General features: G+C 61.1%; 34 protein-coding genes (1 of these 34 cut by a window edge). 22 read left to right on the top strand and 12 right to left on the bottom strand.

Annotated elements, in window-relative coordinates; genetic code table 11:
* The first annotated feature begins 44 nt into the window (after positions 1–44).
* The 8 genes from HY696_09840 (at position 45) to HY696_09805 (ending at position 11,991) form a co-directional block, all read left to right on the top strand.
* Positions 45–5,243, top strand: coding sequence for a hypothetical protein (locus tag HY696_09840; protein MBI4238700.1), 5,199 nt, complete (start codon positions 45–47; stop codon positions 5,241–5,243).
* Positions 5,244–5,293: 50 nt separating this feature from the next.
* Positions 5,294–6,091, top strand: a complete 798-nt coding sequence (lgt, locus tag HY696_09835; protein ID MBI4238699.1) for a prolipoprotein diacylglyceryl transferase — start codon at positions 5,294–5,296, stop codon at positions 6,089–6,091.
* Positions 6,078–6,575: a hypothetical protein gene (locus HY696_09830; protein ID MBI4238698.1), complete on the top strand. Its 498-nt coding sequence runs from the start codon at positions 6,078–6,080 to the stop codon at positions 6,573–6,575. The genes lgt and HY696_09830 overlap by 14 nt, the downstream gene beginning before the upstream one ends.
* Positions 6,575–9,427 (top strand): isoleucine--tRNA ligase, encoded by a 2,853-nt coding sequence (ileS, locus tag HY696_09825; GenBank protein MBI4238697.1) that lies wholly within the window; start codon positions 6,575–6,577, stop codon positions 9,425–9,427. The genes HY696_09830 and ileS overlap by 1 nt, the downstream gene beginning before the upstream one ends.
* Positions 9,424–9,954 carry a signal peptidase II gene (gene lspA / locus HY696_09820; protein MBI4238696.1) on the top strand — a complete coding sequence of 177 codons (531 nt, stop codon included), beginning with the start codon at positions 9,424–9,426 and terminating at the stop codon, positions 9,952–9,954. The genes ileS and lspA overlap by 4 nt, the downstream gene beginning before the upstream one ends.
* Positions 9,951–10,775 (top strand): prolipoprotein diacylglyceryl transferase, encoded by an 825-nt coding sequence (locus HY696_09815; protein MBI4238695.1) that lies wholly within the window; start codon positions 9,951–9,953, stop codon positions 10,773–10,775. The genes lspA and HY696_09815 overlap by 4 nt, the downstream gene beginning before the upstream one ends.
* Entirely contained in the window at positions 10,762–11,427 is a 666-nt protein-coding gene (locus HY696_09810; protein MBI4238694.1) for a CPBP family intramembrane metalloprotease, read from the top strand. Before HY696_09815 ends, HY696_09810 begins: the two co-directional genes overlap by 14 nt.
* Before the next feature lie 150 nt (positions 11,428–11,577).
* Entirely contained in the window at positions 11,578–11,991 is a 414-nt protein-coding gene (locus tag HY696_09805) for a peptide chain release factor-like protein (protein MBI4238693.1), read from the top strand.
* Here HY696_09805 and HY696_09800 read toward each other — a convergent pair.
* Positions 11,988–13,163 carry an ATP-binding protein gene (locus HY696_09800; protein MBI4238692.1) on the bottom strand — a complete coding sequence of 392 codons (1,176 nt, stop codon included), beginning with the start codon at positions 13,161–13,163 and terminating at the stop codon, positions 11,988–11,990. The genes HY696_09805 and HY696_09800 overlap by 4 nt on opposite strands.
* Before the next feature lie 250 nt (positions 13,164–13,413).
* On the opposite strand from HY696_09800, the gene HY696_09795 reads away from it, so the two are divergent.
* Positions 13,414–16,386, top strand: a complete 2,973-nt coding sequence (locus tag HY696_09795) for a hypothetical protein (protein ID MBI4238691.1) — start codon at positions 13,414–13,416, stop codon at positions 16,384–16,386.
* Positions 16,387–16,574: 188 nt separating this feature from the next.
* Here HY696_09795 and HY696_09790 read toward each other — a convergent pair whose 3' ends face one another.
* Positions 16,575–16,811, bottom strand: a complete 237-nt coding sequence (locus tag HY696_09790) for a Smr/MutS family protein (protein ID MBI4238690.1) — start codon at positions 16,809–16,811, stop codon at positions 16,575–16,577.
* A 10-nt stretch (positions 16,812–16,821) separates the two neighbouring features.
* Positions 16,822–18,702: a hypothetical protein gene (locus HY696_09785; GenBank protein ID MBI4238689.1), complete on the bottom strand. Its 1,881-nt coding sequence runs from the start codon at positions 18,700–18,702 to the stop codon at positions 16,822–16,824.
* A gap of 326 nt (positions 18,703–19,028) precedes the next feature.
* Here HY696_09785 and HY696_09780 point away from each other — a divergent pair, with 326 nt between their 5' ends.
* Positions 19,029–20,867 carry a hypothetical protein gene (locus HY696_09780; protein ID MBI4238688.1) on the top strand — a complete coding sequence of 613 codons (1,839 nt, stop codon included), beginning with the start codon at positions 19,029–19,031 and terminating at the stop codon, positions 20,865–20,867.
* A 23-nt stretch (positions 20,868–20,890) separates the two neighbouring features.
* On the opposite strand, the gene HY696_09775 is transcribed toward HY696_09780, so the two are convergent.
* The 5 genes from HY696_09775 to HY696_09755 form a co-directional block, all read right to left on the bottom strand.
* A complete protein-coding gene (locus tag HY696_09775) occupies positions 20,891–21,808 on the bottom strand; it encodes a hypothetical protein (protein ID MBI4238687.1) in 918 nt (305 codons plus the stop codon).
* Between the two features lie 598 nt (positions 21,809–22,406).
* Positions 22,407–22,718, bottom strand: a complete 312-nt coding sequence (locus HY696_09770) for a nucleotidyltransferase domain-containing protein (protein MBI4238686.1) — start codon at positions 22,716–22,718, stop codon at positions 22,407–22,409.
* Positions 22,715–23,122: a nucleotidyltransferase substrate binding protein gene (locus HY696_09765; protein ID MBI4238685.1), complete on the bottom strand. Its 408-nt coding sequence runs from the start codon at positions 23,120–23,122 to the stop codon at positions 22,715–22,717. Before HY696_09765 ends, HY696_09770 begins: the two co-directional genes overlap by 4 nt.
* Before the next feature lie 43 nt (positions 23,123–23,165).
* The gene (locus HY696_09760; protein ID MBI4238684.1) at positions 23,166–24,257 is read right to left on the bottom strand and encodes a hypothetical protein; all 1,092 of its coding nucleotides are present in this window, start codon (positions 24,255–24,257) and stop codon (positions 23,166–23,168) included.
* A 70-nt stretch (positions 24,258–24,327) separates the two neighbouring features.
* Positions 24,328–25,440 (bottom strand): hypothetical protein, encoded by a 1,113-nt coding sequence (locus HY696_09755; GenBank protein MBI4238683.1) that lies wholly within the window; start codon positions 25,438–25,440, stop codon positions 24,328–24,330.
* A gap of 153 nt (positions 25,441–25,593) precedes the next feature.
* Here HY696_09755 and glmU point away from each other — a divergent pair, with 153 nt between their 5' ends.
* The 3 genes from glmU (at position 25,594) to HY696_09740 (ending at position 32,206) form a co-directional block, all read left to right on the top strand.
* On the top strand, positions 25,594–26,946 hold the full coding sequence (glmU, locus tag HY696_09750) for a bifunctional UDP-N-acetylglucosamine diphosphorylase/glucosamine-1-phosphate N-acetyltransferase GlmU (GenBank protein ID MBI4238682.1): 1,353 nt from the start codon (positions 25,594–25,596) through the stop codon (positions 26,944–26,946).
* 11 nt (positions 26,947–26,957) lie between these two features.
* A complete protein-coding gene (gene glmS, locus HY696_09745; protein ID MBI4238681.1) occupies positions 26,958–28,778 on the top strand; it encodes a glutamine--fructose-6-phosphate transaminase (isomerizing) in 1,821 nt (606 codons plus the stop codon).
* 89 nt (positions 28,779–28,867) lie between these two features.
* A complete protein-coding gene (locus tag HY696_09740) occupies positions 28,868–32,206 on the top strand; it encodes a UvrD-helicase domain-containing protein (GenBank protein ID MBI4238680.1) in 3,339 nt (1,112 codons plus the stop codon).
* A 90-nt stretch (positions 32,207–32,296) separates the two neighbouring features.
* Here HY696_09740 and HY696_09735 read toward each other — a convergent pair whose 3' ends face one another.
* Positions 32,297–33,046, bottom strand: coding sequence for a hypothetical protein (locus tag HY696_09735; GenBank protein ID MBI4238679.1), 750 nt, complete (start codon positions 33,044–33,046; stop codon positions 32,297–32,299).
* A gap of 373 nt (positions 33,047–33,419) precedes the next feature.
* Between HY696_09735 and HY696_09730 the strand changes: the two genes are divergently transcribed.
* The 3 genes from HY696_09730 to HY696_09720 are packed head-to-tail and all read left to right on the top strand — an operon-like array spanning position 33,420 to position 34,152.
* Positions 33,420–33,722 carry a type II toxin-antitoxin system prevent-host-death family antitoxin gene (locus HY696_09730; GenBank protein ID MBI4238678.1) on the top strand — a complete coding sequence of 101 codons (303 nt, stop codon included), beginning with the start codon at positions 33,420–33,422 and terminating at the stop codon, positions 33,720–33,722.
* Entirely contained in the window at positions 33,719–34,006 is a 288-nt protein-coding gene (locus HY696_09725) for a hypothetical protein (GenBank protein ID MBI4238677.1), read from the top strand. Before HY696_09730 ends, HY696_09725 begins: the two co-directional genes overlap by 4 nt.
* Positions 34,003–34,152: a hypothetical protein gene (locus HY696_09720; protein MBI4238676.1), complete on the top strand. Its 150-nt coding sequence runs from the start codon at positions 34,003–34,005 to the stop codon at positions 34,150–34,152. Before HY696_09725 ends, HY696_09720 begins: the two co-directional genes overlap by 4 nt.
* A gap of 24 nt (positions 34,153–34,176) precedes the next feature.
* On the opposite strand, the gene HY696_09715 is transcribed toward HY696_09720, so the two are convergent.
* Entirely contained in the window at positions 34,177–35,343 is a 1,167-nt protein-coding gene (locus tag HY696_09715; protein ID MBI4238675.1) for an ATP-binding protein, read from the bottom strand.
* A 52-nt stretch (positions 35,344–35,395) separates the two neighbouring features.
* On the bottom strand, positions 35,396–36,655 hold the full coding sequence (locus tag HY696_09710; protein ID MBI4238674.1) for a D-alanyl-D-alanine carboxypeptidase: 1,260 nt from the start codon (positions 36,653–36,655) through the stop codon (positions 35,396–35,398).
* Between the two features lie 6 nt (positions 36,656–36,661).
* Here HY696_09710 and aroF point away from each other — a divergent pair, with 6 nt between their 5' ends.
* Positions 36,662–37,606: a 3-deoxy-7-phosphoheptulonate synthase gene (aroF, locus tag HY696_09705; GenBank protein ID MBI4238673.1), complete on the top strand. Its 945-nt coding sequence runs from the start codon at positions 36,662–36,664 to the stop codon at positions 37,604–37,606.
* Between the two features lie 31 nt (positions 37,607–37,637).
* Complete coding sequence (locus HY696_09700; protein MBI4238672.1) at positions 37,638–39,347, top strand: carbamoyl transferase; 1,710 nt, start codon at positions 37,638–37,640, stop codon at positions 39,345–39,347.
* Between the two features lie 20 nt (positions 39,348–39,367).
* Here the strand turns inward: HY696_09700 and HY696_09695 are convergent, their stop codons facing one another.
* A complete protein-coding gene (locus tag HY696_09695; protein ID MBI4238671.1) occupies positions 39,368–40,060 on the bottom strand; it encodes a class I SAM-dependent methyltransferase in 693 nt (230 codons plus the stop codon).
* Positions 40,061–40,311: 251 nt separating this feature from the next.
* Here HY696_09695 and HY696_09690 point away from each other — a divergent pair, with 251 nt between their 5' ends.
* The 4 genes in view from HY696_09690 to HY696_09675 are tightly spaced (each overlapping or abutting the next) and all read left to right on the top strand, a layout consistent with a single transcriptional unit that may run on beyond the window.
* Positions 40,312–41,637: a UDP-glucose/GDP-mannose dehydrogenase family protein gene (locus tag HY696_09690; GenBank protein MBI4238670.1), complete on the top strand. Its 1,326-nt coding sequence runs from the start codon at positions 40,312–40,314 to the stop codon at positions 41,635–41,637.
* Positions 41,624–42,595 carry an SDR family NAD(P)-dependent oxidoreductase gene (locus HY696_09685; GenBank protein MBI4238669.1) on the top strand — a complete coding sequence of 324 codons (972 nt, stop codon included), beginning with the start codon at positions 41,624–41,626 and terminating at the stop codon, positions 42,593–42,595. The genes HY696_09690 and HY696_09685 overlap by 14 nt, the downstream gene beginning before the upstream one ends.
* Positions 42,592–44,103: an oligosaccharide flippase family protein gene (locus tag HY696_09680; GenBank protein MBI4238668.1), complete on the top strand. Its 1,512-nt coding sequence runs from the start codon at positions 42,592–42,594 to the stop codon at positions 44,101–44,103. The genes HY696_09685 and HY696_09680 overlap by 4 nt, the downstream gene beginning before the upstream one ends.
* Positions 44,100–44,195, top strand: the 5' end (the start) of a protein-coding gene (locus tag HY696_09675; protein ID MBI4238667.1) for a Coenzyme F420 hydrogenase/dehydrogenase, beta subunit C-terminal domain. Its footprint extends 1,275 nt past the window's final position; 96 of the gene's 1,371 nt are visible here — the first part of the coding sequence; it begins with the start codon at positions 44,100–44,102; its stop codon lies off the right edge, out of view. The genes HY696_09680 and HY696_09675 overlap by 4 nt, the downstream gene beginning before the upstream one ends.

Below are 44,195 nucleotides of genomic sequence, written 5' to 3'. Positions count from 1 at the left end.
GGGCGGGGGCGCGGGGCGCGAGGGGGTTGTTGCCTCGGAGCGCGGTGGTGCGTGCGGCGCCGTATCCGGCTGCGCGGCTGGCGCCATCCGGATTGCAGTTGCGACCACATCCCGGGAGCGATCTGGCGGCGGTCGTGCGATTCGCGCTGGAACATGAGCCGACGCTGCCGAACCGGCGCGTGAGTCTCGAGACGTATCATTGGTCCACGCCTCCGGCGTTGACGTCTGAACTCCGCACCACCTTGCAAGGTCTGGCCGATGCTGCGGCCGTTTCGATCTGTGTGAAATCTCGCGACGACACGTGGGAGCTCGACGCGGCGTTGCAGCGGGCGCGGCAGTTAGCGGCCGGTCCGAGGCGGGCGATGCCGGGGATGCAGCTGCATCTTACGCAGGCGCCGGCGCTGGTGTTGCGGCAGCGGTTGGAACAACGGTTGGAACTCCGCTGTGAACTCCGCATGGCGATGGAATTGCAACTCTGCAGCCAGTTGGGTTGGGGCGATGAATGGAGTGATCTGCCGGCCGAGGCCGCCGTGCCGCCGGAATTTTTCCCGATTGTGGAGCGGATCGAACGGATGGCGGCGGCGACCGATCTGCGGAGTTATTTGGATCTGGCCGCCGAGGTGCTGGAACAACAGTCGGCGATCACCGACCCGTATTTTCGGATGTTGGCGATCTGTTATTTGGCGGAAGAATTGGGACGGCACGAAAATTTACGTCCCTTTGTGCGCGAGCTGTACGCGCACCACTTCACGGAAAACTTTTCCGCAACGACCGACTCGGGTCAGCCGAGTTTGGCGCTGCTGGTCGCGGCCTCGCAGCTGCGGGCCCATGTCCCACCCGATCATGTGCGTAGGCTCGTGGAGCGGGCGTTGGGTCTGGCGGAGCGGAGCGAGCTCGATTTCCACGGCCGCGACGCGCGGAATTTTGCCGAGATCTTGGGCCAGTGGCGCGCGATGGGGCTCACCACGGAAGAGGCCGTGGTGTGGATCAATCGCTTCGTGACGCGCGAATACTGGGTGCCGAGTGCCGAGGAGCGGCTGTCGCGCTTGCGTGGGACGGACGCGGTGGAGGAGTCGGAAGTCGAGCCCGCAGACGATCCCGACGCGATGCCGGAGGCGGGAGCCGTCCGCCATCCGTCGCCGTGGAACCGTGAAGAGCGCGCTTTTCTGGAATCGCGTTTGGTGCAGCACGCGATGGGGCGGCTGGTGGCGCGTGACGGTGTCACGGAAGACGTATTTCAACTCTTCATGCAACTGAGTACTCAGGATCGGTGGGAAGAGACGGCCGTCGTGGCCTATGACTTGCTCACTGGCAATGCCACGTTCCGCGAGCGTCTCCGTGGCGCCCTCGGCAACTTCAGTGATCCATATTATCGCGCGAAGGCGGAATTCGTCTTAGTGCGACGGAGTCAGGAGGCCACGGACGGCCTGTATGCGCAGGTCATCGCGTTGCAGGCCTTTGCTAGGCTGAACGACGTCCAGCGTCGGCATGAGCAGGCGGTGATGGCCGAGACGGAGCAACGGGAGCCGGTGTTCGAATATGTCCCGGATCTGGATGCGCTCGCTCTTCCCGCGAACGTGCAGGATATAGACGCGATCGTCCGTTGGGCGAAGGCGCAAGTGGCGGCAGCGGAGCGAGCGGCGGGCGCTGCCATCCAGCCCGCGGCGCCTGTCGCTGCCGCTGTCGAGATGGCATTGGACGCTGACGACGCAGCGGACGAGGGCGTGGAGGTGGCGCAACAAGCCGCGACCGACGAAACGGTCGAGGCGCGCGATCGGCGACGGCAGCAGGGACGGCGGGCGGAGTTGCTCGGTATCGTGGCGCGGAGCCTCGTGGACGCGTCTGCGGCGATCGCGTTGCTTGAGACGGGCGGAACGACGCGCGAACTGGTCGCATTAATCAGCCAGCTGCCGTTTTCCACGCATCCACAGTTCCGCGCGCCGGTTTTGCAAGTGGCCGGTCGTTTGATGCGCGCAGGAGACAAATACCACGCCGCGATGGTGAGCCTGCTGGCCGCCGATCCGATCGCCGAGGCCGGGCGTGGCACGCCCCGCACTGGGGCACCCCAGCAAGACGATCTGTTTCGCGCGGCCGTGCAATTCCTGGCCGCCGCTCATGATGAAGTGCCCGGGCTCTCAAACCTGGATGTGATCAAGGACGCATGTTGGTTGGCGCGCTGTGTATCAGCCGACGCGCAATTGCAGAAGTCGTTGTCGAATTTGGCGAAGGCGCGACTCAAACTCTACGCGGCGCAGCGGACAGCGTTGCGCACTGCGCATGACTGGAATCGCGTGAAAACGGAGGCCGAAGCCGGGGAAGTTCCCGCGATGCTGTTAGTGCGCCAGGACGAGATCCTGCAGACGCTGTATCGGGAGGGGCGCGGACACTTGATCGCGAGTGGGAACGATCGGGGTTACGTCGATCAGACGTTCGAGCGGGATGTCTCCGCGTTGCACGATCCGCTGTCGCAAGCGATCGCGTATGCCTTGCGCGCGAGTTATTGGTTGCATCGCGGCGCAGCAGATCCGGCGGCGGTACACGATCCCGCGCGGCATCCGCGCGCGCGGGAGTGTCTGGAACGGGCCGTTGTGGCGCTGCAGACGGTCGAGGAACCCTATTATCAATCGGCGCTCGGCATGGAGCTGTTTCAGCATCTGCTCGCGTTGCCGCTGTTCCGCGACTTCGTCCCGCGCTTCGGTCAGGTGTTTCAGGATCGTTTCGCCGGGATCGAGGCGCGGCATCGTCTGGCCCATACCGTCCCGCGGCCGGACCAAGCGTGGTTCGATCCGGAGGTCTTCGCGCGGGCCTTGTCAGAGGGGACGCTAACGCCGGCGCTCGTCGTGCGCTTCCAGACCGCTGCGCAATTTACGAAGCTGATGCGGCGGCCGTTGGCGCGCGACGTCCGCTATCGGCTGTTGGCGGGGCGGATCGCCGCGTGGCCGGTACAGGGCGTACTCGAGTTCTTGCGGCCGCTGTTGGCGGACGCGGAGGCGGTCGGCGATGTCGCGCTGCACATGCAATTGCTCGTGCTCTACGATGCGCTGCGGCTCCGCGCTGCGGCGGGTGACGCGCTCCGCCGCGATTTCCAACAGCGGGTGCAGCGGTTACAGGCGTTAGGGACGCGCCACGTGGCGGTGGCATTGACGGCGATCGAATGGCAGTGGATCGACTATGCGCTGCAACGCTTCCAGGGCGTCCTGTTGCGCGACTTGCTCCATCAGGACGGACTGGTCCTCGCGGATCGGACGCGGCTGTTACGCGCGCTGGCGGAGCGACAGGTCGTGGACGCGGGCATCTTGCCGTTTTACGACGTGCTCGCCGCGCGGGGGCAAAGCGAGCATTTCTTCCAACTCTACACGACGCTCCAACGGGCGTTTCCTCAGGCACGGCTCGACCCGGCGTATGTGCAGCGACTGCTCGACGATCCGCGTGTCCAGGCCGATTTCGGACAACTCGGTACCGTGATTGATGAATGGCAGGAGCGGTGGCTCGACTTCGATGCGGCACCACTTCCGGAGGAGCGACTCCGGCTGTTGGCCGCGGAGCCGCTGCTGCAAGAGCAGTATTTTGGCGAGGCGGAAGCTCGCTATCGGATCGAGGAACCGAAGTTCGCGTTCGCCGATTTTTCCCCGATGCTGGCGGAATGGGCGGCGGCGCCGGAACGCCTCGATCATGCGAGCTGTCAGATGTGGGAAGCGGCGTTGGAGCGGGCGCATCCTACGGATGGAGGCGAGCGCTCGGCGGCGGAAGCCGCGATCGGGTCGTATGAAGAATTGGCGCTCGAGGAGCGAGAGGCGTTGCTGGCGATTATCCGCTCCACGGCGCCGCTAACCGTGGCCGAGATCGAGGCCATTCGCGCCATCGGCGAACGGAGCGAGCTGGGCGAACGCTTGATCGGGGAGCTGCCGCCGAATCGGCAGCGGGCGTATCGCTTGTATTACGGCTTTGCGCCGATTCCGTCAGTCGATATTCACACGCCACAATCGCGGCTCTTCAGTCGCGATGTGCGTCCGACGGAAGGCGCGGCGCCGACTTTTTTCAACGATACCTCGATTCGCTTCCGCCACACGTTTCAGGAAGTGGCCGAACTGTTGACCACCGAATGGGCGCTGCAAGAAGTGGAACGGCGCTTGCGCGGGGCGCAGAGTGTCGAGGCCACGGCGGTGCGCACGGCATTAGACGCGCTGCTGACGGCGCCCGGATCGATCGAGGAATTTGCGGTAGCCGTGCGACGCCTGCATATCCGGTTAGTGGCGGCGCAGGACACCCTCACGCCAGAGGCCGCGCGGGGTGCGATCCAGCGGGCGCGTCGCGTCTGGAACGACGAACAGGTGCTTTCGCTGCTGCTGTACGAGCGTTCGCTGTTGGCCAAGGCGGATTGGGTCTTGGCCCGTCATCTGGACCGCCCGCGGACGATGTTCCATCGACCATTGAAGGACCTGTCGCTCGATATGACGAAGTGTAGCGCGCTGGAGGCCACGCCGACCCCGGCGAAGCAGCTAGTTGCCACACGGCTCGGGTTCGGGGCGGGCTGGCATCAGGACGCACGGCAGAAGCTGCTCGTTGAATTAGAGTGGTTGGCCGAGGCGCTGCAATTGCGACCCGTGTTGCGCGAGCGATTTTTCAATCCGATGGCCGAACAATTGGCCAGCTTTCTCCAACAGGCCCGCGACCCGATCGTGTTCTCGACGGGCGAGCAGGACACGATGCGGATCGCCCACGTGCCGAAACACGACATCTATACGTATATGCGGATCGGCGATTTCCGTCCGTGCTGTATCGCCTCGAATGGGACCATGCGCAGGAACTTGCGCGGCTATCACTGCGATCGGATGACGCAAGTATTCGCCATTTATAATCCGCGTACCGGACGTCCGATCGGGCATATGGTCGGACACTTCGGTTTTACCGGCAAGCAGCGCGCGCCGACGTATTTTCTCAACGGACTCTATATCCGAACTCAACATCGGAGCGCCGGTCGCGATCACGCCGCGCTCCAGGCCTTGTACGCATTCGCACAGCGCGCCGGCTGCACGCGCATCCGCCACGGGATTAACCAGTACCATGACTTGAGCACTAAACCGCCGCGCGGCTATACGTCGGTCACCAGTCAGACGATCAAACTCGTGTCGCTCATCGATGCCGCAGACGATCCAGTCGACTTGTACGACGACCTCGGCAAAAACCCGCCGAATCAACCCGCCGAGACCACGCATTATCAGATCCTGATTCAAGAGCCGTAAGTGAATAAAATCTTTACTTCGGCGAAATCACTCCCTAATATCCGCCGACCATGCATCCACTCTTGTTTACGATCCCGCTGTTCGGCGGGCTGCCGGTCCATACGTATGGGGTCTTAGTGGCGCTCGGGTTTCTCGCCGGGATGACGTGGGTCCGCTATGAGGCGCGGCGGTTGGGCGAGAATCCGGACTTGGCGGTCGATCTGGTTTTTTACATCATCGTCGCGGCCATTCTGGGGTCGCGGCTCTATTACGTCTTCATCACCGACTACGCGCATTTTAAGACCGATCCGGTCAGCTTCTTTCGGCTCTGGGAAGGTGGTCTGACCTTCCACGGTGGACTGATCGGTGCGGTCATCGTGGCTGTCTGGTTCTTGCGGCGGCATCGGCGCTCGTTCATTAAATTTGCCGATATCTTCGCGCCAGGCGTTTCGTTGGGCCACACGTTCGGGCGGCTTGGGTGTTTCATGGTCGGCTGTTGTCACGGCCGTCCGGTTGGGCACGACGCGTGGTGGGCGCTCACGTTTCCGCAACATCCGCGCTGTTTCGCTCCGTGGGGCGTGCCGCTCTTCCCGACCCAACCGGCCGAGGCGATCGGCAACTTCTGCATCTTCCTGATCTTAGTGTTGCTGCGCAAACGGAAACAATTCGACGGGCAAGTCTTTGCGATCTACTTGATGCTCTACGGGATCTTGCGATTCGTCGTGGAAATGTATCGCGGCGACGCCACGAAAGACCCGATCCCTGGGACGCCGCTCTCGATGGCGCAAGGGATCAGCGTTGGCTTGCTGGTGGTGGCGTTGGTGATTTGGCGAGTGCAAGGCAAAGGGGCGCGCGATGCAAAGGGATAATCGTGCGTATGCACGATTCGCGATGATTCTTTTTATCGCGCTGAGCTTAAGCGCGTGTGCCAAACCGTTGGTCAGTGCGACGAGCACCGATTTGCCGCCGATGGAGCGGTCGTTTTCCGCCTCGGCGAACGAGGTCTATTACGCGGTCCGCTGGGCGATGGCGGTGCGCGGTTATCCGGTCGGCTTCGAAGACTTGCGCGGCGGCGTGATCACGTCCAGCTGGGTCCCGACGCGCGCCGACTCGCACTACATCCAACCGTTTACCTCCACGACGCCCGATTACGGCACCACGATGATGCAGCAACAATATGAAATACGCGTGATGCCGGCCGGCGGGGAAACCACCGTCTCGGTCACGTCGCGGGTGAAGAGTCTCGTGGCGAATCCGCGCAGCAGTGGGCGCGAGGAGCGCGCCTTGCTCGACGAAATGGCACATTACTTACGCAGTCGCGATGTGGAACTGACGAACATCGGTGTGGAGTGATGGACTACAAAAGCACGCTGAATTTGCCCCAAACTGACTTCCCGATGAAGGCCGACTTGGTGCGACGGGAGCCGGGAATCGTCGCGCGCTGGCACGCGGATGGGCTGTACGCCGCGATGCGTGCGGCGCGGGCCGGGCGACAGCGGTTTGTGTTGCACGACGGGCCGCCGTACGCCAACGGCCACATCCATTTCGGACATATCCTGAATAAAGTGTTGAAAGATATCGTCGTGAAGTCGCGTGCGATGTCCGGATATGACACGCCGTTCGTCCCGGGATGGGATTGCCATGGTCTGCCAATCGAACTCGCGGCGGAGCAAGAAATGAGTGCGTCCCGCAGCAAGCTGCGGGACACCGCTCCCCTCGCCCCCTTGGGGAGAGGGGTGGGTGAGGGGGAGGACAACCACGACGTTGTGCCGGCCGTTCGTGCGACTTGTCGTGCGTACGCGGAACGATTTATTGCGATACAGCGCGAGGAATTCCGGCGGCTCGGCTGTCTCGGCGAATGGGAACGGCCGTATCGCACCATGGACTTCGCGTACCAAGCCGCGATCGCGCGCGAATTTGCGGCCTGCGTCGAGGCGGGCGTGGTCTATAGCGGCAAGCGGCCGATCTATTGGTGCCCGTCGTGCCGGACCGCACTGGCCGAGGCGGAAGTGGAATACGATAATCACACCTCGCCGTCGATTTACGTCAAATTTCCGTTGCCACAAGCCGATGATCTGCGCGCGCGGTGGGGGGTAAGCGCGCAGCCGATCGCAGTCGTGATCTGGACGACAACACCGTGGACGCTGCCGGCAAACCTTGGCGTCGCGTTGCACCCGGACTTCACGTACGTCGGCGTGGAAGTAAACGGCGAGGTCTGGATCGTCGCGGAAGGGTTGCTGGAAACCACGCTCGCCGCGGTCGGAGTCACGGCGTTTCGCGTCTGTGGCCGCGTCACCGCGCGGGAGTTAGAGCGGCGGACGTTGCGGCATCCGTTCATCGATCGGGAATCGCTGTTAGTGCTCGGCGAGCATGTCACGCTCGAGGCCGGGACTGGCTGCGTGCACACCGCGCCGGGGCATGGGCAGGAAGATTATTTGGTCGGGCAACGGTACGGCCTGCAAGTCTTGGCGCCGATCGACGCCGCAGGCCGCTTTACCGACGAAGCGGGGTTGCCGTGGTTGACCGGCCTCACGACCAAGGCCGCGAATCCGCGCGTCATCGAAGAGTTGAAACAGCGCGGGGCCTTAGTGCACGTCGCGGACGTTGCGCACCAATATCCGCATTGCTGGCGCTGTAAAAAACCGTTGCTGTTCCGTGCGACTGAGCAGTGGTTTATTTCAATGGAGCAGACGGCGTTGCGGGCCGGGGCATTGGCCGCGATCGAGCAAGTTGCGTGGATCCCGGCCTGGGGCAAAAACCGGATCAGCGGAATGATCGCCGATCGTCCCGATTGGTGCATCTCGCGGCAGCGGCAGTGGGGCGTGCCGATCGTCGCCGTCCGATGCGGCTCCTGCGGACGCCGCAGCACGACGCCGGCGTTGGTGCGGACCGTCGCGGCGCGTTTCGAAACGGCCGGTGCGGATGCGTGGTACACCACGGCGTTGTCGGAGTTGTTGCCGGACGAGTTTGTGTGCCCGCATTGCCGCGCGGCGGGGCCATTCACGAAAGAAGAAGACATCCTCGACGTCTGGTTCGATTCCGGCAGTTCGTTTGCCGCGGTGGTCGAGTCGCAGCTCCAGGTGCGCGATCCGATCGATCTCTATCTCGAAGGGAGCGATCAACATCGTGGCTGGTTCCATACCTCGTTACTGATCAGCATGATCACGCGCGGGCGCGCGCCGTATCGGGCCGTGCTGACGCATGGCTTCGTCGTCGACGGCGAAGGAAAAAAATATTCGAAGTCGGCCAAAAATTACGTGCCGCCTGAGACGGTCTTGAACCGCTATGGGGCCGAAGTGTTGCGGCTCTGGGTCGCGGCGGAGGATTACCGCAACGATATCCGCGTGTCCGACGAGATCATCGCGCGTGTTGCGGAGAGCTATCGCAAAATCCGCAACACGTGGCGCTATCTGCTCGGCAATCTGTTCGATTTCGATCCCGCGCGCGCCGCAATTCCATACTCGGCATTGACGCCGCTCGATCGGTGGGCATTGCACGAAACGGCCGCGTTGATCGAACGCTGTCGGCAAGGCTACGACCGCTATGAATTGCACGCGGTCTATCATGCGCTGAATGCGTTTTGTGCCGTGACCGCGAGCGCGCGGTATTTCGATATTTGCAAAGACCGATTGTATTGCGGCGCGACGAACGGGCCGGATCGGCGGGCCGCGCAGACGGTGCTGTGGACGATCGCGGATGCCGTCACGCGACTGGCCGCGCCGATCCTGTCGTTCACGGCAGATGAAGTTTGGAGTTATCTGCCGCGGATGGCGGGGAGTCCCGCGTCGGTGTTTTGCGCGGATCTGCCGTTGGTCGATCCCGTGTGGTGCGTGCCAGAATTGGCCGCACAGTTGGAGCACTGCTGGACGATTCGCGATGTCGCGAACGAGGCGCTGGAAGCGGCGCGCCGCGCGAAGGCGATCGGCAACGCCCTCGGGGCGCAGTTGGTGATCGCGTGCGATGCGGCGACCAAGGCCGCGCTGGAGGCGCTGGCACTCGCGTTGCCGGACTTTTTTCTCGTCTCCGGCGTCGCATTTGGAACGCCGAGTGGGGAGTATGTCGTGCAGCGCGAATCCCCGGCCCTCGCGGTTGGCGTGCTGGCCGCGCACGGCACCAAATGCGCGCGGTGTTGGAAGCTCGACGCCCATGTGGGCGCCGATGCCACGCATCCGGAACTCTGTCCGCGATGTGTGGGAGTGGTATGACATTCAAACTCCGCTGTATCGTATTGCTGGCGCCGCTGATTCTGCTGCTCGACCAGTGGTCGAAATGGTCCGTGCGGGCGGAGATTCCGTTCGGTGGTGTGATTCCGATCTGGCCCGGCTATTTCGACCTGGTCCATGTGCAGAACACCGGCGCGGCGTTCGGAATGTTGGCCGGCGCTGCGGCGGCGTGGCGCGAACCGTTTTTCTATCTCGTCTCGGCCGTCGCGCTCACCGCCATTGTCGTGATGCTCGTGCGATTGCGTGCGACGGAACGGCTCACGATTTTTATTTTGAGTCTGTTGTTGGGCGGCGTGATCGGCAATCTGATCGATCGCGCGCTCTTCGGATCGGTGACCGATTTCGTGTCGCTCCATTGGCGCGACGTCGTTTGGTCGGGCACGCTGTTCGGATGGCATTGGCAACTCCCGCTCGATTGGCCCGCGTTTAATGTCGCCGATAGCGCGATTACCGTGAGTATGGTCTTGTTGGCGTGGCAGCTGTTGCGCGGGGAAGGGCGGACCGCATGAAACCGATTCTCTTCACGTTCGCGCTCCCGTGGTTGGGTACGATCCACATCTCGTCCTTCTTTTTTACGATTTTTGCTGGCGCGATGCTGGCCACGTTGTGGGTCGTCCGCTCGTGTCGCAGCCGCGGCTTAAGTCCGGTGGTTGGGATCGACATGGGGATCATCGCGATGCTCGCGTCGGTGGTCGGTTCGCGCGTCTTTCATATCATCTTCGAATATCCCGGTTATTATTGGGAACACCCGTGGCGCGTGTTCGACTTTCTCTCCGGCGGCTTCGTCTCGCTCGGCGCGTTTGTGTGTACTGTCGTCGCGTGGGTCTATTACTTTAAATGGAAGGGCCTCTCGGCCGCAGAATACTTCGATTGCGGCGCACGCGGCTGCCCCATCATCGACTTTTTCGTTCGCTTGGGCTGTCTGCTGATCGGTTGCTGTTATGGCCGCGTGACCGAATGTCCGTTGCATCTCCGTTTTCCGCCTGGCTCCACGGCGTTCTATTTCATGAAAGACGCGCCGCTGCACGCGACGCAAGTCTACTTCATGATCAACGCCGTCATTATGTGGCTCGGGATCCATTGGTGGGCGAAGCGGCGGCAGTTCCCCGGCCAACTCACGGCGCTCTTTCTGATCTGGTACGGCGCCTCGCGGTTCCTGATCGAATTTCTGCGTGGGGATCGAGATCGCGGCATGTATCTCGAATGGCTGGTACCGACCGGGATCTCGACCGGCCAATTCTTCATGCTCCTCTCGATGGGCGCTGGTTTCGTGTTGTGGCGCCATTGGCGACGGGCGCACACGGCGGGAGGGCGCGATGCGGCGCGATGAGCGGCCGCAACGGATCGTCTGGCAGGCGCTCGGCGTGAGCCTGGTTTTTGCGCTGCTGACGCGACTGCTGCTGTTGGTCCCGTGGCTGCGCGATTATCGCGCACTGCTGTTTACATTGCTCGGTGTTTATCTCCCGCTCTGGCTGTTGCAGCGGTCCGGCCGCCCAGTCGATTTTCTTGAATCGGACGGGGCCTCGCTACGACGCGCGTTGACGGTTTTTCTGATCGTCGCGGCGATCGTCTTTCCGCTCTATCTCGTGGCTGCGCACGGTTGGCAAACGAGTGTCGTGGGTCTCCAATGGCGCAGCTTCATTGCCCCGAGCTGGACCGACGTCGTCACACAGCTCGTGTTTGTCGCGCTGCCGGAGGAATTTTTCTTCCGTGGCTATCTGCAATCCACATTGGACCGCGTATTCCGCGTCCCGTGGCGGATCTGCGGCGTGCGGCTGGGCTGGGCGTGGATCCTGACCGCCGTGATCTTCGCCGCCGCGCACAGCGTTGTGCATTTGGCGTGGTGGCACTTCGCGATTCTATTCCCCGGCCTGCTGTTCGGCTATCTCCGCGCTCGCACCGGCGGCCTCGTCGCCCCGATCCTGTTCCATGCCGCGTGCAATATCGTCGCACAGGTCGTGGGGATGAGTTATGGCCGCTGAACATTGCCACGCCGCCGCCTACCGAAACGTCCCCACAATAACCAGCAAACCAGCATGCAATATCGCTTTGATGGGGACAGGTACCATGCGATGCCCATTTGGCGCCGGTTTGAGCAATATCCATGCAATGCCCATTTGACGGAGGTTTGAATGGTACCTGTCCCCGTATCAGCGGAAAAGACACGCGCGCTGCAGGCGCGGATGGACGCGCTTGGCGTAAGTGAAGCGGAGCTCGATGAACACTTCGTCCGTTCCGGCGGGGCCGGGGGACAGAACGTCAACAAGGTCGCGACGTGCGTGGTGTTGCGGCATCGGCCCAGTGGCGTGCAGGTCAAATGTCAGGAGGCACGCTCGCAGGGACTGAATCGCTATTATGCGCGGCAGCGTTTGTGCGAGCGGCTGGAGGCCCTGCGCCTCGGCGCGGCGAGTGCCGAACAGCAGCGGATCGAAAAGGTCCGTCGCCAGAAACGCCGCCGCTCCCGCCGCGCCAAGGCCAAGATGCTGGCCGGCAAACGGCATCGCGCGGCGATCAAGGGGCTGCGCCAGCGGCCGCTGCAGGACTAGCAGAGTCGGCTGAAGAAGCGGGGTGCCGGCTCGACGTGCACGCCGTCTTGCACGAAGTGTCGGGTGCCTTCGCAGACGACTTGATACAAGTGCGGAATGGCGAGTCGCTCGCCGAAATATCGCAAGGTCTTGGAGGGCACCGTGTCTTGCAGTCGTGCTTCGACCGCGAACCACGGTCGGCGATTCACCGTGACCAAGAAGTCGACTTCGTGTTTGTCGAGATCGCGCAGATACCAGAGTTGCGTGGCGTATCCCTCAGTATCTTCCAGATAGTGACAGAGTTTTAATAAATGGGCCGCGACCAGATTTTCGAAGCGCGCCCCCGGATCGGGTACGAGTGACCAGTCCCAGAGGTACAGTTTCGGCATTTTCTTCAGGCCGGTCGAATGGCGCCGATAAAACGGGAGGATGCGGAAGCTGAAGTAGAGGCGTTCCAGGATCTCCATCCAGTGCGTGAGGGCGCGATGGCTCACTTCGAGATCCTCCCGAATGGCGTTGAGTGAGAGGAGGCTTCCAACCCGGGTCGGCAGCAGGTCGGTCAAGAGTTGCATTGCGGAGAGGTCGCGGATCTGTTCCAACTCGCGCACATCTTCGCGCACGAAGCGTTCCAACCGCTCTTTTTGCCAGCGACGATGCACGCGATCGCTCTGGGCCAAGATCGGTTCCGGGAAACCGCTGTAGCGGAGCAACTGCGGCAGGATTGTAGTTGGTACCGGCGAGGCGTCGGGGAGCGGTGTCATGGGGGTGATCCGGTGGGGCGGTCCCGTGAGTTCGGCGACGCTGAAGGGATGGAGTCGGTAGTGGTGATACCGCCCTTGGAGGGAATCCCCGCCGCGGCGAAAGATATCGAGCCGAGCGCTCCCGGTCACGAGGAATTGATGGTGTCGACGATGCCGGTCGTACTCGCCTTTCAGCCATTGTTTCCAACGTCGGTATTTGTGGAGTTCATCCAGGACAATGCATGAGGGTTCCGTGGGCCATTGGGCGGCCATCAATTGCCGACGGTCCGTACGCCGGTCCCAGCTCAGATACAACGCATGCGAGGATCGAGCGGCCACTTGCTCCGCTAAGGTCGTCTTGCCGACCTGGCGCGGACCGCCTAACAAGACCATTTTGTCGGACAAATCGGCGGCAATGGCGGGTTCCAGGTACCGTTCTTGTGACATGGAGATTTTGTGCCATAACGCAAAAAAAATTGCAATTTTTTTTGCCTATGAGCAAAATTTATTGGAAGCGTTCGGAGGCACACGCAACTTCTTGGTGGGACGGCCGATAGAGTAACTGATGCGGATTTGGACGGGTCGCGCAAGTGTGAGAGGGGGCGGCAGTGGCCGAGTGCCAGAGACTCGTACGGCCGCGGCGCGGCCCTGCGGTACCAGTTCAGAGTGCCGGACGTGGGGTCGGCCCTGGCAGGCCGTGCGCATGGTGGCGACGCGGCTGTTCCTCGATCCCGCCTGCGTCGCGCAGATGGCGCAGCGATTTTTGCTGACCGCGCCGGCGGCGACAGCGGCCGCCGTCATGGAATGCCCGCTGCTGCTGGGCGCGCTGTTGGTGCGAGGTCCGCAACCGCTCCCTGAACCGGCATGGCCGTTGCCGGAGCTTTCTGATCTCATCTTCGGCGAGGAGGCGTGGTGGGATGCGACGATCGAGCGCATAGCCGGTCGTCGTTCTGACGAACATCTCCAGCTAGCCATGCAACTCTTCCCCGTCTGTCTGGAATTCCATGCCCGGGCCGTGGCGTTGCTGCCGGAAGGGCCGCTCGATGTCGCGCAGGTCCAAGCGGCCGCAGCCACCGTGGCTGGGTGGTTTCGACGACTGCGACGAGTAGGACAATTGATCGAGGAAACGCCGGACACGCAGCCACGTGCGAGCATTCATATTCTCGACTCCTCTAGTACCGCGTTGGCGAATAACGTGTACGTATGTTTGGATCGGGCGATGCGGTCTGCCGAGCCGGTGCACGGCCTGCGCGCGGAACTGCTCGCGGCGGGTCGAATCCGGGAGGCCGAGGGCTTCGTCCAGGCTTGGAATGCCAAGGTCTATTTCCAAATCGATCCCACGCGCCGCGAGCTGGCGAATGTGGTGATGCAGTCGTTCGTGGCGAGCGCCACTGAGATGGTGCAGGACGCCGCGACCGGCGCACTCGTGCTCCGGTTTCCGGCCGCTTTGCCGGAGTCTGGGGTGTCTTCTGATGCCGTCGGCCGTCGCCTCTTTGTCTGGCCGCCGGAGCCGACCGCAGCCCCGCTGCGAACGTTCTTGGCGGCGTTGGGCTGGCGCGCACACTGGGAGACGGGACCTGCACGGCATCTGCTCCGTCTGGATCTTGCGGGGGGGAGGATCACACGGATCGAAGGGGACGCCGCGGCGCCGCTCGCGCCGCTATTGCCGCTGTATCATTCATTAATTGCCCCTTCTGCCGACGGCGCTGTCACGCTGCATGCGGGACTCCGTCTGACGCAGAACGGTCTTACGTTCACCCACGGGCCACTCCCGGACGCGCCCGATCGGCTCGGGACGGTGATTGAGCTTGGCGCCGCCTCGGTCGAGGCGGCGACGGACGCGCTGGATGCGTATTTGAATCTGCAACTCCCTGGTTGTCTCGACCGCGGATTTGTCGTGCCAGGGCGCGATGCGGCGCCGGTCCGCGTGATACTGCCACAGCTTGGCGCGCTGCGGGCCGCACTACTCGACTGGGGCTACGCCTATCAAGAACGCACGGAGCCATTGCGACGTGCCATATCTGAGACGCTCCATGCGGCGGCGGCTACGCTGAACGCAGGTCGGTCGCTAGATGCCCAGATGCAAGCGACATTGGCCGCACATCAACGTGCGCTGTTACAAGCGCGTGGGCTGGTCGGGGACTTTCTCAACACATGGGAACTGGTCAGTCGTTTTGCGGTGCTCCCCGTCGCAGGTGTCGGGACAGGGACCGTGGATCCGCTGGGCGAGGTCTGTCACGACCTGGCGCGGCGAGCGATGCAATGGATTCGCTATGATGTCGAGATCCGGCGGGCCTTGCAGGGCCAGGCGGCGTCCGCTGCGCAACTCGCCCGTTGTGCCGCGCTCGTGGCGTCGCCAGGCAGCCTCTGGCATCTTTTGACTGAGGCCTTCACCCTCTCCCGCACGGAATTGGACGCCGCGAGGATCGAGTGTCCACTCAACGAGGACGTGCGCGCGCTCATCGAAGACATGCGGCCCGCGTTTCGCCCCCCTCGTCGGCTGACCGATCTGCTCGCCAATCTGCTGACCAACGCCGCTCGCTACGGCGCGGCGCCGGTGGAGCTGTTGGCCGAGCGACTGCCGGACGGTGGCTTCTCATTCGCCGTGCGCGATCACGGGATCGGGATCTTGCCGGAAAACCTCGACCGCCTCGGCGAGCCGCATTTCCGCGAGGGCCGACGGCCGCTGGCGGCGAGTTATGGCCTCGGGCTCAGTTCGGTGATTACGACCTTGCGCGAGTTGGGCTGGGGGCCACTTTGGGTGCGCAGCCGGGCCGAGGAGGGGAGTGAGTTCCGATTCGATCTCCCGGCCGGCGCGCTCCAACGTCTCGCGCCGACTGACATCGCCGCGTCGGCAGCGCGTCCAACGCCGCGGCCGCACGATCCGTGGGGATTAGGTCCGGCGACGCGGATGGAGCAATTGCTCGATGCCGGTTTCATCGTCCCCGCTGCCGCGATGGACTTGGCGGTGCCGCAACTATTGCGCGAGATCCCGACTGGGGTCCCCGAACACTATGCGCGCGATTGGCCAATGGATGGCGGTCGGTCGCGCGCCGATCCTCACCGTCTGTTGCTCGCCGGACGGCTTCGATATCGGCGACTCGAACTGCTGCATCGACTGCTGAGCGGCGCTGCAGGCCCTACGCAAGTCAGCGCGGTGGAGAATGCGCCCGGCACAATGGCCGACACCGCGATCGTGCTGTCCCAGCTCGGGACGGCGGTTGTGATCAAGGAGCCAGAGGGATTGGGACTGCAGAATCACCAACACGCGTTTCATTATCATGTGCCCGCAGACGTGCGCGCGCGCGTCAGGTACGTGAGCGACTGGGAGGCGATCCATGCCGCAACGCCGTGCCGCGTCGTGTATTGGAGCCACCCGGATTGGCAGGACCTTGTCTTACCAGCTGGAATCGGTTTGGCGGAATATGTCGGCCGCGACGTCGCCCCGGGCGGTTACGTCGTGATCGAGACCGATCATCATGAAGGAGACGCCATGCGGTTGTTCGGGCTCAGCGGGATCGGCAACGACGGTTTTCGTAATCTCCCTTTCCCGCCCGACCAGTGGGAACGCGTCTGCGCCGCCGATCTCCCCAACCGCAACGACGATCGCACCAACGCCGTCCTCCCGACCGGCCAAGAGGTCAATATCCACTTCCAAATCTGGCGGCGGAAGTGACGTGGCACCCAACCGCACATGAGACCTCTGTAACGTAACAGGGCTACGGATTAAGGCGACTCTGTACTGAGTACTCAAGATATTGAGTAAATTGTAGGTTGGGCACGGTCGTATGTATTACAATCGATGCCGCTTGGCTGTCGCGCAGCGCCCTGCTGAACCAGCCGACGAGATCCTGCTCGGGACCACTATCGCGCCGCATCGACCCACACCATCGTGCTGCCGGCGTTGTGGAGGTCGCGTGCCCAGCGGGTCACGAATGGATATGCGGCGAGCCATTGCGGCAATGCCCCGGCAATGACACCGAACCCGTGAATGATCCGACCGCATTCCGCTTCCTGATAATAGAGTCGATCGACGAAGCGGGTGACGGCTTCATGCGCCTCTTCGAAACGGAGTCCATGGAGGTCGAGGGTCTGCATCATCGTGAGAGGCCTAGCGAATCTCGCGGATGGTTGCGATGCGGGCGTACCAGTCGGTGGTGCGGCCGAGTGTGCCGGGGACGCCGACGGCGAGATCAAGTGGGGTGACGGTCGGACCGAGCAACCACAGATCTTCGGTGGCGGCGGTCGGGCCGGCGTGGGTGCCGTGCTGCAGGACTTTACTGCGTGAGAGTGATGAAAAAACCATCGGGCGTTGGGTCGTGTCGAAACCGAGGAACACGCTGACGTGGCCCGGCCAGACGAGTAGCAGCGGTCCGCGGGGGACGCCGTGGCGCATGTCGCGATCCCATTGCCGCAAGACGTCGAGGATCGCGCGGCGCGACTGTGTGGCGCGGTGTTGATTGTCGCGCCACGTCGCGGCGAGTTGGTCCGCGGCGAGGGTCGTCACCGGAGCCAGCGCCGGCGGACGCTGCCAGACACTCTGTCCGGCGTGGAGAAAATGGACGCCGGTGGTGCGGCCGATGATCAGGCCATGGACTTCGAGCGCCATCCGCACGAGCCCGGAACAATCCACGCCTTCGGTGCCCTCGTGGGCCTTATTCGCGTAGAGCCAGACGCCCTGCGGCGTCGTGTCGAGGAGTGCGGTGATAAACGAGGCGTAGGTAAAGGCCGGCGCGACGTCGGCTTGCGGACGGGACACTGTGAGCGGTTGCCAGGCGACGCGACCATCGCTGGCGCGCGTGGGGCGGTCGACTTCGATCGTATCGCCGTAGTCGGCGCGCAGCGGCAATCGCGTGCCCATGCCGAGTCGGATGTCGTCGACGACGACGGTGAAATCGCGCACGGTGGTCGTGGCTGTCAGGAGTCGGTCGATGTCCGTTCGAGTGGCGAGGGCGAGATCGGCGTGGGGCACCCATCCGCCCGACTGTTGGGTCTTGACGAATGACCACCCCGCGCCGCTCCACAGGATCGTGACCGGTTCGCCCAGATGCGGACGATGGGCGGTGCAGAGGTCGTCGGCGCTCGCGTCGCGCGAGGTGAAGCACGCGCGGGCGTCGGGGTAGAGTCGCAGTTCGGTTTGCCGCACGAGGACGCCGTATTGTAGCGGGATGCGGCGATCGAGCGAGGGATTGGGTTGCACCGTGAGCGCGCCGCCGGCGGTCGCGCACGCGGGCGGGCCAATCGGCGTCACGTCAATCGGGAGTCGCATCGCGGCGACAATCTGTCGCCAATCGTGCAGCGTCAATTCCGCAGCTTTGTTCGTGAGCGTGCCGGTAAAGGTCGCGCTGCCGACGCCGAGGGCACACGGCGCGCGGACGAACGCGCCGTCGCGCAGCTCCAGCCCGTAATACTTGAGGACCTCCGCGAGGATCGTGCGGACGGGCAGCGTTGGCCCGTTTTTGGTCAGCGTGGCATCGACATCGACGACGCGCGCACTTTCGCGATCGTTATAGGTGGCGATCGCGGCGGGCGTGAGCAGCGGGGTGTGCGCGCTCGCGGAGTAGCGTGCGATCCAATATTCCGGAGTCCGCAGTGCTTCGGGATGCGGCAGCCCACGTGCAAAGTCCCGACGCACCAGCCACGGATTGAGCGAGGACAAGAGGCCGAACCGTTTGGCGTGGAGCGAGACGGTGTTGGTGCCGCCGTCGTGGCGATCCGTCACGACGAGTGACCGATCGTGTTTCGTCAGCGTGAACCACGGCGTGCCGGCGCGCGACCAGGTCGTCACGCGCGGATCCGTCGGCTCCGCCTGCGCCCGGACCTCCGGGCAGCGCGCGAGTTGTGCGAGATAATACGCCGCATCGCTGACGGTTAGTTCCGCCGTCGGCGTGTGGACCAGGATGTCGTCGAGTAACAGCTCATCGCGATCCGTATCGCGCACGCCGAGTTGTCGACCCACCCGCTGACTCACGCTGTCCGTGCATTTGGTCATTGGTGAGGGGTGTACTGGAACTCGTGGCGTCTTGGCAAGTGGCGTCCAGAGCCGGATTTGTGCCCATTTGCTGCCAACTGATTTCCCGCTTGTCATCTCGGATAAAACGTGTGCGGTACTGGGGCATCGGTTAGGTGCGTATGCCACTGCTCCCTCTGTCGTCCGCGAGAGGGGGTCGGCGCAGTTGGGTACGGGGGAAACCGACCTTCGCTCGTTGTTCCGTAGTGCCAGCGCCTGCGGCGTTGCCGAGGCGGTCTGCGCCGCTCCTTGTATCCGTTCCATCGGCAAAAAAATTATGGGATCGGGCGCGTCGTTTTGCTGCGGATGTGCATACGACGTGGCTCGCTGCGTGTCATCGTCTGTCGACCTCTCCACTGGCAGTGATGCTGGCGTCGTTCTCGGCCTATGTTGCGCTAGGCGACGGCGAGGGTGACACTTTCGTCGATTGGGAGGCGTTTCGTGCGCTGTTGCCGGCGGATCTCTCCGACGTCGCGCAAGAATTCTTGGCCGACCCGGAAAGCGGCGCGCATCAAATCGGGGCACTGTTGGTCTTGGGCCAACTTCATCTCAGCGTGCGGCGGCGCAGCGGCGATCTGGCATTGCCGGAGACGCAGCTCGCGTCGGAGCAGGCCGCGCGCAGTGCGTTGGCGTGCGGAGTGGCGGCACTCGCGAGCGGCGCGTATCAAACGGCGGTTGCACATTTTTATCAACTGGCGGCGATCGAGACGAAACGCCGTTCCGCACCGGAGCAAATCGCCGTGGCGTATGCGTTACTGGCACTCGCCCACGTGCAAACGGGGCAGCGGAAAGGGGCGCTGGCCGCGCAGCAACAGTGGGAGCGGCTACAACGCGAAGCCGGTCGCCATCCGGGTGGGGCGCTCTCCCGTCGTCGGATGCGAGCGCGGGCCGCGATGTTGGCTGCGGCGGCGATGCGGCTGGCGACGGACGACATCGGTGGAGACAAAGCGAAGCGGATTGCGGCGGCGCAAGCGGCGTATCAATATTCGTTAACAGCCTTCCGCACGCTGCGCGACGCCGCAGCGATTGCCCGCGTAAAAGACAATATGGCCGTGTTGGCCGAACAGCTCGCGGCATTGGCCGACGCGCACGCGACGGCACAGCGGGACACGGCGCCCGATGCGTCGACGCAAGACGACTTAGTCCAAGCGGCTGCGCTGATTCGCCCAGTCGTTGCCGGACCCGTGGGCGAGGCCGCAGTGGCAGCAGTCCACTTTTTTCTGCTCCGCCGATGCACGGTGGCCGATCGCGACGAGGCATTGGCGCGTTGGGAAACCCATTTTTTTGCGCTGTATCCTGATGCAGTCGAACAGCGGCGTGTGGTCGGTAACAAATACCGCCACGCCTTCAACACCGCGTATCTCTGCGAACTGCTCTGTTATGCGCTGATCCCGCGCGCGTTACGGCCGTATATGAATCCGGCGATTGAGGCGCACGCCGAGTTGCTGCGCGTGGTCCATGAGACGCTGGAGTCCTCGCTGCGGCTTGCCTGTGCCGACGCCGATGATGCCGCGCTGTTGATCCGAATGGCCGCTTTGTTGCGACTGATCGAAGACACGCTGCGCTATTATGTGCAGAGCGGCTATCGTGACGGGATCCGGCGGCTCGAAGACTTACAGACGCCATTGCAGACGCGATATGTGGAGGCCACGCAGCAGCTTGGGATGCGGGCATACCGCGCCTCCCAACAGCCGGACCAGGAGGCCTACGCCGCGTTGCTCACGCCGTGGACGACCGCGTATTTGATCCTGCATCCGCACGATGCCCAGTTGCGCTATCCGCTCTCCCCGCTCCGCCAAGGGATGTTCGATCGGGCGTTGCTCGCCGAACAGATGGGCAATCATTTGCGGATGTCGCCCGATATCGACACGCTGCGCGAGGCGTATCGTGCGTTACGCTTGGCCCATACCGGATTCACTCATCTCAAGTTTCCAGAACGCGCGGCGCGGCTCGATCCGTTGTTGGTTGATTTGGAAAAAGAGTTGACGCTCGCGGGCGCGAAAGATGCGCTGGGCGCCAAGGCCTCCGGTGTGCGCGTGCGCGAACGGCCGCATCCGAGCGGCGCGCGGAATCGTGGCGACTTCGCGCACGACGCGAAGGACTTGATCGAACAAGCCCTGCGCGGTCCGTACGAGAAGGACAAGTAAGTGCCGTAATCGAGTGCCCCATATCAGCGCCGAGCGTGGAGGACGGGGAGTGCGGCCAGCGCGGCGAGTTCGGCGCGCGCGGCCGGCGTGACTTCGGGGCCGCTGTAGAGCGGAGAGGTGTCTTCACGGACATCGTATGCCCGGAATGCCCAGATTCCGACCTTGGGATAGAGGATGTCCGACGGAATGTAGTCGTATGAATAATAGCTCCCGCCATGGGCGGAGAGGTAGTCTCGAAGCAATCGCCCATGCTGCGGATCGAAGTAGAGCGTGTCGACCGTCGCCAGCTCGGCGAGGACGGCCATATTGTGGCGGCGGAGCGGGGAGGCGGAAGATAAACGTTGCTCCCACTCCCCGGCGGCTGCAGCGTCGCAATTGGATCCTGCGGTTGCCACGGTGTCCCGCAATGGAATGGCGTCGGGCGGCGGCACGTTGTCAAGATAGCGAGCGATCAACGCGGGCGCTAACGCGTCGATCATACCGCCGTAGTGGGGGTGTCCGTCGCACTGCAATGTGAAGGCGACTTCATGGCGGGTATTCGGCGCGGCCAGGAAGACGCCGGTCGAGGTGTCCCACGACGCGGCCAGTGCTCCGAGCGGCGGCGGGAGATCTTGCCATTGCCCTTCTTCGGCGACCTCGACTTGGAGCGGTGTGGAGGTGTTTGGTGCGGCTGCGACGCGCCAACGCGCGTTGTCTAAAAAAACAGCCGCATAGCAGCGGGCGGCGTGATTATCGTGGAGGAACGCGGTGCGGCCGTCTTCGGAATAGGTCGGTGTATTGGCATCGTGTGCCGAAACATCCTGTCGGCGGGGATCGAAGTAGACGCACGTCACGCCGGGCCGGAGGGCCTTTCCATCGATGATGATCGCCCAGCCTCGCCCGCTCGCGCGGACCGCGTTTGCCCGTGCGGTCCAATTTGCCGGCCATGTGTGTGCTCGCATCGTGGTCTCCGTTCTGTGCCTTCTATATCGGCTGGCCGCAAAAAAAGTTGCTTGGGCGTGTTTGCAAAATGGTTTCGGTGTCCATTTCCCGGGAGGGGCGCGAGGGGAACCTGCGGGCCGTTCGCCTCGCGTTACGGCGCTCGGCTCACTGAGACCTCGCTCGGTCGGGCTTCAACCCCATAGCGCTCTGTCAAAGGACGGAAACGCGTTGCGTTTCCGCCATGACTGCCGCGGACCATGCCATCGCTCCGCGATGGCGTCCTTACCCGCTCAGACTCGCCCGCAGGCTCCCCTCGCGCCCCTCCCGGGACCGCGTTCCAATCTGGATGTTCATAGCGCGTGTGTGAAAATCTGATGAACGACTGCGGGTGACTGTCTGTGCTCTCGCCGGGCGGAGGAGCCAGGGGTCCCCAGGGGCTCTCGGAGCCGTTTTCTCCTTGCGTAATCTAATGACGAAAACGGCGAGGGCGAGCGCGCGGCGGCTCGATGCCGCCGCGATAGCGTACCCTGGGGACCCCTGGCTCCTCCGCCCGGCCCTCGGAACAAGCACGGACCATAAGGCCCAACAGAGTTCATTCTTGGGGAGAATTTTCTGAAGTCAGCCGCACGGCAGTGCCAGCAGCGAGATGCCGACGTGGTCGATATGGGCCTTCAGTGCCTCGTTCCGAATCGTGTCGTAGAGGCGGACATCGAATTGCCACGGGAGGTAGAGATCTTCGTAATCCATATCGATCTGCGTGAGCTGTTCCGATTGAATATTGGTGCCCTTGACGGCGAGATCGATATCCGAGCCCTCACGAAAGTTTCCCTTCGCGCGCGAGCCGTACAGGATGACGTCGGTGATATTGGGATGTTTTCGAAAGACGGCCACGATGCGTTGCCAATGCTCGTCTGCGATGCCGCCGATCATGGCTGTGCCCCAAAGAATTGTTCGAGGGCAATGAACAGCGCCGCGTAGTTGTGAACGATTTGCTGATAAATCTTTTCGACCTCGGCCTCATCATACAGATGCGCCGTGAGGTTGCGGCTTTCTAACATCTTGAACCACGTGATGCCGTCGGTGATGATGGCATCTTGAAAGGCCTGTTCTAAAACCGGTCGTGGCCCGCGCGTCTTGTCATAGCCACGGCGCTGGCTCAAAAAATCCTGCAACGTTTTCCACGCCAACTCGAAGGTATATTCAAAACACTGGATGACGCCCTGCTTTTGCAGGACGTCCGGATTGGTGACCGCGACGGCAAACTTCAATTGCTTGACCGCCTTCTGATAATTCTGAAACCGCTGTTTCCAACGGATGTCGAGATCCTGATTCATACTCGTTCTTTCGGAGAATCCGGCGCCGATGTCAATGGAGGAGTCAGTCGCGGACGCGCGGGACTTGGTGGAGGAGCAGCGAGGTGTGGTCGACTTTGACTTCGCGGCGCGGTACGCGCCGGCCGTCGCTGGTGCGTGGCGAGACCGTGCCATTCTTCCGCATCGTGGCGAGCAACGGATTGATGTTGTCGGCCAGGAGTGCGCTTGAATTGCGACCGAATCGTTCGGGCTGCAGATTGCCAAGGCCGTTATTGTCGAGCATGACGCCGTCGCAGGCGAGACCGACGATCGCGTCGCGGTCATCCGGGATCGTAAACGATTGGGCCTGAATCGAATCCGGATCAAAATTCGTCTGCCCGAGTGCGTGGCGCAACGTTTGTCCGAGTTGCTGGCCATGGCCGCAGCTATTGAGCCAGTCCCATTCCGTGCCGTCTGGATCCGCCGCGAGGGTTTGCGGTGCCGAGAGAAACAAGGCGCGACTCAGGGCGTGTGCGCCGTCCGGGCGATCGTCCAATAGGACGCCGAGCGCGTGAGAATCTCCGATGCTCCAGTAATAGCCGCGGCGATCTTGAATCGCGAGGATGGCCAGCGTGGTATAGAGCGCCGCGCGCTGCTTTGATGGAGACAGTTGACGTCGGGCCTCCAGGATCGCGGCGTGTCCATCGGCGATGCCGCGCATCACGAGCGGCGGGAGTTCTTCGATCGGTCCGCCGCGATAGTACCGCATGGGATAGGCGGCGGGGAAGAGCGTGGCCGTTTCGGCGGCGACTTCGCCGGACGCCGCACCCCCGGCGCCGTCGGCCAGGATGTAGAGGTCGATCGGCTTGCCGTCGTCCGGGATGAGACGGGCATGCGCAAGGCTTTCTTCACTTGGCGATTTCGCGTCCGATCCGCGCGAGGTGTAGCCGGCGGCATTGCTGGTGATGATGCAGCCTTCGCCATGGCCGGCGATCATCGCAAAAAGTGCCCGCTCGCCGATCTGCGTATGTCGACAGCGATAGGCAGTTGCGAGCTCTGCGGTCATCGGCTTGACACGCTCGGGGCGTTGGCGATGCACCAGCGCGCGCAACCTCGGCTCAAAGACGGTCTGGGTGGCACCGCCGCTGCGGAATACGGCTCGTCTCGATAAGGTCATGGGCGCATTTCCTTATCAGAGTTGTCGGCCGCATTTCGGAAAAGTTGCGTGTGTTTTTATGCGGGATGGATCATTCCGCCGTGCGGAAGTCGGCGGGGAGGTCGCCGAGGAAATCGGTGACGGGGCGGGAGCAGATGTTGCCGTATTGGGATTGTCGGGCGTCCGATTCGTCGTCGGAGAGGCCGACGAACCAGCCGCGTTCGATGTGATCGGATTGGAACCCTTGATAGGTGCAAGTGCCGACGATGATTGCGTCGGTCACGGTGGGATAGCGGCATTTGCCGGTCTGTTGCCCGTTTTCGAAGAGGGTCGTGGTGCGTGGCGCCTCCGTGATGGTTGCTTGATAGTCGGTGCCCAAGCCTTCGAGTGAGGTCGTTGTTGGGCTGCCGAGCGGTGTGCCGTCGGCGAGATAGTTCGTTGTGGTCATGATGCGGCCCGTGGCCGTGTATTGATACGTCACGACGCCCGATCCGAGCTTGGTCCCGTTTTCGTCGAACATCATGGTCGTGGCGGAGGCGACTTTTCCCGCGCTGTTGTACGTGTAGGTGGACTCGGATTTGCCTTGATAGTCGCCCGCTGTGGCGCCGTACGATTGATATTGCTCCATCGAGCTGCGCGCCAGTCGGCCTTGGGCATTGTAAGACATCCGAAACGTCACGCCGGATTTCCAAGTGGCGGCGCAATCGCCGTATCCGATCAATGCGATGATCCGACCTTGCGCGTCGTACTGCGTGTCCCCGGCCTTTGCGAATCGGGTCGCCGCAGTGATTTGAGCAACCGGTTCATCGAGCATGTACATGCGTTCGGTGCGCACTCCCGCCGGACCGGCGACACGGACTGATGCCACGGATAAGGATTCGACCCGTTTGCCGTTTTCCGTCGTCTCGGTCCAGACCACGGCCATCGACATGCCCTTCGTGGCCAGCAGTGCGGTTGGCTCGGTGGTCTCCGTCGGCGTTTCTCCGGCCGCGCCGCTGTTGTCTCCGGCAGTTCCAGTGCCGGCGCCATCGCCGCTCGCGCCGGTCGGCGTTTCGTTGCATTCGCCATTAATCAGCGTTCCGGCCGGGACGCAGGCGTTGGACGGGTTGGCGGCGTTCGGGCCTTGGTCGCTGCCGCAGGCCGTAATCAACAGAGCACTTCCGAGTACCGAGAGATACCGAATCAAGTCAGCGCGATGTGTCATTAATTCCCCCGAACGTCATTGTGAATCCCCCGTCCTGTCAGTATCGGCGCCGCACGCTGCGCAAGTTGCGGGGCGACCGCGTCCGTTTTCTTGACTTGCCCCGGAGGCCCCAGTAAGAGACCGCGCGTGGCAAAATCCTCGTTAGCAGTGGTCATGTTAGCGGCCGGCCGGAGCACGCGGTTTCGGTCCGCCACGCCGAAGATCCTGCACCCGCTCGCCGGTCAGCCGCTGCTGCAGTATGGCCTCGCGGCGGCGCGCGCGTTGCGGCCGGCGCAGTTGGTCGTGGTGCTCAATCCCGATTCGCGATCCGTCGTGGCAGCGGCGTTGCCCGAGGCGTTGCGAGGCGTGAAGATCGCTGTGCAACGCGACCCGCTCGGGACCGCGCATGCGGTGCAAGCGGCCGCGACGGCATTACGCGGGTTTGCGGGGCATGTGCTGATCCTCTGCGGCGATGTGCCGCTGCTGCGCGCGGAGACGCTGCAGACGTTCGTTGATGCCGTGGCGGCCAGCGCGGCGCCCGGCGGATTGCTGACGATGACGCCGGCGGATCCGTTCGGCTATGGGCGGGTCGTGCGGACCACGGGCGGATCGGTGCATGCGATTGTCGAAGAGCGCGACGCGGATGCCGGCACACGGGCCATTCGCGAAGTGAACACCGGCATTTATTGCTGTGATGCGCGGTGGCTATTTACTCAACTAAAGCGGATCGGGCGGGGCAATGCGCAACGTGAATTTTATCTGACCGACTTGGCGGCGCTGGCCGCAGCGGCGGGGACGCCGCTCGTCGCGGTGTCGGCGTCGGACGCCACGGAGTTCGCCGGTGTGAATTCGCGCGCCGAATTGGCCGCACTCGCGGCGTCCCTACGGCGACGACTGAACGACGACTGGATGCGGCGCGGCGTCAGTTTCCTCGATCCGGCGACGGCCTACGTCGATGCCACGGTGACGATCGGCGAAGAAAGTGTGATCGGGCCGTCGGTCACGTTGGCGGGGACGACGCGAATCGGCCGCAACTGCGTGATCGGCCACGGTGCGGTGCTGACGAACGCGCAACTGGCTGACGGCGTCGCAATACTACCGTATTCCGTGATTGACGACGCCGTGGTCGGCCCGGATTGTCGCATCGGGCCGTTTGCCCGGCTGCGCCCGGGGACGCGGCTCGATGCGCACGTCCACGTCGGCAATTTCGTCGAGACGAAAAAGGCGTGGTTGAAATGCGGCGCGAAGGCGAACCACTTGACCTATCTCGGCGACGCGACGATCGGGGCGAAGACCAACATCGGGTGTGGAACGATCACGTGCAATTACGACGGCGTGGCGAAACATCAAACGACGATCGGCGAGGGCGTGTTCGTCGGGAGCGATACCGCGTTCGTCGCGCCGGTCCGAATTGGGAACGGGGCGACGATCGGCGCCGGCTCGGTGATTACCGACGACGTGCCGCCGCATAGTCTGGCGCTCGCACGCGGCCGCCAAGTGGTGAAGCGCGGTTGGAAGCGGAAATAGGGAGTTCGCTTATGTGCGGTATCGTTGGCTACATCGGGTCGCGAGAGGCGTGTCCGATCTTGATCGAGGGATTACGACGGCTGGAATATCGCGGCTACGACTCGGCCGGCGTCGCGGTGATGAACGGCGGCACCACGCGGATCGTCCGCTGTGAAGGGAAGCTCGATCGCTTGGCCGCACTGGTACAACGCGAACCGCCGCCGGGCGCGTTAGGCATCGGGCACACACGCTGGGCCACGCACGGGCGGCCGTCGGACGAAAACGCGCATCCGCATAAATTCGGCCGCGTGGCTGTCGTGCATAACGGGATCATCGAAAATTATTTGGAACTGCGGGAGCGCTTGATCGCGCAGGGGCACGCGTTCACCAGCGAGACCGACACCGAGATTGTCGCGCATTTAGTGCACGCAGCGCTCACCGCCGGAGCCGCGCCGTTGGCCGCCGTGCAAGCGGCGCTGCAACAACTGCGTGGGGTCTACGCGCTCTGCCTCGTGATTGACGGCGTGACGGATCGCTTCTATTGCGCGAAAAAAGAGGTTCCACTGATTCTGGGTTTCGGCGACGATGAGCATTTTGCCGCCGCCGATATCCCGGCCATCATTCAACACACGCGCCGTATTGCGGCATTGGAAGACGGCGATATCGCGGAAGTGCGTCGCGACGGGATCACGATCCGCGACGCAGACGCGCGCGAAGTGCAGCGCCCGATCCGCGAAGTACAGTGGTCGGCAGCAATGGCGGAAAAAGAGGGCTACAAAGATTTCATGTTGAAAGAGATTTACGAACAGCCGCGCGCGGTCGCGGATACGCTACGAGGGCGTGTGACGCCAGGGATGGGCGCCGTGCACCTCGACGGGCTATTGACCGGCGGTGCGCCGTGGCGGCGCGTCTTCTTAGTGGCCTGCGGGACCGCGTTCCACGCATGTCTGGTTGGCAAGTTCCTGATCGAACAACTTGCTCGCATTCCGGTGGAGACGGATTTGGCCAGTGAATTCCGTTATCGCGATCCGCTGATCGGTCCCGGCGATCTATTCATCGCCGTGTCGCAATCCGGTGAAACGGCCGACACGCGGGCGGCATTGCTGGAGGCGAAACAGAAAGGCGCGGTCGTTTGGGCCGTGACGAACGTCGTCGATTCCTCGATCGCGCGCTTGGCCGATGCAGCGTTGTACACCTATGCCGGTCCGGAGATCGGCGTCGCTTCGACGAAGGCATTCACGACGCAATTAGTGGTGTTGCATTTGTTGGCGTTGGCGCTGGCCGAACGTCGAGAAGCGCTTCCGGCAGCTTCGATCGCAACGGAAATCGCGACGTTGGTGGCACTGCCGCATCAAATGCAGACCGTGTTGCAGCGCGCGCCGCAGTGCCAGGCGGTGGCGCAGGCGTTGGTGCAATCCGACGAATGGCTGTTCCTCGGGCGCGGATTGAATTATCCGATTGCATTAGAAGGAGCGCTCAAGCTGAAAGAGATTTCGTATGCCCACGCGGAAGGCTATCCCGCCGGAGAAATGAAGCACGGCCCGATTGCGCTCGTGGATGACGCGATGCAAGTCGTCGGCATCGTGCCGCAAGGCCCGTATTACGACAAAGTGATCAGCAATTTGGAACAGATCCGAGCGCGCGGCGGGGCGTTGACCGCGATCGCAACCGAAGGCGACGCCGCGATCTGCCGCTTAGCCACACAAGTGATCACAATCCCGGCCGCGGTGCCGCGCGTGCAACCGGCATTGACCGTCTTGCCGTTGCAGTTGTTGGCGTACTACGTCGCCGACGGTCGCGGCCTGAACGTCGACCAACCGCGCAATTTGGCGAAGAGTGTGACCGTGGAATGAAAGGGTGATTGGTGACTGGTGGTTAGTGGCTGGTGACTCGTAGTCCGTTCCCCAGTCACTAGTCACCAGCCACCAGTCACCCAGCGATTATGCAACTCAACGATCTCAATCCCCCCCAACGGCAGGCCGTGGAGCAGGCCGACGGGCCGTTGTTGATCCTTGCCGGCGCCGGCAGCGGCAAGACGCGCGTGCTGACCCATCGGCTCGCGTATCTCATCGCGACCGGACGGGCGCGTCCGCAAGAGATCTTGGCCGTTACGTTCACCAACAAGGCGGCCCGCGAGATGCGCGAGCGCGTGGAACGATTGGTCGGCGCGATCGCGGGGATGTGGATCACGACGTTCCACTCCGCAGGGTTGCGACTGCTGCGCGAACAGGCGCCGGCCATCGAGCTGCCGCGCGATTTCGTCGTCTACGACGACGACGATCAAATGAAACTGCTGCGCCAGATCCTCGAATCATTAAATCTCGACGACAAAAAATTTCCCGCACGCTCGTTTCTGAACCAGATTGCGCGCGCCAAAGATCAGGTCTTAAGCCCCGCCGACGTCGCCGCGCATGCGAAAGAGACGTACGGCGAACGGCTGGCTCAAGTCTATACACTCTACGAAGCGGCCTTGCGCCGCGCCCGCGCGGTCGATTTCGCCGACCTGATCGCGCTTCCGGTGCGGATGTTCCGCGCCCATCCGGAGCTGCTCGCGCGTTACCAATCGCGCTTCCGCTATTTGCTGATCGACGAATACCAAGATACCAATCACTCCCAATACGAACTCGTCCGTCTGCTCAGCGCCGCCCACGACAACGTCTGCGTGGTCGGAGACCCTGATCAATGTCTTCCGGCTGGTACGCCGATTCGCACGCCGCAGGGATGGCAGCCGATAGAGCGATTGCGTGCCGGCGACGCAGTGTTGGTGGGACACGGAGGAGGGAGGGTGACGACCGCGAAGATTCAAAAGGTCATGTCGCGTCCCTATACCGGTACGTTGTGTCGGATTCGTCTCCACTCTGGAGCGGTGATCCAGGCGACACCGAATCATCTCTGTTTTGGGCGGCTCGAGCCGCGGCCGGGCATGCATTACGTGTATCTGATGTGGAAACGGGGGATCGGGTATCGCATTGGTACGACGTCTGGCATTCGCACTTCAAAAGACGGCGTGCTGTTGAATGGGATTCAAGTGCGGACCAATCAAGAAGTGGCAGATGCGATGTGGATCCTGCGCGCGTCTCCCGATCTCGGTGAAATTCGTATGTATGAGCAGTTATATTCCGTTCGTTATGGAATCCCGACTATGGTGTTCTTTGTCCGTGGTCGTCGGTTGGCGGTCCGTCAGCAACATATCGATCAATTATTTGCCGCCGTCGATACGGAGAGCGCCGCACAGCGGTTGATGTCCGATCTCGACCTTGATCCGCGCTATCCCCACCATCGGCCCTATGCTGTGATCCGTGGTGCGATTCATCGTCAGTATGTGTGGTTTACGATGTTCGGTGATGGACGGACTTACGACAGCGGTCGTTGGCACGATCATCGCATTCAGTTGGTTACGTCAGATCCGAAGTTGAAGAAATTAGCAGCGACCCGGTTTCCAGTGCGAACGGGGAAAAAGGGGACCTGGCGTATTGAGACTTCACGCAAGGATTATGAAGCGGGACATGCGTTGGCGAGTGACATCGCCGCACTTGGTGACTTAGCGGTGGTTTCTCGTGCCCGATTGACGTCTGGAAAGGCATTTTATTTCCTTCCGGCCTCACATTTACAGCCTGGTATGGTCGTGCCGGTGCTGCAGGGGCATCAGGTTGTGGAGGATACGGTCGAATCGGTGGAGTCGGTGAGCTACACGGGGAAGGTCTATGACCTCTCAATCCCCCATATGCGTAATTATGTGGCTGCAGGGATGGTCGTGCATAATTCTGTGTACCGATGGCGCGGGGCCGATATTCGCAACATCCTGTCGTTCGAACAGGACTATCCGCAAGCGGCGGTGATCCGACTGGAACAGAATTATCGTTCCACGAAGACCATCCTGCAGGCCGCGAACGCCGTCATTGGGCACAACTCGCAGCGACGACCGAAAGATCTCTGGACCGACAACGCCGTCGGCGCGCCGATCGTAGTGCGCGCGCACGCCACCGATTTGGACGAAGCCGGCTGGGTGACGCGGCAAATCGCGAAGGCGCGCAGCAACGGCGCACGTTACCACGACGTCGCGATCTTCTATCGGACCAACGCGCAATCGCGACCTTACGAAGAGGCGATGCGGTACACCGGGATTCCGTACAAGATCTACGGCGGCGTCGGATTCTACGAGCGGAAAGAAGTGAAGGACTTGCTGGCGTATTTGCGGCTGCTGGTGAATCCGCACGACGGGATCGGGATCGCGCGTGTCATCAATACGCCGCCGCGTGGGATCGGCAAGACGACGCTCGACCGCTTGACCGACGAAGCGGCGCGCACCGCGCGGAGTCTCTACGACGTCATGGGCGACGGCGAAGTGCTGCGCATCCTGAATGCCGGCACGCGCGAGCGCGTCATGACATTCCGACGTCTGATCGACGAACTGCGCGCCGAAGTGCCGACGTGCTCGCTTGCGGAATTGTGGGAACAACTGATTCAACGCAGCGGCTATATCGAATGGTTGCACGAAGGCGACGACGACGCGACGGCGGAACGCGTCGCGCATCTCGAAGAACTCGGACGCGCGTTGGCCGAATCGGCCTATGATCCGACCGTGGAGGCGACACCGTTGCAACAGTTCCTCGACCAAGTTTCGCTGGTGAGCGACGTGGATGGATTGGAAAACGAAGGCGGCGCCGTGCACTGCATGACACTCCACTTGGCGAAAGGGCTCGAATTCCCGATTGTGTTCGTCGTCGGGATGGAAGAGGGCTTATTCCCGCACGCGCGCTCCTTCGACGATCCCGACGAACTCGAGGAGGAGCGGCGTCTTTGCTACGTCGGCATGACGCGCGCGCGCGAACAGCTGTATCTCTGCCACGCGGAGCGGCGCCGTCTGTACGGCCGCGAACAGTACAACGTGCCGTCACGCTTCCTGGAAGAGCTGCCGGAAGGGGCCGTGACTAGTGACTCGAAACGCGTGACTGGTGACTCGTGGCTGGTGGCTGGGGCACGGACCGCGAGTCACCAGTCACGCATCCGTCACCAGCCGCACAGCGGCGTTGAGGGGGAGGCTCCATCCGGCTTTGCCGGTGGAGGGGGCGACGTGAGCCCCTGTTACGATCAGCGAAGCCCGGAAGAGCAAGCCGCAACGCTGCGGATCGGGACCCACGTGATGCACCCGCTCTTCGGCTCCGGCGTGATCCGCAAGATCGAAGGGCAGGGTGCTGCACAAAAAGTCATGGTCCAATTCGACCGCGCCGGCCTGAAAACCCTGATGGTCCAATACGCCAATCTGCAAATCGTGGGGTGAGAGGGCCGGGGAGGGGGCGATGGTTCATCGTGTTCTGATAGTGATTTCGGTTCGCGACGCGGACCATGCCATCGCTACGCGATGGTGTCCTTACCGCTCAGACTCGCCCGAGGGACCGCCCTCCGCCCCTGCCGGACCTCCACTTTCAGCTGGGCAATCCACGTCGACGAGCGCAGCGACACGCGAGCCCAGATCATACATTGCGAGAAAAATAAAATGCTCCCATAGTCTTATGCCGAATGCATAAAGTCTGACGGCCTCATCACATGCTTCTTTGAATTTATATGCAAGTACTCTCGGGTGGTGTCCATGTTCCTCCTGTGACGTGATCAAGCGCAGCAATTGATTAATGAAATCGGCCTGTGGCTGTGCCGGATCGAGCAAGGAAATGTAATGCGCCGCATTTTCGGGGACGAACTCATTATTGATGGTATGGCAATGCAGCCCTCGGATGATTTTCCACGCCACTCGCGTGATACGTTGAGCATCGTAATGTTTAGCGATGCATCGTGGTGGATAATAGATCCCTCCAGGCGTCCTGTGCTGAAATTCAGCATATACTTGACGAACCAGGCCCAGTCCCGCTTTACGTTTCATACTCCTTGCAATGTCTTTCCATAATAGGCTCCCCATTGTTGTCTTCATTGCAAGCGGGCCGAGCGACAGGCGAAAATAATCCTCATCACGCTGAAACTCCTTGTTGCAGTGTTCATGAGTTGGCAAAGTGACGAGATTCGGGGCCTTTTTCAGTACATCAGGGAAAAATTGTTTTGGAGGGACATGGTCGTACGAGGAATGTCCCATGATCGGCGTGCCGCAGAGATAGCATGTTGGATGCATGCCAGCACGGTTTCTCGTTCTAACCGCCGTATTTCGACATGCTATGGGCATATTGAAGCGAGTACCATCACAATGCAGGGGCTGTCCATCGGCACAGTCTGCCCCGGCGCCTGATGGTGCAACGGTCGAGATCGCGTGTTGGGGGGCCCAGGGGCTCTCGCAGCCGATTTCCCCGTGCGGCATATAACGACGAAATCGGCGAGGGTGAGCGGCGCGGCGCCTCGATGGCGCCGTGACCGCGTACCCTGGGCCCCCCAACACGCGATCTCGACCCCCCGTATTGAGATGGAACATCGTCAAGCAGACACGTGACGGCGTTATCTGTCATTAACATGGCCTTTACATGGCCTGATAGCGGCGCTATATTCTGGCTATGTCAACGATCAATATTTCCTCCCTCAAGAATCAACTGAGCGCCGTCTTGCGGCGGGTGCGGCGGGGCGAGGAAGTCCTCGTGATGGACCGGGATCGCCCCGTCGCGCGCTTAAGTCCCGCGCGCCACCACGGCGTGCCGGGGGATGATGCGGCATTCTTGGCCGAGCTGGAGCGGCGCGGGGTGATTACGCCGGCGGCGCGGCGGCGGCCGACGCGGCAGTGGATCGAACAGCGAATCCTGAAAGGCGTGAAAGGCGGGGCGGTGCGGGCCTTGCTTGCAGAGCGTGAGGAGGGGTTGTGAACTTCTGGGACGCCGCGGCCTGCTTGCCGTTAGTGGTGCGGGAGGGATCGAGCGGCGCGGTGCTCACGCTCTACGAGCGGAGCGACGCGATCGTCGCGTGGACGTTGACGCCGGTCGAAGTCGCGTCCGCGCTCGCGCGTCTCCAACGCGAGCGGCGGCTCCGCCATACGCAGGCCGAACGGGCGTTCGCAGTGTGGGAGGGGATTGCGGCGGGGCTCCATTTCGTGACCGACGTGGAGGCGGTGAAGCGCCGCGCCATCCGACTGCTGCGCGTCCTCCGTTGAAATCCGCCGATGCGTTGCAACTCGCAGCGGCGCTGGTGGCCTGCGCCGATCAGACCACCAGGCACAGTTTTGTCACTCTCGACACCCGCCTCGCCCGCGCCGCTCTGCAGGAAGGGTTTTCCGTGCCGTTGTTCGAGAGTGAGTAGAACCGGCACTCCTCGAATGATCCTTTATAGCCGATCCCCCAAGAAGGCCGTGAAAAATTCCTGCCATGGGAAGACCTGGACGTGACCGATCGTTTTGCGATGCGGGTCTTGAGAAACCACGAGCGCCGTGCTGTCGTCGAGCCCACTCGTGATCCGGGCCAATGAGGAGCAATCCTGTTCCATTATCTGATCGGTCGATTTGATTTCAATGAAGAGCGTGGCTTTCCCCGGGCGGCTAATGATGAGATCGACCTCTACACCGTCTTTCGTGCGGAGATACTGTAACGTTTCATCGCGGGCCCGGTATTGACAGTGTTTGAAGCATTCACTGATCACGAATTGCTCGAAGAGCCGCCCATACTCGTACGTCTTGGGTCGCACCGGCAGGTCGAGCGTCTTCTGCAGCGCCCGGAGCATGCCGCAATCGATGAAGTAAAACTTTTGCGCCTGTCGCTGTTGCCTGCGCAGCGAGTGGGCGTATGCCGACACGTGGAAGCCCAGCAGCGTATCTTCCAATATTTCAAAATACGTGCGGACGACGGTGTGATCGGTGCGAACTTCGCGCGCGACTTTCGAACAATTGATCGGTTGCCCGTTCATTTGTGCGGCGACTTCGATGAATTTGCGAAAGGTGGGCAAGTTGCGCACGATCTGCTCCGCTTGGATTTCTTCCTTCAAGTAGGTATGCGCATATGCCTGCAGGAAGTTTTTTTTGAGTGCGTCTTCATCAAAGGACCAGACCTTTGGCAAAGTCCCCCAGGCCATGGCGCGATGCAGATCAAAATGCCCCGCCAATTCTTGCGCCGTAAAGGGGTAGAGGTGATTGACGAACGCCCGACCCGCCAACAGATTCGCGCCGCCGCGTCGCAGCTTCCGCGCCGATGATCCGGACAGCGCAAAGTAGAGCGAGCGTTCTTCAATCAGTTTGTGGACGAGATTGAGCAGCCGCGGCACCTTCTGCACTTCATCGATCACGACCCAAGTCCCGGCGGGCAGCGGCTGACAACGCCGCGTTAGCTCATTCGGGTCGACTTGGAATAAGGCCTCTTCATCGGGGTCGAGTAAGTCGATCCAGAGTGTCTGCGGCCGACTCCCAAAAGTTTGGCGCAGGTAGGTCGATTTTCCCGACCCTCTGGGGCCAAAGAAGAAAAAACTATAGTCATGTTTGATGGTTATATATCTGGAGAACATGAACTCAATATATCCGATAAATTGTGGTCATACAACCTGATATTTTGTTGTGTTACTTCTTACTCAGCATCGTCCCGGAGAGGCCGTCGTAGAGGAGTTTGGCGACTTTGAACTTCGACCAATAGCCGACACCGGGGGCGTTCAGCATTAAGACGAAGCGATAGTGGTGGCGGCTTGGGGTGTCGAAAAATCCGGCCAGTGTGGAGACGCCATTCAACGTGCCGGTCTTGGCCTGAAACGGGGGTTCTTTCATTGGGACGAGGTCGCGATAGCGTTCGAAGAAACGGACTAAGCGCATCATTTGATGGGCGGTGACTTGGTTTTGCTTCGAGAGTCCGGAGCCTTCCATCACGACGAAGTTTCGCCACCCGAACTGCGTCTTCAAACACTCGTGCATCACCGCTTGCCCCTTCTCGACCGTCGCGGGTGGGCCGAATTTTTGCGCGCCCATCGTGAGGAAGAGTTGATTGGTCATTAAGTTGTTAGAATTTTCGAGCAATGCACGGATTAAATGCGGGAGGGACTGCGACGAGGTATGCACGTACGTGGCCGCCAGTCCGTTCGGCACGCGGCCGGCGGTGATTTCACCAGCCACCGCGACGCCCTCGTGTTCGAAAAATGCCTTCAACAGATGTCCGACGTACAGCAGCGCCTTGCCGGAATCGCGCGAGACGTTGATCCGATGCGTTCCCGCGCGTAGTCCCTTCGCCAGGTCAAGCGTCATTGCAGTGATCGGCGTTTGCGGTTCGGCCGACACGACTTGGCCGTTCTTCGCCTTGCGAATAAAAATGGTATTAAAGTTCGCCAACAATGCGCTGTTTTGCGCGTCGTAGGGATTGGCCGATGCGGATTGGCCGTCGATGGCCAGATGCGGCGCGAAGAACGAGTCGTCCAGCACAATACCGCGGACGTCGTGGACGCCGCGCCCGCGCAACCCACGCGCCGCTTGGGCCAACTCTTCCGACGTGAGCGCCGGATCGCCGAAGCCCTTCACGTATAACACGCCATTGGTGCCGTAGTGGAAGCTGGTCTGGAAGCGGTAATTATTTGGCAGCGTCAACAGTGCGCACGCGGAGGTGGCGAGCTTGAGGATTGAGGCGGGGACGAATGTTTCATCGGCGTGCAAGTCGAGTACGGTGCGGCCCGACTGGTCTTCCACGAGCAGCGCGCCGTTGCCGAGTGTTGCAGTGAGTTGCGCGACCCATGCCGGCTCGGCTTCGGATGCCGCTGAGGTGGTGTGGAGAACGATGCCCATGACGACGACGATCCAGAGCTGCCGCGAAATTCGTAACACCTTGTCAAAGGGACCCATGTCGAAATCATAAAAGAAGGAAGCGAGGAAATTTGTCAAGGTTTTGTCAGCCGTTGGTTGACAATAAATGCGTCACTTCGTAATCAGCGGGCCGTGGGAAACGCACCCTATCCATTAGCGAGTCGTGAAGCGCAACCGCAGCCGACGCAAATAGCGGTCGGGGCGGCAGGTGCATTGGTCGGTCGGGGCGCGTTTTTCCTCGCGGCGGGTCCGTGTGCCGTCGAAGACGAAGCCCAGTTGCTCCAAGTCGCGGTGGCTGTGAAGGCGGCCGGTGCGAACGCCTTGCGCGGCGGGGCGTTCAAGCCGCGCACCAGTCCGTATGATTTTCAAGGCCTCGGCGAAGCGGGGCTGCGACTGTTAGCGCGGGCCCGCGAAGTCACCGGATTGCCGATCATCACGGAGCTGCTCGACCCGCGCGACGTCGGCGCCGTCGCGGAATACGCCGACGTGATCCAGATCGGCTCGCGCAATACGCAAAACTATCCGCTGTTGAAAGAAGTGGGGCGGTTGAATCGTCCGGTGTTGTTGAAGCGCGGGATGAGCATGACGATCCAGGAATGGCTGCTGTCTGCCGAATACATCCTCGCCGGCGGGAACCCGCATGTCATCCTCTGCGAACGCGGCATCCGGACCTTCGAGACCGCGACGCGACACACCTTGGACTTAAACGCCATTCCCGTGTTGAAAGAGCTCACCCACTTACCGATCATCGTCGACCCGTCGCACGGCACCGGTCATGCGGCCTATGTCCCCGCCATGGCCAAGGCCGCGACCGCCGCCGGCGCCGACGGCCTACTGATCGAAGTCCACCCCAACCCAGCCGCTGCCGCCAGCGATGGCGCCCAATCTCTCGACCTCCCCGCGTTCACGCGCCTGGCGGAGGAGTTGGCCGTGTTGCGGGGGGTGGGCAATAAGATGCGTCGCCGGCACGCTTGTGCACCATCTGATTGACAGCCTCCCATCTCTGTGGTTCCTACGCGCCGTGTATATCCTTGGTATCAACTGTTTTGGGCATGATGCTTCAGCGGCGCTTATTCACGACGGTCGGATTATTGCGGCGGCTGAAGAAGAACGGTTCTCTCGCAAGAAACATGATGGATGGCTTCCGGCACTGGCCATTCAATATTGTCTGCAAGAGGGCGGTGTTGATGCCGCCGACATTTCACAGATTGCGTACTATTGGAATCCATGGATCGAACCGCAACAAATCATTCGGCACGTGTTGCGATATTTTCCGAAATCGCTCCAATTGTTTCGGGGTGCGTCTTTGCATTACCCCTTTCTGAAGCGCTATCCGTGTATGGTGCGGTTGCGGCACCTGTTGCGGAAGGTCTTTCCTTTCCGTAGCAACGTGTCCGTCGTCTACGTTGACCATCATCATGCGCACGCCGCCAGTTTCTTCCTGAGCCCGTTTGCTGCAGCGAATGTGCTGGTCGTCGATGGAATCGGCGAGTGGTCGACCAGCAGTTTCTATGTCGGGCAAGGCAATCGTCTGACATTGCTTCGTAATATACAATTTCCGCACTCTCTCGGTTTTCTCTATTCGGCGATTACTCATCATCTCGGTTTTCAACCGAACTCCGATGAGTGGAAAGTCATGGCGCTGGCGTCGTATGGCGATCCGCAGGTGTTGCGTGAGGCCTTTGCGGATCTCGTCCATTTGGAAACTGATGGGACATTTCAGCTCAATCTGCACTATTTCGATTACCATCTACGGGGTGCACAACGATGGGTGTCGGATCGGTTTGTTCGCTGCTTCGGTGCGGCGCGCGTACGCGATACATCCCTCACTCCGCATCATATGAATATTGCGGCGGCATTGCAGTCACGGTTTGAAGAGGCCATGTCGCATATGGTGCAAGCGTTGTGTGTCGAATCCGGGCTGCCCGATTTGGTGTTAACCGGGGGTTGTGCGCTCAATTGTGTGGCCAATGCAAAGCTCCAGGTGCGCGGCGGGGTGGGACAAACGTATGTTCCCTTTTCGCCGGCTGATTCCGGTACCTCCATTGGGGCTGCCTTGTATCTGTACCATCATCTGTTGGACCGTGTGCGCGTACCGGCGACAGCATCCCCTTACTTGGGGCCGGCCTATTCCGATGCCGCTATTGAACAAGCGGTGGCGCTGGCTGGACTCTCGTGGGAGCGAATAGATGATATTTATGCGGAAACGGCACGTCGTTTGGAAGAGGGGCAGATCGGCGGATGGTTTCAAGGGCGCATGGAATTTGGACCCCGTGCGCTGGGGAATCGGAGTATTATCGCGGATCCACGTGTTGCACAAATGCGGGATATCATTAATGCGAAGGTGAAGTTCCGGGAATCGTTCCGCCCGCTCGCGCCATCCGTCACCGTTGAAGCCCAAACGCAATTTTTTGCCGGTGACATGCAGTCGCCTTACATGTCCTTTGCCCCGCTGTCGACCGTCATCGGCCGGCAACGTATTCCCGCCACGATCCATGTCGATCACACGGCGCGGTTGCAGTCGGTCTCCCAGTCAATGAATGAACGGTGGTGGCGACTCCTGAAAGCCTTCGAGTCTCGAACCGGCATCCCGGTCATTCTGAACACGTCATTCAACGTGCAGGGTGAGCCGATTGTCTGCTCCCCCACGGATGCCTTGCGTTGTTTCCATCATGCGTCGCTCGACTTCTTAGTGTTGGGTGATTATCTCATCGCCCGTGGCGCAAATTGATCATCGTGGATGCGTTGTACTTAGGGCATGTCGGGTGTCGCGATGGGTTTCCACCCGATGAACAACCGATTCAGCCCCCATTGGGTCCAGAACCGATGTATGGACACGTTCCGGAACCCCGCCATTGCGAGGTGCGCGCGAATACATGGCGCTGGGACCGAGTATGTCTCGCCCGGCGCCATGCCGCGGGCGGTATCCATATCATAATGCGTGCCGAAGAGCCGATCGTACCATGCAATGACTCGATGGATGAGGGTCTCCGCCCATGGGACTCCCATGGTCACCACGATTCGGCCGCCGGCCTTGAGGCATCGATAGGCTTCTCCCAGCTCCCGCGCTCGCGCGGACACGGGGATGTGGTTGAGACATGCGATCAGTGTGACCGTGTCGAAGGTGGAGTCGGCACAGGGGAAATGATCCAAATTGGTTACTAATTCATTCTGGGCCAGCCCTTCATACGCGAATACATCGAATCCTTGGCCGTGCCCGCCCAAGAAATTGCGAATAAAGAGATTGTGTTCCCCGCACCCGATGTCGAGGCACAGACCATGGACGAAGCGCGCGACGTAGTCAAAACGTTCGGTGCGCAATGATGAAAGCCCCCAACCGTCTTCTGTAAACAGCGTCAGTGCCCGTATTGGAAACGTGACGGCATCCAGAATTTTTTGACCGACCGAGCGACGTTTTGTTGGGAGCGAGGGAGTGTTCGACATACAGTGAAGGGAACGTGACGGCCGTTGCCGCTGTTGTACGCATTATTGCATAGATTCGGAAGTGTATGGCAGAGTGTCTCGGCCGGTGCAATTGGAATCCAAACCCTGCATCACCGAAAGCACATTTCGTGGTTTGATCTTGACAGTGTCATGAGTTGCGAATTATTGCCAGCACCTCAAAAAAACCACTGTGATCTACATCCGGTTGCAAGACGGGAGTGGGCGAGTGTGGTAGTTGATGGGAGCTGCGTATGAATATCACGATCGTTGGATCCGGATATGTGGGGCTCGTGAGCGGGACGTGCTTCGCTGAATGCGGGCACGCCGTGACCTGCTTGGATCTGGACGAAAAAAAAATAGCGCTGCTGCAACAAGGGCGCTCCCCTATTTATGAGCCGGGACTGGATGAGTTGTTGCGGAAAAATATCGAAATGCGACGGTTACAATTTACCACCTCGTGGGATGTATGTATTGCCTCAGCCGATGTCATATTTATTGCGGTGGGCACGCCAACGTCGCGGCGCGGGAATGGCTATGCGGATATGTCGTATGTCTATGAAGCGGCGCAATCTCTGGCGTTGCGCCTGCATCGGTATACTGTGATTGTCAATAAATCGACCGTGCCGGTGGGATCTGCGCGGCAGGTCGAGCGGCTGATTCGCGAGGTCAACCCTCAGGCCGAATTCGACGTCGCCTCGAATCCCGAATTCTTGCGGGAAGGCGCAGCCATCCAGGACTTTTTGAATCCGGACCGCGTGGTCCTTGGGGTCTCCTCGGAGCGGGCGTGGCACATCTTACAAGAGGTCTATCGGCCGTTGGGTCTGGATAGTCACCGTTTGGCCGTGACGTCGCTCGAAACCGCAGAATTGGTGAAGTATGCCTCGAATGCATTCTTAGCGACCAAGATCAGCTTTATCAACGAAATAGCCAACCTGTGTGAAGTCGTAGGGGCGGATATCCAAGACGTCGCGCGGGGAATGGGGTTGGATTCGCGCATTGGTCCTCAATTCTTACATGCGGGCCCGGGCTACGGCGGTTCCTGCTTTCCGAAGGACACGCTGGCGTTGATTCGCATTGCGCAGGAACATAATGCGCCCACGCGCATCACGGAAGTAGTGGCCGAAGTCAATAACGCACAAAAGGCGCGCATGGTGGGCAAGATTGTACGAGCTTTCGACGGCGCCTGCTCTGGGAAGACGTTGGCGGTGCTCGGGCTGGCCTTCAAACCAGAGACCGACGACATGCGAGAAGCCGCGTCGATGACGATTCTGCCGGCGCTTACGGATCGAGGTATGCGGATTCGCGTGCATGATCCGGTCGCGATGGAGGAGGCTCGGAAACATCTGCCGGACCTGGTTTATTGCCAGGATGCGTACGACGCATGCAATGGGGCGGATGCGGTCTGTTTGATGACGGAATGGAACCCATACCGCTCGTTGGATCTGGTGCGCATGAAGGAACTGATGAAGTCGCCGGTGTTCATCGATCTCCGCAATGTGTACGATCCGGAGGCCATGGAACACGCGGGGTATCGATACGTCAGCGTCGGGAGGAGCGATCGTGATGGACGCGCGTGAGCTCGTGCTGGTGACGGGGGGGGCAGGGTTTATCGGCTCTCATGTGGTCGAGCGTTTCGTAGAAGCCGGCTACCCGGTGCGCGTGCTCGACAACTTGTCGTCGGGTGTCTTGAAGAATTTGGACGCGGTTCGGGAGCGCATTGAATTTATTGAGGGCGATATTCGAGATGCCGCGATGGTTCGACGCGCGATGACCGGCGTGACGTATGTGACCCACCAAGCTTCTTTACGCAGTGTGCCGAAATCGGTGGAAATGCCGGAAGAATTTCACGATGTAAACGTGAATGGAACCTTGTGTTTGCTGTCAGCGGCGCGCGAGCAGGCTATTCAGCGTTTCGTTTTTGCCTCATCGAGCTCGATTTACGGTGATACGAATCAGTTTCCGCAACGGGAGTCGCAAACGTGTTGTCCGATTTCTCCGTACGCGCTGACCAAACTGATCGGCGAACAGTACTGCCGTTTTTACAGTCAAGTCTATGGTGTGCCGACTGTGGCACTCCGGTATTTCAATGTGTATGGTCCTCGCCAACCATTGGAAGATCGATATTCCGCAGTGATTCCGAAGTTTCTCGCCGAAGCGATGGCGAATCGCGCGCTGCCGATATACGGTGACGGTACGCAGAGTCGCGATTTTACCTATGTGGCCAACGTCGCCGAAGCCAATCTGCGCGCGTGTTTGGCCCCACCGAGTGTCTGTGGGGAAGTGTATAACGTTGCGCTGGGAGAAACGCATTCCATCCTGGAGTTGGCGCGCGCGGTCATTTCGCTGCTCGATTCGCAGAGCACGTTGCAGTTTTCTCCGCGACGTGTAGCCGATGTCTCTCGGACCCACGCCGATGTTGCCCGAATCCGCGAGTGCATGCAATTTTGCGGAGCCATCGGTTTTGATGAGGGGTTGCGCCGGACTATCGAATACCAGCGCCATTCGGTGGGAACATCGTCGGGCAGTATCGGATGAAACATCTGACGCGATATTTTTTTGGCACCGTCGCGAGCCAGGTCTTTGCCTTTGCGTTTCTGGTTGTCTTCTCAAAAATTCTTGCGGTTGAAGACTTCGGAGCGTTGACGCTCATTCTGAACGTTGTGGCGCTGCTCAGTGGCTTCGTAGCGCTGGGCCTGCCGCAAGCCGTGGTGAGGTTCTTTCCGCATTATGAGGAGCAAGCGAGTGAGGCGCAAAAGCGGTTTTACGGAACGGTTTTCGGGGGAGGATTACTGCTTGGCTGTGGGGCATTGTGCGGTCTGCTGTTGGTTGTGAAGCTGTTCCCACTCCCTTCTTTTATCATATCAGAGGAGCGATGGTGTTGGGCGACGGTGGCGGTTTTGTTCGGCGTGCTTATCGAAATTGCGATGTGTGTCCTTCGTGCGCAGCACGCGTCGAGCGCATTTAATATTTTATTAGGGCTGCGCAAAATGTTGTTGTTCACATTCGGCTTTGTGCTTCTGATGGGCTTCTCAAAGCACGTTCTTCTGCTATTGCAGTGTTTTTGTCTTGCGGAGGCCAGTGTCTGTGTGTTGGCCATGCTCTGTATTGTACGGGGCAATCGGAGCGCCCTGTCGATCCGCATTGATGGCGCTTTGTTCAGAAATTTTGTGGCCTATGGGTGGCCCCATGCGGTTGTCATCAGTGGTGTCTACCTGCTCAGTGTTGGGGACCGCTTTGTCGTGCATGGGTTGCTATCGGCCAAGGACACGGGGGTTTTTGTGGCTGGTTCCACGATTGCGTCCGCGTTGGCCAGCGTGCTGACGCGGCCGACGAATCTTTTTTTGTTTCCGACGTATAGTCGTATGTGCGCGAAGCAAGGCGTCCAGCGAACCGGGCAGTATCTGTCGAATTTGATATTGCAGTATTGTGTTGTGGCGGTTTTGCTCGGAATACTTCTGAGTTCCATCGCTCCCTGGGTCATTCCGATCATGACGTCTGCAGAATATGCGTCGGCAGCCGGCATTTTCCCTCTGTTATTGGTCGGACAGCTGGTCAGTGGGCTCATTAATTTTTCCGCGTCCGGCATGTATATGTCGCAGCGGCCGTACGGCATTGCGATCACGGCGTTGGGGGCGGCGCTGCTGAATGTTTTCTTGAACATGTATTTAATTCCTCACTATGGTCTCTATGGTGCTGGCATTGCCAGTATTTGTGCAATGACGGCGAATGTGGTGGTGAGCGGTGTGATTTCGCGGGCATGGCTGCCTATCCCGTACCCATGGTGGGATTTGGCAAAAGTTGGAGCGAGTGGCGCGTTGGGATGGTCCGTGGGGCACCTCATTGTGCCCCATGTGCAACATTGGTTTCTCGCCGCGCTGGTGCTCGCTGTTGAAATCCTGATCTACGGAGTGGCCATCATGGCACTGTCGAAACGCCTGCGCAGTGTGTGGGGACAGTGGATAGTACATGGTATTCATGCGATACGGACACGATCGCGTCAAACGCTTGATATGCCGGCAACGCACTTGAGAGTGGGGCTATGACTCATCCTCCTCATGTATTGGATATCGCCAACAGCGATCAGTGTTGTTATTGCGGTGCATGTCTGGGCGTTTGCCCCGGTCTCGGTGCAAAG

It is taken from the genome of Deltaproteobacteria bacterium, from assembly GCA_016210045.1.
GTDB lineage: Bacteria > UBA10199 > UBA10199.
The sequence above is the reverse complement of the archived record's forward strand: the minus strand, read 5'-3'. Positions and strand labels throughout refer to the sequence as shown.

Excerpts from the sequence above, each read along its gene's own strand:
- HY696_09690 (MBI4238670.1), top strand. The coding sequence starts at position 40,312 with ATGAATATCACGATCGTTGGATCCGGATATGTGGGGCTCGTGAGCGGG.
- HY696_09810 (MBI4238694.1), top strand. The coding sequence starts at position 10,762 with ATGCGGCGCGATGAGCGGCCGCAACGGATCGTCTGGCAGGCGCTCGGC.
- HY696_09680 (MBI4238668.1), top strand. The coding sequence starts at position 42,592 with ATGAAACATCTGACGCGATATTTTTTTGGCACCGTCGCGAGCCAGGTC.
- HY696_09770 (MBI4238686.1), bottom strand. The coding sequence starts at position 22,718 with ATGATCGGCGGCATCGCAGACGAGCATTGGCAACGCATCGTGGCCGTC.
- HY696_09715 (MBI4238675.1), bottom strand. The coding sequence starts at position 35,343 with ATGTTCTCCAGATATATAACCATCAAACATGACTATAGTTTTTTCTTC.
- lspA (MBI4238696.1), top strand. The coding sequence starts at position 9,424 with ATGACATTCAAACTCCGCTGTATCGTATTGCTGGCGCCGCTGATTCTG.
- HY696_09795 (MBI4238691.1), top strand. The coding sequence starts at position 13,414 with ATGGTGGCGACGCGGCTGTTCCTCGATCCCGCCTGCGTCGCGCAGATG.
- HY696_09740 (MBI4238680.1), top strand. The coding sequence starts at position 28,868 with ATGCAACTCAACGATCTCAATCCCCCCCAACGGCAGGCCGTGGAGCAG.
- HY696_09710 (MBI4238674.1), bottom strand. The coding sequence starts at position 36,655 with ATGGGTCCCTTTGACAAGGTGTTACGAATTTCGCGGCAGCTCTGGATC.
- ileS (MBI4238697.1), top strand. The coding sequence starts at position 6,575 with ATGGACTACAAAAGCACGCTGAATTTGCCCCAAACTGACTTCCCGATG.
- HY696_09790 (MBI4238690.1), bottom strand. The coding sequence starts at position 16,811 with ATGATGCAGACCCTCGACCTCCATGGACTCCGTTTCGAAGAGGCGCAT.
- HY696_09775 (MBI4238687.1), bottom strand. The coding sequence starts at position 21,808 with ATGCGAGCACACACATGGCCGGCAAATTGGACCGCACGGGCAAACGCG.
- HY696_09755 (MBI4238683.1), bottom strand. The coding sequence starts at position 25,440 with ATGACACATCGCGCTGACTTGATTCGGTATCTCTCGGTACTCGGAAGT.
- glmU (MBI4238682.1), top strand. The coding sequence starts at position 25,594 with ATGTTAGCGGCCGGCCGGAGCACGCGGTTTCGGTCCGCCACGCCGAAG.
- HY696_09815 (MBI4238695.1), top strand. The coding sequence starts at position 9,951 with ATGAAACCGATTCTCTTCACGTTCGCGCTCCCGTGGTTGGGTACGATC.
- HY696_09695 (MBI4238671.1), bottom strand. The coding sequence starts at position 40,060 with ATGTCGAACACTCCCTCGCTCCCAACAAAACGTCGCTCGGTCGGTCAA.
- HY696_09765 (MBI4238685.1), bottom strand. The coding sequence starts at position 23,122 with ATGAATCAGGATCTCGACATCCGTTGGAAACAGCGGTTTCAGAATTAT.
- glmS (MBI4238681.1), top strand. The coding sequence starts at position 26,958 with ATGTGCGGTATCGTTGGCTACATCGGGTCGCGAGAGGCGTGTCCGATC.
- HY696_09785 (MBI4238689.1), bottom strand. The coding sequence starts at position 18,702 with ATGACCAAATGCACGGACAGCGTGAGTCAGCGGGTGGGTCGACAACTC.
- HY696_09830 (MBI4238698.1), top strand. The coding sequence starts at position 6,078 with ATGCAAAGGGATAATCGTGCGTATGCACGATTCGCGATGATTCTTTTT.
- HY696_09730 (MBI4238678.1), top strand. The coding sequence starts at position 33,420 with ATGTCAACGATCAATATTTCCTCCCTCAAGAATCAACTGAGCGCCGTC.
- HY696_09735 (MBI4238679.1), bottom strand. The coding sequence starts at position 33,046 with ATGCATCCAACATGCTATCTCTGCGGCACGCCGATCATGGGACATTCC.
- HY696_09760 (MBI4238684.1), bottom strand. The coding sequence starts at position 24,257 with ATGACCTTATCGAGACGAGCCGTATTCCGCAGCGGCGGTGCCACCCAG.
- lgt (MBI4238699.1), top strand. The coding sequence starts at position 5,294 with ATGCATCCACTCTTGTTTACGATCCCGCTGTTCGGCGGGCTGCCGGTC.
- HY696_09805 (MBI4238693.1), top strand. The coding sequence starts at position 11,578 with ATGGTACCTGTCCCCGTATCAGCGGAAAAGACACGCGCGCTGCAGGCG.
- HY696_09685 (MBI4238669.1), top strand. The coding sequence starts at position 41,624 with ATGGACGCGCGTGAGCTCGTGCTGGTGACGGGGGGGGCAGGGTTTATC.